Source organism: Methanofollis tationis (genome assembly GCF_013377755.1).
Taxonomy (GTDB): domain Archaea; phylum Halobacteriota; class Methanomicrobia; order Methanomicrobiales; family Methanofollaceae; genus Methanofollis; species Methanofollis tationis.
This window is the reverse complement of sequence record NZ_JABXWR010000001.1, coordinates 1,116,515-1,168,904: the sequence shown is the minus strand read 5'-3', so window position 1 is coordinate 1,168,904 and position 52,390 is coordinate 1,116,515. Positions and strand designations below refer to the sequence as shown.

The window sequence follows — 52,390 nt, the reverse complement described above, 5'->3', positions numbered from 1 at the left end:
AGCCATTGGCGAAACTCATGGATGGCTATGCAGGAAAAATGGCGTTTGTCGATCTCACCGGTGGCAAGGTGACGATCCAGCCGACACCAGCTGATCTCAAGAAGAACTATCTTGGCGGCCGGGGATTCGGGGCACGCATTGTGAGTGACAGGATCGACCCAGGCATCGATGCTCTCTCTCCGGAGAATGTCATCGTGTTCGCTGCCGGTCCGTTAACCGGTACTGGTATCCCGCTCGGGGCACGGTACGAGGTGACCACGAAGGCTCCGCTCAACGACACCCTTCTCTCTGCCAACAGCGGCGGAGTCTTTGGCTGGAAGATGAAGAAAGCCGGGTTTGATGCGGTGATCTTTACGGGGCGCTCGTTAAAACCGGTCTACCTCTTCCTCAATGATGGAACTGCAGAACTCCGGGATGCTTCAGGATACTGGGGCATGAGGACGAGCGAGACGACCGCGGCACTCAAGCGCGATCTCGGTGACCAGAAAGCTCGTGTCGCATGCATCGGGCCGGCTGGCGAACTTAAAAGCCGAATTGCATGCATCATCAACGAAGACCACCGGGCCGCAGGGCGCGGCGGCACGGGCGCAGTGCTCGGTTCGAAGAACCTCAAAGCCGTTGTCGCGACCGGCGATCTCCCGATCAAGCCTGCCGACGAGGAGCAACTCAACGCCGTCAAAGAACGCGTCAGGAACAAGATTGAGGAGAACGGCATCTGCCAGGGCCTCCACAAATACGGCACGGCAATCCTCATCAACATCATCAATGAAAATGGGGTGCTTCCGACCCGGAACTTCCAGCGCGGATACTTCCCCCAGGCAGAAAAGATCTCCGGAGAGACCATAGCGGATACGATCCTGACCAAGCCCAAGGGCTGCTACGCGTGCATTGTCCAGTGCGGCAGGGTGACAAAGACTGGAGGCGCGGAGGGCGAAGGGCCGGAGTACGAACCCGACTGGGCATTCGGTGCAGACTGCGGCATTGACGATCTGAACGCCATTGCCCGTGCTAACTATATCTGCAACGATCTCGGGCTTGATGCGATCGGGACCCCGACCTCCATTGCCTGCGCAATGGAGATGACCGAGAAAGGGTACCTCAAGGAGGGTCTACGGTTCGGCGACGCGGAGAAGATGCTGAGACTCGTCGAGGATATCGGGTACCGTCGCGGACTTGGTGCCGAACTTGCCGATGGCTCCTTCCGGTTTGCGTCAAAGTATGGACACCCTGAGTTGTCGATAAGCGTCAAGAAGCAGGAACTTCCCGCGTACGATCCCCGTGGGCTCCAGGGATACGGCCTTGCGACTGCAACATCTGTCCGCGGCGGAGACCATGTCTATGGTTATCTGATATCGCCGGAAGTACTGGGTGCTCCGGAGAAACTGGACCCTTACATCAGCGAAGGAAAGGACCAGTGGGTCAAGACGTTCCAGGACCTCACCGCTTCAATTGATGCCTCCGGGATGTGTCTTTTTACATCTTTCGCACTCGGAGCCGACGATTACGCGGATCTCATCGCCGCAACGACCGGCATGTCGATGACGACACCGGACCTCCTCCTGATCGGGGAGCGGATCTGGAACCTCCAGAAACTGTTCAATATCAAGGTGGGTTACACGAAAGCGGACGACACCCTGCCCGGACGCCTGCTGACAGAACCACTCCAGGACGGTGCACCCAAAGGGCGCGTCTGGCAGCGTCAACCGTTGCTCGACAACTACTATGCAGCCCGTGGCTGGGACAACGAGGGTCGTCCCACACCGGCGAAGCTCAAAGAGCTGGGGCTAACGGTATAAATTTTTTCGTATTGGACAAAGAATAAATCTTTGAAAAACATGGAGCAAACACCATGACGGAATCAGGTATGAAACCAGCACTATGGCACGGGGTCCCCCGATCGAAGATTGACTGGCATCCAACGGTAAACGATGAGAAATGTATCGGATGCGGGCTATGTTTCCTGACCTGCGGGAAAGGGGTATACCAGTTTGACTGGGATCGGAAGAAATCGGTCGTCATCCACCCGGAGAGCTGTGTCGTCGGGTGCCAGACCTGTGCAAATCTCTGCCCGGCAGAGGCGATCGCGTTTGCCGAAGAAGGGGACACCCCCCAAAAGAAGGCCCAGCGGATTGTAAAAAAATACAAAGTGCTGCCTTCCGCCAAGAAGGAACTCGAATTGATGCAGAGCTGATTCCAGCATGGTGAATCGACATGACGGCTCAATCAGCCAATGAACGGTTCTTGCGGCAACTCCCGCTCATCGGTGAAGATGGGCAGGATAAACTCAAAAACGCCCGCGTTCTTGTTGCCGGAGTGGGGGGGCTCGGGTCTGCACTTGCAACGTACCTTGCAGCAGCAGGAGTCGGATATATCCGGATCGTTGATGAGGACAGAGTCGAGGCATCCAACATGAACCGCCAGATCCTCTACCGGGAACAGGATATCGGCGCCTGCAAAGTCGAAGCGGCACAGCAGTCGATTCATGCATTCAGTCCTGATACGCAGGTTGACGCCGTGTACAGGCATATCGATGAAACGTCGGTGAAGGATCTTGTACAGGGAATTGACCTGATTCTGGACGGCATGGACAACTTCGCCGCCCGATATATTCTGAACCGGGCGGGGCTCGATCACAAAATCCCGTTCGTTCATGGTGCGGTGAACGGGTTCTACGGGCAGGTGACCACGTTCCTCCCTGGCGCCACCCCATGCCTGCGGTGCCTTGTGCCCACTCCTCCGGAATGGGAGAAGAACCCGATCATCGGAGTAACCTGCGGCGCAATCGGGTGCATTGAGGGCACCGAAGCGATCAAATTACTCACCGGTACTGGTGAGCTCCTGAAAAGCCGGTTGCTGCTCTGGGACGGGCTGCGGGGCGACGCAGAAGTGATCCGGATTGTGAGGTCCCCCACCTGTATCGACTGCGGTTCTTCGGCGATTGAACTGGATGTCAGTGGGTCCCGTGTATGAATGTCCGAGTAAAGGCATTTGCCATGTTCCGTGAGGTGATGGACAAGGATATCGACATTCCCCTTGCCGCGAATGCAACCGTGGTTGAGTTGCTTGCAGAGATCATCCGGCGATACCCTGGTTTTCAGGAGATGGTATTTGAGCGCCCGGGCGCCCTGAAACAGTTTGTCAATATACTTCACAATGGGCGGAATATCCAATTTGAAAATGGTCTGGATACACCTCTGGCCGAAGGTGATCTCATCGCGCTATTTCCTCCGGTAGGCGGGGGATGACACTTGTCGGAAAGTAATGGAACGATAACGGTGGAGTCGAGTGGGATCTGCTGCCTGACTGTTTTCGTCACGGGCGGGGCCGTCTGTGGTGGAGTATGAGCATGGCCGGCATCGCAAGATCCTCATGGATGCCAGTGCCGGTTTATGGCATTAAGTTTCCTTTCGTTACGGGCGATCCCCCGCCGTGGTTCAACTTTTGTATGAAAATCCCCAAAGGGGAGGGTGGCCTTTACTCCCTCACCCCCTTCCTGGCACGGCTCTGCTTCTCAGGTGTGTATACCGCATACCCGGCATTCAGCAACACCGCTACCGCCTCATCGACAGACATCTCCGGCACCACGAACCGTGCCGGGAGTTTCACTGATTTCTTCAGACCGGATTCAACATAGCGTTCCCGGTTCATCAGCAAGTGCCACAGAATACAGAGGATCTTCCGGGCAAGGGCGACAACGGCTTTATTCCGGCCTATGCGATAGGCTATGCGCCGGAAGAAGTGGGAGAACACCGTATCCTTTGCTCTGCTTGCTGCCTGTGCAGCCTGCACCAGGATCCACCGGAGATGTTTCGATCCACGTTTCGTGATCCGTCCGGTGACCAGGGTGTCAGCGGACTGATACACCGAAGGTGCCAGTCCTGCCCAGGAGACAAGGTGATCCGCCGAGGCGAAGTCCCGGACATCTCCCACTTCGGCAAGGATCGTCATTGCAGCAGTACTGCTGATGCCCGGGACCGAGATGCAGATCGCGATATCCTCGGTGTGATCATCATCGAGTGATGCAAGAATGAGGGATTCAAGATACGTGATCTTCTCCTCGATCTCCTCAAACAGTGCCAATTGGGTCTTCAGGAGATGCAGTTGAAGAGGGGAGAGGGAGGACTCCTGCAACGCTTCCCGGATCTGATCGGCACGACGGCGGATCAGGGGAGAGGGGAGGGTCGAGAGGGTAGCTTCCAGATCCTTCTCTCCTGCGATTCCCTGGAGCAGATGATACCCTGATTTCCCGAAGAGATCTTTGAGTGCTGGTTTCAGCCGGATCCCGGCACTATCCAGGATCTTGTGGATCCGGTTCTTGATAGTTGTCCGGGTCTGTACCAGAATCTCCCGGTTTCGCGTGAGATCCCGGAACTCACGATCCTTGCGAGGGAAGATCCGGGAAGGCTTGATCAAGCCGTTGAGAGCGAGCTCGGCGATCCATTGGGCATCTTTTAGATCGGTCTTGCGTCCGGGAATACTCTTGATCTGGTAGGCGTTGGCAACAATGACTCGGATATCCGACTCAAGGAGCAGGTACAACTTGTACCAATAGATTCCAGTGGATTCAAAGGCGACAAGGTCGCACCCTTCGGTCAGGACAAGGTCTTTTAAGGCACGAATCCCATCAGACGTATGGCGGAAGCGATGGTGGGAGTGCTCTCCGGATCGCGAGAGGATGCAGACCTGGAGAAACTCCTTGTGCACATCAATTCCGCATACTTTGGTTTGTTCGTTCATAACTCCTCAAGATTGGGGTAGATCCAGGGTTCTTCAGGAGCAATTTTGTATCCGCATTCTCTGATGCATGTATGCTTCCGAGACGGTGGACTGGCTAGTTTTTAGCACGGGATCGGATCCCAGAAAGGGGTCAGCCTTCTCTACCCCAGGAAAGATGGCCACCCGAATATTTTAATTCTGTATGCTTGCTGCCCAGGCATCATGAGGGTTTTTTGCCTGGATATCCTTGTTATCCGTTGCACAGTGCGAGAGATCGATCTTTCGGATCTCATACCCGGATCGGAGCAGGTCGAGGAAAATCGCCTGGTACACTCCCTCCTCGCATAATTCGAGGTGGTAGCGATGAACCGTCGATTTGGTGCCGTAGTTTGCCGCAACATCGTGCCAGGTGCAGCCGGTGGTCAGAACGTACAGGATGCCGTTGAACAGTCTGCGGGGGTCACACCGGGGTCGGCCGATGTGTGGCTTTGTTGGGAGCACTACGGCGCCCGGTTCCCGCCCGGGTTCTTGTCACACCGGGGTCGACCGATGTGCGGCTTTGTTGGGGGGAGGTATTTCAGAACAATCTACCAGATGTCGTCGTCAATTTCCCGGAATGCCATGATCCCCGGTTTTATCTGGGGGATCTTATAATTATAGGATCACCTCAGAAGTTGCCTGAAGTTGAAATTCATGCAGGAGACGGTGTTTTTGACTCGCACTCTGGCAACTGTCGTGACCATGAGGGGGCCTGCATGGAACACCCGCTTGATCACGGCGAACGGCTGTTCCACCAGCGAGCGTGTTCTGCTGATGGCCTTGTTTCTCCGGTTCTCCTTGATCGAGAGGGGATGGCCGCGGACAGCCCGGTGCATCGTCTTGTCCATGGATGCCTGCGGTTTCACGCCGAAATAGCCTTTGTCGCGATAGACCGTCTCGCCTTCCCGGGAGAGATCGACCTTGCTGTCATGGAGCGACGCCGTGGTCGTTTCAATCCGGCGGATGAGTTGATTGTCTTTATCCAGTAGGATGTGGAGTTTATACCCGAACTGGGACTTCGTTCCCTTCTTTGCCCAGGTACCATCGCGGCTCCGCCGGGTCTGTGCCTGGTCTCCCCGGGGGGTATCGGCAGAGGCATGCCCCGGATCAGCCGTGATGAACGTCGCATCCTGGATGACTCCGCGTTTGATCGCGAGGCCTTGTGCATCGAGTTGCCGTTGGAACTCCTCCCAGATCGCAGTATCCTTGCCGGTTTGCTCCAGACGTTCCCGAAACAGCCAGATCATCGACCGGTCCGGAATGGTTTCCGGATACCCCAGAAAATGGCGGAACGAGATCCGATCCATCGCCTGACGCTCCAGTTCAGGGTCTGACAGACCATACCACTGCTGCAGCACCAGCAGTTTGATCATGAGAACGACGTCATAGTTGGGACGAACGCCGAGGGGCGAGGCGTTCGTGTACAATTGAAATGATAATCTGGATGGATTGTCAACGGGCTTTGTCTAACTTGTTCCTTTTCTTTGAGTCACGGCTAACAATTTCATCGTCGTCAATCATCGGGATCTTCATATGCTCGATCGCCCAGTCGCAGAGCGCATCGAGAAGCGGGATGATCGTCATCCCCAGCGGTGTGAGGGAATATTCAACCTTGGGCGGGACCTGGTTGTAGACCTTCCTATTGATCACACCATCCTCCTCAAGTTCGCGGAGCTGTTTGGTGAGCATTACATCCGTTATGCCGGGAATTGACCGCCGCAGATCGCTGAATCGCAGTAATCGTTTTCGCAGGAACCATATGATCAGCGGTTTCCATTTCCCGCCGATCACATCAAGCGTGCCCTCGACCGGGCATAAATAGCAGGAGGGATCTTTCATCATACGGTTTCAACTATGATTTTGTGTAGTATATACGATTCGAATTAGTATCCCATATAAATTTAGTGCTGGCAGAGATTTATTGGAATTAATCCTGGCTTGCACACCGCCGGAGATTCCTAACCTAATGGTGAAACCGTGTTACAAGAACAACTGACTATCGCATTCAATGAATTTGTCCATGTTGCCGTCGTGCTCGTGATCCTTATCGCTGTTATCGCGATTCTCACCGGTATCGTGCGTGAATATGTTCCACAGGAGAAGATCCAGAAACGCCTCGGGAGCGGCCTCGGGAGAAAAGGGCCGGTCATCGGGGCGCTCCTTGGGATAATCACCCCGTTCTGCAGCGCATCGATGATACCGATCTCGATGGGAATGATAGAGTCAAAAGAGGACTTCGAAAAACCCCTCGATTAATCCAGGCCACATATAAATGATTTATAACTGACGCATCTCAGGTGGGGAGTTAATCGAAATCCTCAAAAGTACCCTTCTCAACCGTGCTCGCATTTTTATTCTCTGCACCAGTGTGCAATTTCATGGTCGTGGGAATCATCTTCGGGGTCTTCGGCTGGCAGATCGCTCTCGTCTATTTTGTCGTGACCCTCGTCATGGCGATTATCGGCGGAGCGTTCCTCGGCAGCACCCGGCTGAGCCATGAGGTCAAGGAAGTGATGTTTGCGGTCGAATCGTCCTGTGCATCATCTGCTCCGGCACCGGCATCCGCATGTGGGTGTTCTGCCGGGGTGCAGCAAATGGAATACGACATTTTACCGTGCAGTGCATCTCCGGCACCGCTCGCTTCGGGATGTGGGTGTTCCGCACCGGTTACAAAACCGGTTTCGACATGCTGTGAACCCGTGGTTCCATCGTCCGCGTGCTGCGGCTCGACATCACCCGCCGCTGAATATGAGCGAGGAAGTTTCTGGGAACGCAACCGTCCCCGTATCGCCCGAAGCATGCCGTTTGCCCGGGCACTCTTTGTAAAGATCATCCCCTATGTGCTCATCGGTGCAGCGATCAGCGGCATCATCGCGGCGTTCGTCCCGGCATCGCTTGTCGAGACCTACGTGGGCAACTCGAATCTCCTCGCAATCCCGATCGCAGCAGTAATCGGGGTTCCGCTCTACCTGAGAATCGAGATGGCGATCCCGCTGCTTTCTGTTCTTCTTACGAAAGGCATGAGCCTCGGTGCGGCAATGGCCCTCCTCATCGGCGGGACCGGCGCGAGCCTGCCGGAGATTGCTATCCTGGGCTCCATGCTCAGACCCAAAGCCATCGCAGCCTATGTCCTCTGGGTGTTCGTCACGGCAACCCTGGGCGGTTTTGTCTTCTATGCGTTGTTTGTCGGATGATTGTGTGGTAACGGGGTGATGAGGAAATGACCGGACAGAAAAAGGGGCAGAACAGATCCAATGAGGCCGGAGAGTCCCGGTGCCCGGCTTCCAGCCTTTTAACACAGGGGGGGATACGCGGGTTCGCCCGTACCGTGATCTCCTGCTGCCCCTATACGATGCTTGCGAAGAAGATCCTGCGGTTGCTGAGGGGTGAGACCGGAACACTCCCGGATCAGCTCACGAACCGGGAGATCCACCTGAAGAGCAATATCAGAATCGGGTACGGTATCATGCTTGTCGGGATCTTCTGCCCTATCTTCTGGTTATCCCTGCTGGCCGGTGCAAGAGGGGACGAACTCATGTTCAATGCGATCCACTCGTTTCTTGTTTTCCTGTTCGGCCTCGGGTTCATGATCGCATACCGGATCCAGCTGGGAAGGGAATTCGCGGGTACAAACCGATGATGCCACCGGTCCTGAAGGTATTTGCTCCCTGTATTGCCGGGGCGGCGTTCCTCTTCATTGTCAACGCGGTCGTATCGGGTAGCGGCTGGTTGCTGCCGACTGTCGTTATCGCTGGTATCGGCTGCATCACAGCGGGAATCATTGTCATGAACGATAAGAGAAACCGGTAACCATTTTGTTGCGTGGCCTATGGTAAAAAATCCAATACAAGAAAGCAAAATGAGATCTGACGAACGACAGGCAAAAAGCCTGATGAAGATCGGTGCCGGCCTTGCTCTTTTCGGATTGGTCTGTCCGTTCTTCTGGATAAGTCTGTTCTCGGGAGATTCTCCTCACGAGACGTGGGTGTACGGCCTTCATTCACTCTGCTTCATCGTTATAGGATCAATCCTCGTGGGGAAGGGATGGTATGATATCAAACATCTTGGAGCTCCGGTAGATCGTCAGAGCCCCTGAGGATATTTTCTTCACAATTGATCCGAAAGCGCGAGGTATCTGCAGGAACCGGCAGATTCGCACTTCAGTCCATACGGTTTTCTTCTTTTTGATCAGGAACAGCCGGTTGAACTCCTCCCGTTTGTCACGCATCGATTCGATAGTTCTTTCGCGTGCCCTGAGTTCCGGTAACAGCATCTTCTCCAAAGCATTCACCCTCCGTGTCAGGGTCGCGATCTCACGCATCAGCAGGAGCACCTGCATACGCACCCCGGCCATTTTAATGATCTCGTCAACCATCTCCTCGCAGGCATCGGCAGCATCGTCGATGACGCTGGATGTGCCGACCAAACCGTAACCCCGTTCGTCAAGGCTCCTGGCTACCTTGACCGGACGGAATTGCGGGAGAGCGAGCCCGACAAAGTTCTGATATTCCACAATAACGGACGGGTGCTCCTCAACGGAAAACGCTGCGAGCGTGACACCGGCCGTCCCTGCCATGATAAGCGCGGCCGTCAGTTCTTCCCCGGCTTTCCGGTATTGCGCCTCCATTCTGGTCATAGCGGGGTTTGAGCGTGCTGACTCGTTTCACCAGTTCAAGCAGCACGGCATCCCGCCTTATTTCAGCAGCCGGTGCGCCCGCTCCGCAAGACTGATCTTACGCCGGACTGCGAGCAGCTCGGCACGGGTCGGAAGCACCGTCCGTCCGGATCCTGTCATGTCCCTGACCTCCCAAATGACCCCCGGTGCCGGAAAGAACAGGTGCGCAGAGTCCAATTAGCGACCATCTGGTTCATAGGATGAGGTATCTCCGGATCTGTTCAGGTACCGGTAGTTTTCTACCAGAGCGGACATATTTATATATATGAATATACAAATATGTTGTTGTGCAAGGGCGGATTAAACTGTTAAAAGCTCTCGCCGATGAGACGCGGATAACGATCGTACAGTGCCTGATGGATGGCGAACGATGTGCATGTGCCATCGTCCCGGCCGTTGGGAAAGCGCAGCCAACAGTGTCACGGCACCTCAGAATTCTGGAGGAGGCCGGGGTTCTGGAGTCAAGGAGGGCCGGTGTTAACATCTGGTATAGAATCCGGTCGAAACAGACGATCCAGATTATGGAGATTCTTGGCATTCAGAAAATCGAGACTGAGGTAACCTGTGAGGAATGTGAACATGACGAGTGATACCGTGATAATATACGAAGGCGCATTGTGCTGCTCAACAGGGGTATGCGGCCCTGAACCGGACAAAGAACTCATTGAGTTTAATGAAACAATGACGAAACTAAAAAGAGATTATCCTGATCTGGAAACACGGAGGGCGAGCCTTACCTTCAACATTGATATGTTTCTGGAAAACGAGGAGATCTATCAGATGGTGAAATCACAGGGACCCGAGATTCTTCCTATTACCACGCTCAACGGGAAGATCGTCGCCCAGAAAAAATATCTGGGATATGAAGAGTTTCAGAATATTCTCACCGGGGGAGGGGATCAGGAATGACGAATGACACCGCATCACGGAGCCGGTTCACCGATGAAGTGAAAGAACTGGTCGCAATTGGTGCAGCAGTCGCTGGAAATTGCGAGAAGTGTTTCGAACACCATTATCAAAAGGCAAAATCGCTGGGCGTTTCCCACGAGGATATGTTAAAGGCAGCCACTCTTGGAAAAGCAATCAAAGAAATGCCGGCAAAGGCAGTATCCAGCCTTGTCAGGGACCGCCTGGTCGCGGATGCACCAATGTCAACGTCCGACCTTCCTCAGGATTCAGTGCTGATTAACGGCATTCCTGGCAATCGGGAAGCAGACGAAACGAGGGACGAATGATCAAAAATCTGGTGATTCCACAATCCGGTGCTCCCCGATTTATTTTCTTTAGCGGAAAGGGCGGTGTCGGCAAAAGTACCATGAGTTGTGCGACAGCAGTGTGGCTGGCAAAGAACGGGTACAAAACATTGCTTGTCACCACAGATCCAGCACCGAATTTATCAGATATCTTCGGTCAGAAGATCGGCCACAGGATTACGGAGATCCCCGGCGTCGATAACCTCTCGGCGATTGAAATAAACCCCGATGCCGCTTCGCAGGAGTACCGGGACCGTATCATCGCCCCCCTCGAAGGATTTCTGGACGAACGGAATGTACAGGGAATACGGGAACAGCTTAACAGCCCCTGTATCGAGGAAGTCGCTGCATTTGACAAATTCATCGAATTCATGGACAAACCGGAGTACGATGTGGTCGTCTTTGATACCGCACCGACCGGCCATACCCTGCGACTGCTGGAACTTCCGAGTGGCTGGAACAGCGAACTTGAAAAGGGGGGTGCAACCTGTATCGGGCCCAGCGCGTCGTTGCAGACAGCGAAAACCAAGTATGAAAAGGCCATTGCCGCTCTTCAGGACGAGGCGAAGACCTCGTTTGTCTTTGTCCTCAAGCCGGAGCGGTTGTCCATCTTCGAGACAAAACGAAGTATCAGCGAACTCGAGCAATTGGGGATTAAAACAAGTTTCCTCGTGATCAATGGTGTGTTACCCGAAGAAGTGGTCACGGATGAATTCTTTAAAAAGAGGTGGAACCGGGAGCAGGAGATCATCGAGGAAATTAACCATGAATTTCTGATGGAAAAAATTCTATACCCACTCAGGAACACCGAAGTCTCCGGTATTCTCCTTCTTGATAGGGTGGGGGAGTTCCTGTACGAAGGGAAAGAAGAGATCCAGGAGCCCGTTATCATGGAGCGAGCTGAGGCGGCAGCTCCGGCGGTCGTGCATGACGAGCGCGAGGTTCTTGCCCTCCTCACTCCAAAAAAAGGTACGAGATACCTCTTCTTTACAGGAAAAGGCGGGGTGGGAAAGAGCACCATTGCCGGTGCGACGTCGATCTATCTGGCAGAAAAAGGTTATCGGACACTGATACTCACCACCGACCCTGCTTCACACCTGCAGGTTATTTTCGGTCAATCGCTCGGAAACGAGCCGACGAAGATCAACGGTGTCGAGAACCTCTACGCAACACAGATCGACCAGAAAAATGCGTGGAACGAGTATAAAACAAGAATACTTGATGCCGTTAAGGATGAGGGGCAGGAGACGAAGAAAGCGGTGGAAGAGGATCTGAACTCACCCTGTGCGCAGGAGATGGCTGTGTTTGAAAAATTCATGAGCTATTTCGAATTACAGGGGTTTGATATCATCATCTTCGATACCGCGCCGACAGGACACACGTTACGGCTGCTGGAGATGCCGTCGGACTGGAAAGGCTTCATCGATCTGGGAACGCTGACCAAAAAGACCTCGGACGCCACCACAGACAAGTATGCCCATGTCATCGACACGATGAGAGACAGGGAGGCCAGCACCTTTGTTTTTGTGATGTATCCTGAATACACGCCCATCATAGAAGCATGGAGAGGAGTTGAGGATCTGCATGATCAGGTCGGTATTGAATTGGGCATGGTGGCAATCAACTACCTGCTTCCCAGGAATTATGGGAACAACAGTTACTTTGCCGACAGAAGAAAGCAGCAGGAAAAGTATCTGCACCTGATACGTGAAAAATTCCCGGTGCCCCTGCTGGGTGTGCCTCTTTTCGTAGAAGAACTAAATGGTGTCGAGTCTCTCAAAGGAATGAGGAGAGCCATCTATGGAGAGGAAGCCTGAACAAACAACCGATGTCACCAGGAGGCTGAAAATGGAAGATCAATCAACAGGCCAGAACGAGCTGGAGTCCCAGGTAAAAGCATTCGCTCAAGCGATTCTCGAATCTGAAGAATATCGCACTTTCATGCACTGCAACGAAAATCTCGAGAGAAATCAGGAAGCACGGAATCTGTTACTTCGATACCAGCGAAAACAGACAGAACTGCAATGGGCTGGCTATGATGCCGCTACGCTTGATGAATTAAAAGATCTGCAAATGAAAGTAAAAAATGATGAAACGTTGACGAAGTTTTTCAGTTCGCAGGCGGCACTTGTCGACCTTCTTAAACGTTCAAATGATCGGATAAGTGAAAAGATCGGGCAGACGTTTGCTCAAAACCGTCGGGGGGGGTGTTGTTAACATGACCGTCGAAGAACACGAGGTTTTAGCAAGAGCAGAGATACTTGGAGAGGCCTTACAACAGTTAAAGGATGAAAAGGACCCCGGCGAATTTATCCGCCTTTTGACCGAATGCAACACGATGATCCGGCAAATTACCGGCATCGATTACGGGGGCGTATGTGCACCTGCCGGCGGCTGTGATTGCGGCGGCAAGTGCTGATCATTACCAGGTGATCATGCATGACTATTACAAAACAACTCTCTTTTCTTGACCGGTACCTGACCCTCTGGATCTTCCTTGCCATGGCCGTCGGTATTGGTATCGGCTACTTCGCGCCATCAGTACCGTCTGTAATCACCGGGCTCTCGGTCGGCACCACCTCGATCCCGATCGCGATCGGGCTCATCCTGATGATGTACCCGCCGCTTGCGAAGGTTAAGTATGAAGAACTCCCGAGGGTGTTCAGGAACACAAAGGTGCTCGGCCTCTCGCTTGTCCAGAATTGGATCGTCGGACCGGTCCTGATGTTTGTCATCGCGGTTATCTTTCTCCGGGACCAGCCGCTCTTCATGTACGGCCTGATCCTTGTCGGGATTGCACGGTGCATCGCAATGGTCATCGTCTGGAACGATCTTGCGGAAGGCGACTGCGAGTACTGTGCCGCCATCGTGGGATTGAATTCGCTGTTCCAGGTTTTCTTCTATTCGGTGTATGCCTGGTTCTTCATCACGTACCTGCCGCAGATGCTGGGGATCGCAGGAATTACCGTCAACATCACAATGCTCCAGATCGCTGAGAGTGTCCTCATCTACCTTGGCATCCCGTTCATCGCTGGACTGCTCACGCGGTACGCCCTGCTCCGCGTGAAGTCGAAAGAATGGTATGAGCAGGTCTTCATCCCGAAGATCTCGCCAATCACGCTCATCGCCCTGCTCTTCACTATCATCGTCATGTTCTCGCTCAAGGGCGAGTACATCGTGAACGTACCCTTCGATGTGATCCGGGTCGCGATCCCGCTTCTCTTCTACTTCGTCATCATGTTCTTTGTGAGTTTCTGGATGTCCTGGAGGATCGGGGTTGACTACCAGAAGTCGGCGTCACTCTCATTCACGGCAGCTTCCAACAACTTCGAACTCGCGATTGCAGTTGCTGTCGCCGTCTTCGGGATCGCCTCACCGGCAGCTTTTGCCACCGTAATTGGACCTCTCGTGGAAGTGCCGGTCCTGATATCGCTGGTGAATGTCTCGCTTTGGCTCAGGAAAAAGTGGTATGGCGGAGAGAGAGGAGGGACGTGCAACACGTCGCTGACTTAAAGAGAGGGTTTTATGATATGGTTCTGCCTACGGACGCAGGGGACGTTTCGGAGAGAATCTATGAGGTGATCCTATAATTATAAGGTCTCTCAGATAAAACCTGGAATCATGGCATTCCGGGAAATTGACGATGATATCTGGGAGATTGTTCAGAAATACATCCCCCCAACGAAGCCGCATATTGGCAGACCCCGGTGTGACCCCCGCGGGCTGATCAACGGCATCCTGTACGTTCTGACCACTGGATGCTCCTGGCTCGATGTGCCGGCGAAATACGGCACCAAATCGACGGTTCACCGGTACCACCTCATTGGGAGAGGGATAGTCCCGCTCCGTTTCTGGATCCCGCCTCTGCCTTCCCGGTCCAATCGCATGCGGTGGTCCGGGGGTAAGAGCCCCCGGCAGGCAGCGTTGGGAAGGCAGTTGATCGAGAGGGAGGCGGCGGGGGGCTGGCAGCCCCCCGGTCCCCCGCTGATTGCGATTGGTGCGAAGATGGAAAATCTCTCTGGCCTGCCCTTCCATCATCTGTCAGGGCAATCATGTGTGGGGTCCGGGAGTACGAGCCCCTGGCCAGGAGAGGCACACCCATCAGGAACTGGTGTCCGGGAACCCGCCGCGTATCACTCCGCCCTGAACTCGCCCATGATCCGCTGCATCCACTCGGGGACAGAAACACCGTCCCGCGGGAAGGACTCACCCACATAGGGTTTGATGTCCAGGACCGGGCTTTTGTCGATGGCGTCCAGGCCGGAGACGGTCAATGTGGTGCCGTCCCGCCCCCACAGGCGGACCACGGTCATCAGCACCGGGTTGGGGCGTGCCGGGCTGCAGGTGGAGAAGATGCCCTGCAACGGGTAATCGGTGCGGCCGACCGGGTGGACGTGTTTTAAGGACCGGGCCGCATCGGTGATCCCGTGCCCCCAGTAGAGCACCACGATGTGGGAGTAGTCGTCGATGCCGTCGAGGAGATCGGAGAGGTCTTCTCTGATGACGATCTTCGAACGCGCATCAGACGCCTGGTTGAACTTCTTCAATGCAGCCTTCGGCCCGTCGTTCACCTTCAGGCCGTCGCTGTCTGCGACGAGCAGAGGTGCTGCAATGTCGTTCCTGACGATCCCGATGGGTGTGAGCGTGATCGTTCCTGATGAGGGTGCGTGTTCCATTTTTTTTATCTCCTGGTGCTCGATGCGGCTCTTTTGCCCGCTGGATGGTGAAAGCAATCACTCAATTGTCCCGGTCTCGTGATAGGTGTTGTGGAGTGTGCAAGGTCGATCTCGATAAAAACATAGACCTATCAGAAACCGACCTCAGGGTACTCGCCCTGTTTTGCGATTCAAAAGGGCCGAAAAAAGAAAAATTCAGATAATATGCCCGGCGATGTCCTCGGTAAGGTACCAGTCGCAGTAGAGGCAGTGGAGCCCCTTTGCCGTCACCTCGAACCGGCTCTGGACGGGCTCTCTCGTATTGGTGATGCAGCCCGGGTTCGGGCACCTGATGACGCCGCGGAGGATCTCCGGGATCTCGACGCCCTTTTTATCGCAGACCAGGTAGTTCCTGATGATGTTGATCGTGGCGTTCGGGGCGATCAGGGCGATCCGGTCCACCTCCTGCTTTCGGAGCTCCCGGTTCTCGATCTTGACGATGTCTTTTCTCTCCGATTTCCGGCTCACCACATTCGTGGCGACGGAGAGGCGCTCCTCGGTCGTCCCGGTGATCCCCAGGATGCGGAGCACATTGAAGGCCTCGCCGGGCGTGATGTGATCGATCACCGTCCCGTTCCGGATCGGGCTGATCTGCAGGCATCTCGGCTCGCCGCTCATCCGATCACCCCCAGCAGGAGGGCCATCCTGATCGGGATCCCGTTTCTCGCCTGCTCGAAGTAGCGGGCGTGCGGGAGGGCGTCGACGCCCGGATCGATCTCGTCCACCCTGGGCAGGGGGTGGAGGACGATCATCTGTTCCCGCGCCCGCTCCAGGAGTTCGGGGGTCACCCGGTAACTGGAGGCGACCGCATAGTACGAGGCGGTGTCAGGGAAGCGCTCGCGCTGGATCCGGGTGACGTACATCACGTCCAGGCTGGCGGTGAACTCCTCGATGTCGTCGTGCCTGACCACCTCGACGCCGCGGTCCTTGAGCCCCTCCATCACGTTCGGGGGCATCTCCAGGCTCTGCGGGGCGAGAGTGTGGATCGTTACGTTGAACTCGGTGAGGGCGTAGGCGAGGGAGTGGGCGGTCCGCCCGTAGCGGAGGTCGCCGAGGAGCCCGACGTCGATCCTGTCGAGGGGCATCGCCTGCCTGATCGTGTAGAGGTCGATGAGGGTCTGGGACGGGTGCTGCCCGGCGCCGTCGCCGGCGTTGAGCACCGGGACCGAGGAGAACTCGGCGGCAAGCCTGGCCGCCCCTTCTTTGGGGTGGCGGAGCACGATGGCGTCGGCGTAGCCGCTCACCACCCTGATCGTGTCGGCGAGGGTCTCGCCTTTCACGACCGAACTCGCCTCGACGCCGCCCATGTCGATGGAGGTCCCGCCGAGGCGGGCCATCGCCGCCTCAAAGGACATCCTGGTCCTGGTGGACGGTTCGAAGAAGAGCACGCCCAGGATCCGGTCGTCCAGGGCGTGCCGGTCGTAGGTGCCGGCGTCGATCGCTTCGGCACGGTCGAGGAGGGTCTCGATATCCCTCTTCTCGAAATCCTTGATTGAGATGATATGCCGCATCTTACCGCCTTGCGATGGTGATATAGCCCGAATGCCCGACCCGGGTCGAGGGACGGGTGCCGCGGCTCCCCCGCGTCATCTCCCGCTCCATGCATTCGTAGGTGTGCACCTCGGAAAAGAGGTTTGCGGCCGCGTCGTAGGCGGCCGACATCTGCTCGATGAAGGGCGTGTAGCAGGCGAGGTAGCCGCCCGGCCTGAGGAGCCGGTAGGCGTGGGCGATATGCTCCTCCCGCACCCCGAGGTCGAGGTGGACGACGTCGTACTCCCCGTCGGCCTCGAGGACGTCGCAGGCCCGCACCTCGACGTTCTCGAGCCCGGCGTCCCTGATGTTCTTCTCGGCCTTCTTCGCGAACTCCGGGCGGACCTCGCAGGTGACTACCCGGCGGGCGATGCCGCCGAAGTAGATCGCCGCAATCCCGCTGCCGGTGCCGGCGTCGAGGACGTCGTCGTTCCTGTTCATGCCGGTGTAGGCGATGACCATCCCGATGTCCTTCGGGAGCATCGGGGCGCCGGTCCTGGAGGCATGCGCAAAAAAGTCGGTCGCACGGGGGCGGCGGACCACGAACTCCCTGCCCAGGTGGGTGGCGATGATCCCGCCGTAGTCCATGCCGACGAGGCTGGCGAGGTCGAGCATGCCGAGGTCGGTGGAGAGGGTGCCCTCCCCGGCGCGGACATAATATTCTCTCGTCCCGAGGACGAGGACCAGGCGCTCCCCCTCCTCGATCATGCAGCGGTCAGACGCAGGATCGCCCCGGCAATGTCGCCGCCGGTGGCCTTCAGCGCCTCCCGTGCGGCCTCTGCCGATGCGCCGGTCTGCTCCATCACGAGCCTGACGTCGTCTTCCGGGATCTCGAGGGCGGCGGGCTCGAACCGCGCCTCGCCGGTGATCTGGTAGGTGGTGACGCCCTGCATGATCGTGGCGACGACCTCGGCCCCGTCGAAGACGTAGGTGCCGGTGCCGGTCTCGATGACGACCCGGTGGACGTCCTCGATCGTCTCCATCTCCATGCCGAGCTGCTTCATCATCTGCTTCATCTTTTTCGGGTTGATTTTACCGCCTGGAAACACGCTTACTTTCCTCCTTTTCTAACGTTTACCGCTACTCCGTAATTAAATGCCAGCATTTCCGCACCCGAGAGCACGGCCTCGCCGGTGGCGATCACTTCGTCGCCGTCCCTGACCAGGATCACCTCGTCGCCCGGCCTGATCTCGGGGTCGGCGGCGGCGATATGCTTTGCAAAGGCGTTCTTGCCCTGGGCGATATACCCGGCGACCTCCTCTGCGATCCTGACCCGGTAGGCCGGGGCCGGCATCGCTGCCGCAAGGCGGCGGGCGCCCTCGATCCCGAGGGTGAAGCGCCCGTCCTGGGCCCGCAGGGTGACGATCCGCTCCTCGCCGATCATCACCTGACGGACGCGGCGGGTTTTGGAGCGCACATACCTGCAGCCCGGCGGGAAGAGGGCTGCGCCCGCTCCCCTGCCGAACTGGAAGTCAGCGATTGCCCTGACCTGCCGCTCCGCGCTGTCTTTTGATGCACCTGTCAACACGCTGAACAAACTCCTCTTCTGCTGTTTTTGGAATATATGCCCCGGCTGCGACGGCATGGCCGCCTGCGGCGCCGCCGAAGGATCCTGAGGCCTCGATGAGTGCCTCCTGGAGATCGATGCCGCTGCCGACCATCCGCTCGGTCGCCCGCATCGAGACCTTGGTGAGGTCGGGATCGTCGGGGAGGGTGCACATCACCAGGATCGGCTTATCGCGGTTGAGCCGCGATAAGGCCATCCCGGCCCCGATGCCGACGATCGTGTCAGGGAACCTGTCGCCGACATGGATGTACTGGACGGCGTCGAGCTCGGTCACCCCGGTCTCCAGGATATGGTTCAGGAGTTCCCTGATCACCGCCCGGTGGTGGGTGAGCATGTGCCCGGCCTCGCGCACAGCCTCGCCCCGGTCGCCGGCGCAGATGGCGTTCCCGACCTCGGGGCGCGCCCAGCGCCCGCAGGCGTTGAGCAGGGTCGAATACTCGGCGGCGTTGCGCAGCGCCGTCTTCTCGGCCTCGTCCGGGAAGAGATAGACCTCGGCGCAGAGCCGGTCGGCCCGGCCGCCGTGGGCGACCACCTGCTCGGCAAGGGCCGAGGCGATCGCCTGCCGCTCCTCCCCTGAAAGGTCTTCCCAGACCCGCCACTGCCCTTTGCGCGTCCGTTCGGGGACGCCGAGGCGGGCGAGCAGCCGGCGGGTGCCGGGCAGGCTGTTCGTGATCCCCTCGATATGGGGGTCGTCGCTGTAGGCGAGGCAGTTTGCAAGCGGCCGCGTCGAGATGCCGTAGCAGTTGAGGTCCTTTCTCGCCTCGACGTTGCCGTACTCCACCCCGTCGTCGACGATCTGCCGCGCCGGCCCGACGAGCCCGCAGTCCTCCCGCGCCATCATGTCGCCGACGTTCCCGATCACGGCGAGCTTGGCAAGGTCCCGGTTGTCGGCGTCGATCGCCTGCGCCACCAGGTACGCGGCGCCGGCGGCGGAGAACTTCGCGTGGCCGTACGGCAGGGCGTTGACCTGCAGGTACGGGGTCTCCACGTCCTGCGTGACGTGGTGGTCGACGATCACCACGCGGTCATCTTTCAGCCCGTGCGCCTCCAGGAGGTTCTGCTGCCCGGCGCCGAGATCGGCGAAGACCTTGAGGGTGTCGTCCTGCGGGACGCGGTGCATCATCAGGGGCTCGAGCTGCCGCACGAAGACCGGCACCGCCTCGATCCCGGCGCGCGTGATCGCCTGCATCAGGATGGAGAGGCTGGTGATCCCGTCGGCGTCGATATGCGAGATGACCGTCACCCGTTCGGCCTCGCAGATGCGTCCGGCCGCCGCCCTGACGTCGCCCTCAAGACTCATTCCCTTTCAGGTCGGCACCTGATCTGATATAACCGACCCATCGGTCAAAAACTATCTATCGCTCTGATGCATAGGTGCGGATATGCAGGATCTTCTCTCCCCGGACCTGGTGGAACTCGCCGCCTTCTGCGAGAGCGGCGTCATCTCCCCTGAGCGGATGCGCGCCGTGGACCGGAACGCCGCCGCCCTCGGCGTCTCCGGCCTCCGGCTGATGGAGGCGGCCGGTCTCGCCCTCGCCTGTGCGGTGCGGGAGTCCGCCCCCGAACGGGTGCTCGTCCTCTGCGGCCGCGGGAACAACGGCGGGGACGGCCTGGTCGCCGCCCGCCATCTCCAGGACCTGACGGTCGATGTCGTCGTCCCGGCGTGCGGCTCTGCCACCCCTGAGTTCCTCGCCCAGCGTGCGGCCCTCTGCCACTGCGCCGTCGCCGTCCACGAGGTGGCGGTGCCGGCCGGGGTGGAGGCGCTCGCCCCTCTCTTCGATCGGGCCGACGTGATCGTCGACGCCATGCTCGGGACCGGCGTTGCCGGGGCGGTTCGCGAGCCCATCGCCGCGATGATCGGGCGTGCGAACCTGAGTGCCGCCCGGATCGTCGCCGCCGACGTCCCGACGCCCGGGATGCGCTCAGACCTTGTCCTCGCCTTCCACCGTCCCAAGGCGCCCGGGGTGCGGGCGGCCGGGATCGGGATCCCCCTCGCTGCCGAGGTCTTTGCCGGGCCGGGCGACCTCCTCTGCCTGCGGCCGAAATCGCCCTCGGCACACAAGGGGGCGGGCGGCGAGGTGCTCGTCGTCGGCGGCGGGCCGTACCAGGGTGCGCCGTTCCTGGCCGGGATGGCGGCGCTCAGGGCCGGGGCCGATATCGTCAGGGTCGCCTCGCCGGCATACGTCCCCTGCCCCGACCTGATCCACGTCCCCCTCGCCGGTGCCGCCATCGGGCAGGAGCACCTGGAGGTTCTTCTCCCCCTGGCCGAACGGGCCGACGTCGTCCTCTGCGGCAACGGCCTTGGCACCCGGAGCCATGCAGTGGTGGAGGCGCTCGCCCGGGTGGCACCCCGCCTGGTGCTTGATGCCGACGCCCTCCGCATGCCCCTCCCTGTCGGGACGGCGACGATCTACACCCCTCATGCCGCCGAGTTTGTCCGGATGACCGGTCGCTCCCTTTCGGAGAGCCTTGCTGACCGCGCCCGCACCGTGCGCCACGCTGTCCCTGCCGGGGCGGCTGTCCTCCTCAAGGGCGCGATCGACATCGTCTCTGACGGCGAACGGGTCAGGTTCAACCGCACCGGCTGCCCCGCGATGACCGTCGGCGGCACCGGCGACATCCTCGCCGGGGTGGCCGCCGCCCTTTTCTGCAGGCTTTCCGCCTTCGATGCGGCGTGTGCCGCGGCATATGCGAACGGCCGCGCCGGCGAGGCGGCAGCAGGGGGGAGGGACGCCGGGATGACCGCAACAGAGATGCTCCTCCATATCCCAGAAGTACTCTATGGTTGAGTTCACCCATATCGCCGACGACCGCGCCCGCATGGTCGATGTCTCGGCAAAGCCCGATGTCGTCAGGGAAGCGGTCGCCGCCGGCAGGATTTATCTGCGGCCCGAGACCCTGGAGGCGATCCGGTCCGGGACGACGATCAAGGGGAACGTCCTGGCCACCGCCCGCGTCGCCGCCACCCTCGCGGTGAAGGACACGCCCAGGATCATCCCGATGTGCCATCCCCTCGCCCTGGGCGGGGTGGAGGTGGAGTTCGGCGAGGTCGAGGGCGCCATCGAGGCCATTGTCAGAGTCCGCTCATATGGTAAGACCGGGGTCGAGATGGAGGCCCTGACCGGTGTCTCCGCGGCGCTTCTCACCGTCTGGGACATGGTGAAGTCGGCTGAGAAGGATGCGGACGGCCAGTACCCGCACACCCGCATCGAGGGCATCCGCGTGATCGAGAAACGGAAGGGCGCGGCCTGACCGAGCGATTAATATCTCTCTGGAACATACCTATACAGACCTGCGGGATCAGTCCCGTGAAGGAATGTGGCGCGAAACCAGCGCTGAACCTGAAGGTGATAATCAATGGCAAAGTCAATGTATGCCTACGTTCGCGAGGCATGGAGAAACCCGGCTGAAACCGGGGTCAAGTCCCTCCTCTGGGAGCGGATGCAGGTATGGCGGCGCGAAGGCTCGGTTGTCCGCCTCGACCGCCCGACCCGTATCGACCGTGCGCACACCCTCGGCTACAAGGCGAAGCAGGGCGTCATCGTCGTGCGGGCCAGCGTCCGCCGCGGCGGTCGCAGGAAGTCCAGATACGTGCGCGGTCGCAGGACCGCACGGATGGGCATGCGCCGGATCACCGCCGGCAAGAGCATCCAGCGGATCGCCGAGGAGCGCGCCTCGAAGAAGTACCCGAACATGGAAGTGCTCAACTCCTACTGGGTCGGTCAGGACGGCCGTCACAAGTGGTACGAGGTCATCCTGGTCGACGGCAGCCACCCCTCGGTGATGAGCGACCCTCAGCTCTCCTGGATCGGCAATGCCAACCAGCGCGGCCGGGCCGAGCGCGGCAAGACGATGGCCGGGCGCAAGGGTCGCGGTCAGCGGCACAAGGGCATCGGCACCGAGAAGACCCGCCCGAGCATCCGCTCGCACGCGAACCGCGGAAAGTAACCATCTCCCCATTTTTTCCGGAGTGCACCGATGGCGTATGCTGATGCCTGTGTGCATCCCTGTCCTGCCGGCGATACCTCGCTTCCACGCATGGCCCTGGAGGCGCGGGAACTCGGGTTTGCGACGATCGTCTCGACCGGGGGGTCCGGAGAGTTTTTCGGCGTCCGTGCCGTGCAGGGTGTCGTGATCGGCGCCCGGACGTTCAAGGACGTGGTGAAGGCGGTGCGGCGGGCGCCTGAGGCCGCCCTGGTGGCGGTGTGCGCGGGCGACGAGAGTTTCACCCGTTCGGCCGTCTCCCTGGGGGGGGTGCACGTCTTGAAGGGGGTCCATCAGGGGCCGAAGAACGCCTTCGACCATGTGGCGGCCAGGACGGCCGGCGAGCGCGGCGTTGCGGTGGAGATCGACCTCGCCCCGATCGTCGCCCTGCGGGGCCGCGACCGGCAGCGGGTGCTCGCCTGCTATGCCGACATCCTCTTTCTCCACCGCCGCTATGGCTTTCCCCTCTGCATCGCGAGCAATGCCCGCTCGGTCCTCGACCAGCGGAGCGTCCGCGACGCTGTCGGGCTCTGCTCGCTCTTCGGGATGGACGGGGACGAGGCCGGGGCCGCCCTCTCCTCGGTGGAGGGGCTGCTCGACCGGCCCGAGACGGTCAGGGTGGTCGCGTGAGGCCCAGACCCAAGGCCCTGCGGCAGAAGAGGCGCTACCTTCTCGTCAGGGTGCTGCCCCCCTGGCAGGAGATCGAGCAGAAGGCCCTGTACCTCGCGGTCTCCGGGGCGGTGACCTCCCTCTTCGGCGACGCCCATGCGGCCGAAATCCAGCCCGCGGTCGTCTTTTCTGATCGGGGGTGCGCGATCCTCCGGTGCCGGCGGGGCGGCGAGGGCGACCTTTCCGTGTCCTGCGCCACCGTCACCGCCGTGGGCGATCTCCGGGTCGCATTGCGGACCGTCGCCGTTTCAGGGACGATCGCCGCGCTCAAAGGGCGGATGGACGGGTGGATCCATGCCCTGCCGCCCGAAGAGGCGCTGTACGGGGAAAAGGAACTTCGCTCCTTTCGGTACGGGCGGCATAAGGTTGATGTACTACAAGAAGGTATTAAAAAACAGAGCATAGTCTTTTTGACAGATTGTGAACGTGAGGAGATCTAATGCAACCACAATATCAGATGGGATATGACCGGGCGATTACGGTCTTCAGCCCGGACGGGCGCCTGTACCAGGTCGAGTACGCACGGGAAGCGGTGAAGAGGGGGACGACCGCTGTCGGGATCAAGTGCAGCGAAGGGGTGATCCTCCTCGTCGACAAGCGTGTGTCGTCGCGCCTCCTTGAACCCGCTTCTATCGAGAAGATCTACCAGATCGACGAGCATATCGGCGTCGCTTCATCGGGGCTCGTCGGGGATGCCCGTCTCCTTGTGGACCGTGCACGGGTCGAGGCCCAGATCAACCGGGTCTCGTATGACGAGTCGATCGAGGTGGAAAGCCTTGCAAAGAAGATCTGCGACCATATGCAGGTCTACACGCAGTTTGGCGGGGCCCGGCCGTACGGCACCGCCCTCCTGATCGCAGGCATCTATGAGGGCGAGGCCCGCCTCTTCGAGACCGATCCGTCGGGCACGCTCCTCGAGTACAAGGCGACCGGGATCGGCATCGGCCGGCCGGCCGTGATGAAGATCTTCGAGGAGGAGTACCGCCACGAGATGACGATCCCCGAGGCGATCCACCTCGGCCTGCGTGCCCTGCACGCGGCGACCGAAGGGAAATTCGATGTCCAGACCGTCGAGATCGGCGTCATCGAGATGAAAAACCCGATCTTCCGCAAGATGGAGGCCGACGAAGTGAAGTCTTTCGTCGACAAGGTCGAGTTCGAGACGCCTGAAGGCGAAAAGGAGTGATGGGTTTGATCCCGCTGGACCGGGCGGTGATGGCCCGTCTTGAGAGCCACGGCGAGCGCTTTGAGATCGCGGTCGACCCCGAGCTCGCGATGAAAGTGCGGCAGGGTGAGGAGATCGCGATCGAGGACGTCGTTGCGGCTGACGCGGTCTTCGAGAACTTCGCCCACGGGGAGCGGGCGTCTGAGGAGGCCCTCATGAAGGTCTTCGGGACGACCGATTTCGAGCCGGCCGCCCGCCGGATCCTCGCAAAAGGCGAGATCCACCTGACGGCCGACCAGCGGCGGCGGATGATCGAGGATAAGCGCCGGAAGGTGATCACCTTCATCTCCAGGCACGCGATCAACCCGCAGACCAAACTCCCGCACCCGCCGCAGCGGATCGAGCTGGCGATGGAGGAGGCGCGGGTGAACATCGATCCCTTCAAGCACGTCGACGAACTGGTGAAGGAGACGGTGAAGGCGCTCAGGCCGATCCTGCCGATCAGGTTCGAGGAACTCAGGCTTGCCGTGAAGATCCCGGCCGATCACGCACCCCGCGCCTATGGCGAGATGCAGGGTGCGGCGACGATCGAGCGGGAGGAGTGGCTGGGCGACGGTTCGTGGGTCTGCGTCTGCCGGATTCCTGCAGGCATTCAGAGCGATTTCTACGCCCTGGTCAACCGTCTTTCGAAGGGCGACGGGCAGGTAAAGATCCTTGATCAAGTATATTAAGCGGGACGTTCAACCTAGATAAGCATAATTAGGGGTATTATATTATGGCGAGGCGTAAACAGCAGAAGGCAAAAGGCAAAGTCACCGGGAGTGCGGGAAGGTTCGGGCCGAGATACGGCAGGTTCATCCGCAAGAGAGTGCTCGAGGTGGAGAAGATCGAGAAGGCCGCCCACACCTGCCCCCGCTGTGACCACGTGGCCGTTCGCCGCGTCGGCACCGGCATCTGGCAGTGCCGGAAGTGCGACTTCAAGTTTGCAGGCGGCGCCTATGCGCCCCAGACTCCCTCCCTCCGTGTCGCACTCAGGACCATTGAGCGCGCGATTGAGTCTCAGGAGTAAGCGGCGTGGCAAGTACGTACAAGTGTGCACGGTGCAAGCAGAAGGTGGAGATCGACAAGAATGTCCGGTGCCCCTACTGCGGACACCGCATCCTCTTTAAGGAAAGGGGCGCTGCGATCAAAGAGCTGAAGGCTCGATGACCGTCGTCACCACCTCCAGAAAAGCAGCGGACGATTTGCGGGCGCTTGCGCGGCACCTCGCCTTTGCCACCGGCGCCCGCTATCTGGCCCGCGGAAAGACCGGATTTGCGGCTCTTTCCGACGAGGCCGTCATACTTTTTACGCGTGAGCACGGGACGATCCGTCTTGTGGTGGTGGACGAGGGCGGAGAGGTTGCCCTCGATCGTCCGGTCAGGTCGGTGCGGATCGCCGTTCGGGAGGGTCTGATCGACCGCACCCTGCGGATCGCCGACCAATCGGTTTATGAGGTCCTGAAAAGATATTGTGATGCAGAACCGGCAGAAGCCGGGGCTCCGTCCATCGTCTTTGACGGGCAGCAGAAGAAACAGATCGTGCTGGAGCTGGCGCAGTGATGCATGAGGCGGTCTTTCGCTTTGCGACGCCACACGCCGCCGTCCTCTACCGCGCCCTCGCCCCTGAGGCCGGTGAGGTCGAGGGCTCCCGTTCACGCGAGGAGGTCGCCCTCCAGGACCCCGAGACCCTGGTGCTCAGGGTCGAGGCGGCCGACGTCCATGCCCTGCGGGCGGCGCTGAACATGTGGCTCCGGCTGGTCAATGTGGCAGATGAACTCCAGGAGATGATCAGGCATGAGTAGTGTTTCACCCAGAGTGCAGCAGCAGCTTGCGATGCTGCAGCAGATCCAGCAGCAGCTCCAGACCGTGATGGGGCAGAAGGCCCAGTACGAGATGGCAGTGAAGGAGACGAACCGCGCCGTCGAGGAGCTGAAAGAGGTCGCCGACGACGCACCCGTCTATGTGAATGTCGGCACCGTGATGATGCAGAAGGATAAGGAGAAGGTGCTCGCCGACCTCGGCGAGAAGGCCGAGACTCTGGACCTGCGCATCAAGTCCCTCGACAAGCAGGCGAAGGCCCTGCAGGCGAAGTTCGAGCAGTTGCAGGCCCAGATCAAGCAGGCGGTCGGCGGCGGCGCTCCGCAGGCCTCGTAAATCTTTTTTTTCGCAGAATTGTTGTTTGTGCTTTCCATGGCCTTTCAGTGCCGGTAAGGATGCGTTCCGTTCTGAAATGCTCCTTCCTCTCTGGCGTGGGGCTTTTATCCGAACAGGGGGGGATGGCGTTCCTGGATCAATGGTGCCGGCGGTTTCACACCCGGACCCCCGCGCACGATTGCCCCTGGATATGCGGGGACAGGCTGAGCGGCGCATCTGTCGATGAACATTGATCGATGGGCGAGCCGGAGTGTTTTGTCCATCCCTGCCCCTATCGCATGCGCGGGGCGAGGCGCACCGGATCTCCCGTCTTCCCCACCCTCCAGGTGCGAAGGACACGATGGCCCTCCCCGGGAAATGCACGCCTGCAGTGCCCATGCCGTGAGATGATGGAGGGATCACCCGCGTGAAAGGGGGAAAGACCCGGAAAAAAAGGTGTGACCGGGAAGAAGCGTCACTCCTTTTTCTCGCTCCCCTGCACCCGCTGGAGCAGGTTGATGGCGTTCACCATCGCCTCGACCGAGGCGATGATGATGTCGTCGGAGGAGGCCGAGGCGTCGAATATGCGGCCCGAGGCGTCCTCCACGGCGATCGTGACGTGGCCGATGGCGTCGGTCCCGCCGGAGATCGACTCCACCGAGAACTCTTTTAAGTGGACCGGCCTGGGCAGGCAGCCCAGGATCGCCTTCATGGCGGCGTCCACCGGGCCGTTGCCGGTGCTGCACGCCACTTTCTCGATGCCGTCCACGGTCAGGTTCACCGAGGCGGTGGGCATCACGTGGTTGCCGGTGAGGATGGCGATGTCCCGCAGCTCGACTGCATGGGCGACGCCGGCCATGCCCATCGCCTCCTCGGCGATCGCGTAGAGGTCGGCGTCGGTGATCCGCCGGCCGCGGCCCGCGATTGCCTTCATCTTCTCCATGATCACGTCGAGCTGGGCCTCGTCCGGGCTCATGTGGGCGTCGGCGAGCGTCTGCCTGACGGCGTGGCGGCCGGCGTGTTTGCCGAGCTTCAGCCGCCGCCGGTGGCCGACCATCTCCGGGGTCATGATCCCGGGCTCGAAGGTGTCGGAGCGCTCCAGGACGCCGTGGGAGTGGATCCCGCTCTCGTGCGAGAAGGCGTTCTCGCCGACGACCGGCTGGTAGGGCAGGATGCTGATCCCGGCATAGCGCGAGACGAGCCTTGAGGTCTCGACGAGGCGGGTAGTCTCGATCCCGGTCTCGATCCCGTAGATCGCCTCCAGCGCCATCACCGTCTGGGCGAGGTCGGCGTTGCCTGACCGTTCGCCCATGCCGTTCACGGTCACCTGGACCTGGGCGGCCCCGGCCTCGACGGCGGCCAGGGTGTTGGCGACGGCGAGCCCGAAGTCGTTGTGGCAGTGGACGTCGATGGGGGCGTTCACCTCTTTAACGACGCGGGCGATCAGCTCCTTCATCGCCGAGGGCGTCATCACGCCCACGGTGTCAGGGATGTTCACCGTCGTCGCCCCGGCGTCGACGGCCGCCCGGCAGACCTGGATTAAGTAGTCCGGGTCGGTCCTGGTGGCGTCCATCGCCGAGAAGAGGCAGCGGTCGAAGTGGTCGCGGGCATAGGCGACGATCGCCCCGGTGGCCTCGATCACCTCCCGGCGCGTCTTTTTGATCGTGTGCTCCCGCTGGATGTCCGAGGTCGGGATGAAGACATGGATCATGTCGGCGCCGCTCTCGATGCAGGCGTCGACGTCGTCCTTTCTCATCCGCGAGAGCCCGCAGATCCGGGCCCCGGTCTCTGCGGCGGCGATCGCCTTCACCGCAGCCAGCTCGTCGGCTGAAGAGGCGGGGAATCCGGCTTCGATGGTGCCGACCCGTATCGCAGCGATCTGGCGGGCGATCTCTACCTTCTGATCGATGGTGAAGGAGACGCCCGGCGTTTGTTCGCCGTCGCGCAGGGTGGTGTCGAAAAGAGCTATGTTCTTACGTGCATTTCCGGGGACAAAGAAAACGATTCCCCCTCGTTGCGGTTGTGTCTGCGTTGGTGTGAGACATACTCAAAAAACGATGTTGCAGTATAAAAAGGTGCCTCCTCCGGCATCCGACGCCACCAATACCTTTAATAACTCCCTTAACCCACCTATGTAACGCAATACCCGCCTTAACTCAGACTGGTAGAGTGCGCGGCTGTAGTTTGGTTTGCCGTTTCGGTAACCGCGCGGCTACCGCGATGTCCCCGGTTCGACTCCGGGAGGCGGGATCTGCAATGAGCCCAGGTAGTGTAGAGGCCTATCATGATGCCCTGTCACGGCATCGACACGGATTCGAATTCCGTCCTGGGCGCTTCTTTCTTTTTAAAATTTGATTGAAAGAGCACAGGGCTTTAAAAAAAGGTTTTTTCTTTCATGCGACCCTGATCTCCACCCTGCGGCCGAGGCACTTCTCGACGGCGGGCAGGGCGTCGCGCACGCCCCAGATCTCGAGGTCGCACCCGCCCTGACTCCTGACCTCGATGACGACGCCCTCCCCCTCTCCCCTCAGGGCGGCGTCGTTTACGAGGCCCAGCTGGCTGCGGTCCAGGTTCTCTGCGATCCGCAGCAGGGCCGAGAGGGTCCGCACGGCCTTTGCCCCCGCGGGATCGAGCCCTGCGGCGATGAGCGCCTTTTCAGACGGGGCTTTTTTGCGGTGGAAGCATGCGGTCTCGCCGATGATCAGGGTTTCCCGCCGGGAAAACCCGACCATGCCGGCGTTCTCGACGATGTAGCGGGAGTGGTGCTGGTGGTTGCGGAAGGCGATGATCTTTCCGGTGTCGTGGAGGAGGGCGGCGTATTCGAGCAGTTCCCGCATCTCTTCGCCGAGGGCGTGGACGCCTGATGCCGCCCCGGTGTCGAAGAGGCGGAGGGCCAGGCGGGCCACCTGGTGGGCGTGCCCCTCGTCGGCGCGGCAGGCACGCATCAGGTGCACGACGCTCTGGCGGCGGACCGGGACCGGGCTGCCCTGCAGGAACCCCTCGAACCCGCTGAGGTAATCGACCAGCAGCCCGTCGATCACCCCGCGGTCGGAGATCCTGATCGCGGGGAGGCCGATCCCGGCCATCAGCACCTCCAGGATCACGCCGCCGCCGACGATGATGTCGGCGCGGCCCGGGTTGATCGCCGGGATCTGCCGCCGCTCTTCCAGGCTCATCGGATAGAGCCTCCTGAGGGCGGCGCAGAGGTCGGTGTAGGCGAGGAGGCTCCGGTCCCCGGCGATCGCCGCCAGGTTCTCGATCGTCCCCGAGCTCCCGAAGGCGAGGTCGGTCCCGATGTCGCCGAAGCTGTCGAGGGCCGGGCGGACGGCGGCGAGCACATAGGCCCGCATCGCCTCGTAGGTCTCCAGGTCGATCCGGCCGTCTTCATCCGGCGGGAAGAGGGCCGGGAGCCGGATCGCCCCGAGTTTCAGGCTTGTCCGGTGGCGGGGGGCGTGGTGGCCGCCGACCGAGATCTCGGTCGAGCCGCCGCCGATGTCGATGAAGATCGCTTCCCTCCCGCCGGTATCCCCGCCGGACGCGACGCCGAGGTGGATGAGCCGGGCCTCCTCGAGCCCTGAGATCACCTCAAGGTCCACGCCGGCTCCCTCTTTCATCAATGCCAGGAACTCGTCCTGGTTTTCCGCCTCCCGCGTCGCCGAGGTGGCGACCGCCACGGTCTCGTCTGCCCCGAAGCCCCGGGCCGCCTCCATGAGGTTTTTGCAGGCGAGGACGGTGCGCTCCATCGCCGCAGGCTGGAGGCGTCCGCTCTCAAACTCCCCTTCGCCCAGGCGGACGGTCACCTTCTGCCTGGTGAGCACGGTGTAGGAGCCGTTCTCGTTGAGCCTGACGATCAGCAGGCGGACCGAGTTGGTGCCGAGATCGATGAAGGCGGCGACCCTGCCCCCCGGCGGCACCGCCGCCCGGTTCATGGCCCCTCCCCGCCCGGCCGGTGGGCGATCATCCACGTCTGGGCGTTGCAGGTGCCGGTCTCTGGCCGCTCGTACGACCCGTCCGGGCGGAGCCGTCTTGCCTTGACGTCGTCTTCCAGGTGGACGGCGAGGACCCGGAGGAGCCCGGCCCTGATCGCCGGGTCCTCCACCGGGAAGAGCACCTCCACCCTCCGGTCGAGGTTTCTGGGCATCAGGTCGGCGCTGCCCAGGAGGACTTCGCCGCTGCCGAAGGCGTAGATCCGGGCGTGCTCCAGGAACCGCCCGACGATCGAGGTGACCGTGATCCGCTCAGAGACGCCCGGGATGCCCGGGCGCAGGCAGCATATGCCGCGCACCTGCAGGTCGACCTGGACGCCGGCCTCTGAGGCGCGGTACAGGGCGTCGATGCACTCCCGGTCCACGAGGGCGTTCATCTTGAAGATGATCCGGCCGTCCCCGTGCGCCCGCTGCCGTTCGATCTCCCCTTCGATCCGTGCGAGGATCTCTTTGCGCATCGAGACCGGGGCGACCAGGATCTTCCGGTAGTCGGCCTTGCGCGAGACGCCGGTGAGGACGTTGAAGAGGTCGGAGACGTCGGCGGCGATCGCCGGGTCGGTGGTGAAGAGCCCGATGTCGGTGTAGACCCTGGCGCTCTGGGCGTTGTAGTTGCCGGTGCCGAGGTGGACGTACCTGACGATCCCGTCCCTCTCCTTTCGTACGATCAGGCAGACCTTCGCATGGACCTTGAGGCCGGTGAGCCCGTAGACGACATGGACGCCGGCGCCTTCCAGGGCCCGGGCCCAGCCGATGTTGTTCTCCTCGTCGAACCGCGCCTTTAACTCGATGATCGCGGTCACCTGCTTGCCGTTCTGCCGCGCCTCCATCAGGGCGGCGACGATCGGGGAGTTGGGGCCGACCCGGTAGAGGGTCTGCTTGATCGCGAGCACCGCGGGGTCGTGCGCCGCCTCCCGCAGGACGGCGACGACCGGGGCGAAACTGTCGTAGGGGTGGTAGAGGAGGAGGTCCCGGCCCGAAAGGGCGGGGATCGCCGGCGTGCCCCGGGTGAACTCGGCCGGCACGGCCGGGAGGAAGGGGGGGTCTTTGAGGTCGGGCCGGTCGATCCCGGCGATCTCCATCAGGTCGGCCATGCCGAGGGGGCCGCCGGTGGTGTAGACCTGGATCGGCGGGAGGCCGAGGTGCGCGGCGAGGCGCTCCCGGATCCACCCGGGCATCGAGGTGGTGACGGCGAGGCGGGCCGGTGCGCCCCGGCGGCGGAGTTCCATCCCCTCCTCGACGGCGGTGAGCAGGTCAGAGGCCTCGTCCTCCTCGATCTCCATGTCGGCGTCGCGGGTGACCCTGAAGGCGTGGCACTCCTCCACTTCCATGCCGACGAAGAGGAGGTCTAAGTTTGCGGCCACCACCTCCTCGATGAAGACGAGGTGGTGCCCCTCCATCCCGGGCACCCTGAGGAGGCGGGGGATCAGGTCGGTCGGCACCTTCACCCGCGCGAGCGCCCGCTCGCCGGTGGCCGGGTTTCTGACGGCGACGGCGAGGTTGAGGGAGAGGTTCGAGATCGCCGGGAAGGGGTGGCAGGGGTCGATGACCATCGGGGTGAGCACCGGAAAGACCTCCTCGAAGAAGCGTTTCCTGATCGCCTCCTGCGCCGTTTCCGGGAGGACTTTTGCCCGGTGGACGACGATCCCCTCCTTCTCCAGGGCCGGGAGGAGTTCTTCCTCCCAGCACCGCTGCCGCTCCTGGAGGAGGGGGACGAGGCGCTTGCGGATCGCCTGCATCTGCTCCTGTGGGCTCATGCCGTCGGGCGGGGCCTCGAGGGCGCCGCAGGCGATCTGCCGCCGCAGCCCGGCCACGCGGATCATGAAGAATTCGTCGAGGTTCGAGGAGAAGATCGAGAGAAACTTCACCCGTTCCAGGAGGGGGTGGGTGCGGTCGAAGGCCTCTTCGAGGACGCGCCGGTCAAACTCGATCCAGGAGAGCTCGCGGTTGATGTACAGCGCCGGGTCGCCGGGGGTGAATGCCGCCATGCTGATCACACTCTCTCGTTTTTTTGCCACAAGTAGTTTGAGGGAGGAGGGCGAGATCACCTGCATGAACCAGGAGAAGATTGGGGAGGAGGCGCTCACCCTCGCCCTCGGCGGCGCCGAAGACGCCCGGATCAGACGGATGTCCTCCCTGCTCCTCGGCGGGACCGGGGATGCGGCGGCGACCGGCCCGCTTCTTGCAGCGCTGCGCGATCCCGCTATGGCGGTCAGGGCAGAGGCCGCCCGGGCGCTGGCAGCGATCGGGTCGCCGGCGGTGACGGCGCTCATCCCGGTGCTCAGGGATCCAGACTGGCGCCTCCGCTACCGGGCGGCCGAGGCCCTCGGCCTGATCGGCGACCGGCGGGCCGTGGGGGCGCTGGTGCGTGCGCTCTCAGACGAGAAAGACCATGTCCGCTATATGGGCGCGAGGGCGCTCGGCCTGATCGCCGATCCCGCGGCCGGGGACGCCCTCGCCCGGGTGCTCGGGGATGCGAACCCGCCGGCGCGCAAAGCGGCGGCATGGGCCCTTGGCGAGATCGGCGGGCATGAGGCGGCCCTGCGGGCGGCGCTCGAGGGCGAGCCCTCGGGCGCGGTGCGCCGGGCGATCAGGGACGCCCTCGGGCAGGGGTGAGGCGCCTGTGGACCCGCTCGCCCTGCAGATCGATCTCGCCGTCGGCACGGCCGGGGCCGGCGATCCTGCCGGTGTGATCGGGCGTATCGATGCGGTCCTTGCCCGTACGCCCCGCACGTTCGCTGTCCGGGCGGTGTCTGTCGAGGAGGTCGACGGCTGCGATCTGGTCGTCGTTTTTCCCGACGCACCTGCCGGTCTCATTGCCGCCGCACGCTTCTCGGGCGTCCCGGTCTTCCGGGTCATGGATGGCGGCGGCGTTGTCGAGGGGCCAGGTGCAGGTGGTTTTCTGGCGACGCTGCGTTCGCTCGACGCCTACAATGCCGAACGGGTGGACGCGAAACGGATTGGCCGGCAGGTGGATGAGCGCACCGCGGCGATCCAGGGCCAGCTCCGCGCCGCCGGTCTGGACGCCGCTCTGCTCGAACCGGTCGCTGCATCGCTTCTCCCCCATTATGCGCGGACCAGGATCCTTGCCGACCGCTACGGTCTCCTGCACCTCGGCGCCGGGACGGCGGTCTATGCCCTTTCTGCGGTGGCGATTGCGGCGGTCACGGTGCAGGCGCTCCTCCTTCCCGATCTCCCCTCCCTCATCTGGGTCGAGGTGGGAGCGATCGCCGCCATCCTGCTGCTGATCGCCGCCCGCACGCTGGACTGGCACCGCAAGTGGCTCGACTACCGGTTTCTTGCCGAACGGATCAGGTCGGCGATCTTCCTCTGTTTTGTCTGTGTCCGCTGCTCGGTGCCGGGCACCCATCCGGGGATCACCCTCACCCACCATGCCGACGACTGGATGTCCCGGGCCTTTGAGGGGCTGCTTGACGTCCGCCCGCTGGAGTACTGCTCTCTTGCGGTCCCGCTCGAACCCCTGAAGCATTTCCTGCTCTCGGCCTGGATCGACCGGCAGGTCGATTTCTACGCGGCGACAGAAAGGCACAACCGCCGGTGGTACGACCTCCTCCTCCACGCGGGGGAGTTCTTCTTCATCGCCACCCTCATCGCCGCCGCCGCCCATGCCTCAGGGGCCGTGCACCACGACGGCGCTCTGCTCGCCGCCGCCACCATCGTGCTGCCGGCGGTGGCGGCCTCCCTCTCGGCGATCCGTATCCAGCGGGAGTACCGCCACAATGCCGAGCGGGCGGCGGCGATGCTCCATCATCTCTCGTCGATCACGCTCCGCATCCGCCGGGCCGAGCGGATGGACGACCTCTGCGATCTCCTGGAGGAGGCGAACGAGGTGATGCTCAGGGAGCAGCAGGAGTGGCGGGTGGTCTTCCGGTTCCGGGAGCTGGAGGGGGTGTGAAGGTGTCGATTGTAGTCGACACGTTAATCATGTATTGTCGATTATAATCGACAGATGGATCACAGGCTCCGGATTGCTCTTGAAAGTCAAAACCCCTGGTGGTTTGGAAAAGCGTTTGAAACCGGTGTTGGGCGCCTATCGTATTTCCCCGAGATCGAGGCTACGATGGAGGCGAGGGAGGTGCTTCTTCTCTTCGGTGCCCGGAGAACCGGAAAATCCACGCTCGTATACCAGATCATCAGGTCTCTTCTCGAACGAGGGGTGGCCGGCGAGGCGATCCTTTTCATGAACCTGGATGAGCCGTTCTTCTTCTCCATGGCAGACGATCCCGCCCTGATCACCGGCATCGTCGAGGATCATATCGCCCGTCACCCCCATGTCGAGCGGTTTTATCTCTGCATCGACGAGATCCAGAATTATTCATACTGGGCCCAGGCGATCAAGACCATATATGACACAAAGAGCACGGTGAAGTGCATCCTGACCGGGTCCACATCGTCGCTGCTCCAGCGAGAGAGCAGCCGCCTTTCAGGCAGATATTTCTCCTGTACCGTCTATCCCCTTTCTTTTGAGGAATACCTCCGCTTTTGTGGGGTCGCACACCCGACCGTTGTCGAGCGCCGGCAGCATCTCGAGGACTATCTGAAATTCGGCGGGTTTCCACGGGTGGTCCTGGAAGAGCAGGAGAGCCTGAAGATCCAGATCCTCAAAAATTATTATGAGACGATCTACCTCAAGGACATCATCTTTCCAAACAGGCTGAGGAACAACAGCGACCTGGTCGATCTGCTCTATTATCTGATCTCCAATGTCGGCACCACGCTTTCCTACAACCGCATCGCCGATGGCCTTCAGGTCTCGACCGATACCGTGAAGGAATATATCGAGTATGCAGAAGACGCCTTTCTTCTGTACACCGTGATGAAATTTGATCCCTCGGTAAAAAAACAGGTTGCAAACCCGAAAAAGATCTATGCTCTCGATACGGGGCTTGTCAATGCCGTCGCCTTCACCTTTTCGGAAAACGCGGGAAAACTCCTGGAGAACCTCGTATATATCGCCCTGAGGAGAAAGCACGGCGGGATCTATTACCATAAAGGCCAGTACGAGTGCGACTTTCTGGTGAAGTCGGGCAGAACGATCGTCCAGGCCGTCCAGGTGACATGGTCTCTCAAGGAGGAGAGCACGCAAAAGAGGGAGATACGCGGGCTGGTTGAGGCGATGGATGCCTATGCCCTTGACGAAGGCGTCATTGTCACGGCGTCGGAATCTGAAGAACTGGTCGTCGACGGGAGGGCGATTCACGTTGTTCCCATCTACGAGTGGCTGGAGGCATGAGGGCCGGGTTTTCTTCTGTCAAAAAGAGGTCTGCGCATCTATTCTGGTATATCTCTTTTCTGATCTGATTCAGATCGTGCAATTTATGTTCCGTGCGAATATAATTCAAAATTATTGTGTATTGAGGTATTATTATGAAAAAATGGTTCTATTTTGCACTGATTGCCGTGTTCTTCCTTTTCCAGACCGCTGCTGCGGCATCGAACGGCTCTGCCGAGATCGAGACCGACACTTTCGGGGCGTCGGTGGACCTGACGGTTGCCGGTTCGATCGCCGACTGGAGCCTGACCGTGGGGGAGAACGAGGATGTGGGGAGCATCACGATGACGGTGCTCTCGAACAACGCCGGGGGGTATGATGTGAAGGTCTATGATGCCCGGGACGGCGGGAAACCGGCCGAGACCGCTGGCCATCTGACCAAGTATGAGAGCAGTTATCTCGGGGCCTATCTGAAAAATCCCCTGCAGATCAAATCTGGCACCGGTGCATATGTCTCGTTGAGCGGGGTGCAGCAGAGCATTGAGTCAAAGGTCGGGATATCGGACGATGCCGGGGACCAGTACGCGATCGGGATCAAGCAGCGGCTGGAACCCTCAGATACCCTCCTGTCTGAAGGGCAGTCGTACCGGATTGTCGTCACCTTCGTCGCCTCAGCCCTGTAGGTGGTATATGATATCCAGAAGGTCAATCGCAGCCTTGCTCATCATTCTCTTTCTTCTCCTCGCCCCGGTTGCCGCCCTCAGGGTGACGGGGGCGAAGTGGGAGGGCGAGGTCTCGCCGGGCGTGCCGGCCGCCCACACGATCGTGGTGGAGCCGAGCCCGGGGGAGGGGGAGATGGACGCCGTCGTCGAGGTGCTGGGGTTCGCGAACGCTCCTGATCTCTCGTACGTGGCGACCGGGCCATGCTCTGCCTGCTCCTCTCTCTCGGTTTCGCCGACCTCTCTTCACCTGGTGCCGGGCGAGCGGGCGACGGTGCGGGCTACCTTCACCCCGCCGTCTTCAGGCTGCTTCTACGCCCTGATATCGATCCGTACCCTGCCCGCGGGCGAGGGGGCGATGGGCGTCGTCACCGCCGTCCAGGTGCCGGTGATGCTCACCTCTCCGGGCGCTGTTGCGGAGACGGCCAGGATAGACTCGGTGGACCTCGTCACCGACGGGGCGCCTGCGGTGGAGATCTGGGTGACGCATACGGGCGACCGCCACTTCTACGGCCTCTCCGGGGCGGCCGAGGTCAGGGATGCCGGCGGCCCGGTGATCTGGAGCGGCGCCGTCGATCCGGCGGCCCATGCCCTCGTCCCGGGGAGCTCGGTCAGGCTCTCCATCCCGGTGGAGGCAGCATTGCCGTCCGGCACCTGCAGGGTTGCGGCGCGGATCTCTGGTGGGGACGGCACCGTGCTGGACGAGCGCAGCGTGGAGGTCGCCCTCGACGAGGGCGCGGCGGCTTTCCCTGAGGTCTCCGTCGACCTGGACCCTTCCCGCGCCTCGGTGCTCTCCTCCCCTGACGGCCGGATCACGCTCCGCATCCCTGCAGGGGCGGTCTTCTCGCGGGCGCGGCTCACGCTCGGGCCCTGTTCTGTCGATGATATCCCGGCGGCGACGGCGTTTGCCATCGCCGGGATACCCGGGCGGCTGAACGCCCCCATGACGATCGAGGTGGCGTATTCCCCTGAAGACCTCGCCTCTGCCGGGGGCGATCCCGGCCGTCTCTGCCTCGCGTACCGGGAGGACGGCGCCTGGGTGCCGGTGGGGACGGCGTGCGATCCGGCCCGGGGCGTGCTCACCGCCTCTTCAGACCGGCCCGGGTGCTGGGCGGTGGCGGTCGGTGGGGGCGGTCTCCCGCTCGTCCCCGTCCTCGGCGGGATCGCCCTCCTCGGCGGTGGGTATGCCCTCCTCCGCCGGCGGCGGTAGGGCTACTTCATCTGCCACCTGACGGCGGCGAGGAGGAGGGCGCCGAGGATGAGGGCGACGAGGAAGGGTGCGGTGCCGGTTTCATCCTCGCCGCCTTCCCCGCCGGTGGGCGCCGGTGTCTCTGCCGCGAGGGTCTGTGCGGTTTTTGTGGTCTCGACGACCGTGGTCTGAACGGGCGGCCTGACCCCCGGCACCGCGATCGAGAGTGTGTTGCCCCCTCCGCCTGATCTCAGGGTGGAGAACGCCACTTCGCCTGAGTATGCACTGAGGTTCATCCACGCCGATCCCGCCCTGAGGTAGATGGTGGAGCCGGCAGGGAGGCCGGCGAGGGCGATTTGGTGGCGGTTTCCGGGTGTTTTTCCGTCCATGCGGTGCCGGTAGTCTCCCGGGGCATTGCCGTAGTCGACCCATCCTGCGGCATTCCGGTCGGTCTCCCAGGAGACCGCGGCGCGGTCTGAGCCGATCGCCGAGACGGTGAGGTTGGTGATCGCGAGGCCGATCTGGGCCGTGATGACGACCTTATCGGCGGCGGCCGGGGCGATGAGGAGGGAGAGGATGAGGATGAGGGCGGGGATCTGCGGGTTCATCGGTATGTGTTTTCGCCACCGGCGGGGGGATGAACCTTTCTGTTCTGGCGGGGGAATAGATTATAGCGTCCCGGGGATCATTACCACAGTACATACATGGACAAAAATATCGGGGAGGCACAGCGCTGGATGATGCAGGCGGAAAAAGATCTGCGGAGCGCACGAAACAGCCTCGCCAGCGAAGATTTCGAGTGGGCCTGCTTTCAGGCACAGCAGAGCGCCGAAAAATCGTTGAAGGCAGTGCTCTACGGGAGGGGGGCGCGAAGGATCATCACGCACTCGGTCTTCGAACTGCTCAGGGAGATCGATGATCCCTCCCTGCTCTCTTTCCGGCGCGATGCGAAGCACCTGGACAGTGTGTACATCACGACCCGGTACCCGGACAGCATCGCCGGCGGTCTCGCCCCCTGTGAATATTTCGAAGAGGAGGATGCAGAGGAATGCATCAGGTCTGCAGAGTATATCGTACAGGCAGCACGGCCCCTTCTCCCGACCTGATGGAGGCCCTCCGCGCCTTTGCGGCGGATGTGCGCTCCCGGTTCAGGGTCGATCGGATCGTCCTCTTCGGCTCGGCGGCGAGGGGGTCCATGCACGAAGGGAGCGATATCGACCTGATCGTGATCGGGGATTTTTCCGAACGCTTCCACCGGCGCATCGCCGCCCTGCTCGACCTCACCGATCTCCCGGTCGAGCCCCTCTGCTATACGCCGGCGGAGTTCGAGCGCCTCGTGGAGGAGAAGAACCCGTTCATCCTCCAGGCGCTCTTTGAGGGCGTGGACCTGTAGAAAATCGCCCCGGGAGCAGGGGTGACGGCGAAACCGCTCTTCTGCCGAAAGGATGATGATGGGGCAGGCTACAGCAAGAGGAATGTATACCCTGACCGAGAAGATCTGTGAGACCATCGTTCGTGTACTGACGCAGAACGATGCCGAGCGGATCGCAATATTCGGCTCCTATGCGCGGGGGGAGGCCGGCCCGGAGAGCGACATCGATATCCTGGTCAGGTTCGGCCGCACAAAAAGTCTTCTCCAGATCGTGCGGATCGAGGACGAACTCAAGGCTGCCCTCCATAGAAACGTCGATCTCGTCACGGAAAAGGCGGTCAGCCCCTATCTTGCCGATGCCATAGGTCGTGATGAAGTGGTGATTTATCTTGTGGGGTAAAGGGGTGGAGCAGGAAGACCCCGGCCTTCAGGCCGGGGTAGTTCACGAAGCCGGAAGATCCTGCGTACCTCCATCATATCCTTGATTCCAGCATTGAGGATTTTTCGAGGGGCATTTCGTCGACAGCAGAACTCAACAAACCCGGCGTGCTTGGCATCGGCGAGGTTGCACAGAACGTTTCGCCGCACCTGCGTAGCAAATATCGGCTTTACCTTCTTCATCAAATGCCCGGGATCTATAAGGTCTCCTTTTTCCCCGGACACATCCCCATCACGGCATCTGTCATTCGGGAGAATGACTGCAATGTGGTTACTCCGCGTGACGACATCTCCGAGACCGGGTGGTGCGGGAGATCCTGGAGTTACAGGAGCGTTCGAAACTCGTCGACAGAGAGACCGGCCTGAAATAGAATCGTCTGAAGTGTCTTTGGAGCAGCCTGTATTCTCGGAGATACGTAACGATGAGGAGAAAAATGAGGCACAATATTCGTTTGATTGCAATTTAGTTGATATATTTTCAGTATTCTGGAAATGCCCAATATCGTTATGTGTTGTACTTGACACCTAACGAGCGCAAATATATCCATCAATGAAATTTGCCTTGTTTATAAATTAAGTCGAAATTCAGCCATTTAGGATATGGCTCGTTATGAATTTGCGAGAATGTAGGGAGCAAGGGTCTTCCGGGCGTGTACCGGAATCGTGACGATGGCACCGCGCCCGGCATGATGGAGGTAGTGGTGGCTTCCTCGCACGCCAACCTCCTCAAAACCCACTTTTTTCAGGGCCCTGATCGCTCTTTCCCCGGTGATTCTTGGAATTTTCATACTGCATTGATTGTATTGGGAGATACGGAAACCTCAACGGGAATGGGCCGTCCCAGGTTTCTGGCTACCTCAATATATCCTGAGATCGCCTCCTCGATGTTTGCCAGCGCTTCTTCCCGGGTGGACCCCTCACCCATGCAGCCGGGGAGCGATGGAACCGTTACGGTGTAGCCTCCGTCCTCGTTCTGCTCCATGAGTACTGTGTAGCGCAGACGATGCTCTGACAATTGATCCCTCCATGGGAAAATGGTATATAGACGGTTCCGCAGGTGGGAATCTTCTCCTCGCCCGGCGTGCCATCCGGGGGGAACGATCGTTATCCCCCGGCGACCGCCTGGTAGAGGGCACGCAGCTCCCCCACCTCGTCCTCGCCGCAGGCGATGCCGGCATACCGCACCCGCTCGTACAGGCGGGCGAACGCCCCCGCGGCGTCCGCGACCGGGGTCTCTGCCAGGGCGGCGGCGACCTCGCGCGGGGTCTTTGAGCGCGGGTTCCTGATCGCAAAGCGCCTCCCGGCGGCGAGGGCGAAGCGCTCCCAGAGGAGGGCGGCCTCGTCGAGGGGGGAGAGCGGGCCGGTCGGCTCGGGGGGTTTTTGGATCTCCTCCTCCTCTTCGACCGGCGCCTCCTCTTCTTCTGCCGCCGGGGGCTGCACCTCCGGCGCCTTCCGCCGGCTGCGGCGGAGGTACGCGAACCCGGCGATCAGCCCGACCGAGACGGCGGCGAGGGCGGTGAGGGCCGTCTTGATCAACCCGAAGGGGTCGATGATCGTCACCTCCAGCTCCTGGCTCTCCGCGGGCTCCAGGGGGAAGCCCTCGCCGGCGAAGACCGCCTTTATGGCATAGTGCCCGGGCTCCAGGGGGACCTCGATCTCGTACGCCCCGTTCGCCGCGGTCCGCGCCCACGCCGTCGCGTTCCCGTCGACGAATATCGCCACCTCGGCGCCGGGAACGCCGCGGCCGGGGGCCGTCAATCTGCCGGTGCAGGCCGCGAGCCCTGCGGTGACGTTCGCCTTTGCCGCGAGGGTGATCTCCGAGGGCGAGGAGAGCACCGAGAACTGCGCCAGGTCTGAGACCGACCTGCCGGACTGCACATAGACGAGGTGCGTGCCGGTGCGGAGCCGCCCGATCGTGTAGACGAACTCGTAGCGCCCGTCCGCAGTGGTGGCGTTCGCCGAGAGGCGGCTGTCGACGTAGAGGTCCACCCCGGCGCCGTCCTCCCCGGTGGCGAGGAGGCCGCGGACCTGGACCGTCTCGCCGTAGCGCGCCTCTTCAGGGGTGAGGAAGATCGAGATCGCCGGCGGCGGGAGCACCGGGGCAGAGGCGCTCACCTCCCGGACCTGGACCTCGGCTACCTCTTCGACGATCTCCTTATAGCCGTCCACGCTCTCCTCGTAGGCGGTGGTGTCGCGCTCGTACTTCCGGCCGATATCGGCCACCTGCTCTTTCTGGCCGGCGTACGAGGTGTAGGCCTGGGAGAGTTCGTCCCTGAGCGCCTCGCCCTCGTAGATGATCGAGTAGAGCTTGCCGGGGTCGTCCTTGTTCCTGTACTCGATCTGGAGCTCCTTGATCTCCTCGAAGCGCTGCGTCCCGTTCACCAGGGTGCGCAGCGCCTCCACGTTCTCCCGGCTGCGGCTGGAGAAGTCCTGGACGTCGGTCTCGGAGAGGTCCAGGGAGACGACCAGGTTGCTCATCGACTGCGTCATCTCGGCGTAGCGTTCGAGGTCTCTTTGTGCGCTCTCCCAGTCCTTCACCTTCACCGAGAGGACGATCGTCCCTGACTGCGAGAGGATGTCCTGCATCAGGGGCATCACCGACTCCGCCTTATCGGCGTTCATCTTCGCCGCCACCGAGAGGTCGCGTTCGGCCACCGTGGCGGCGGCGTCCGCCGCCGTCCAGAGGAGGGGGCTTGCCGCCTGGGCTGCCAGGAGGACGATGCAGAGGGCGGCGAGCCCGGCCAGGAGGAGGTGCGCCCCTCTCATTTCGCCACGATCTCCATCACCTTCATCACGACGATATACCCGAAGACCGCCACCCCGGCGGCGATGAGGTATTTCATCCGCCGCATGTATTTCGGCTGCGCGAACGGGGTGTCGATGAGCACCGCCACCACCAACAGGCCGATCAGGGCGAGGACGAAGTAGACCTCGAGGTCAAGAGTGCGGTTTAAGAGCATGAACGCCCCCACCACCGCTGCCCAGGCGGCGAGCGCGCCGGCCGCCGCATATTTCGCCCTCGTCATCACTCCTATAGGTCGCCCCCCCTGAGGATATATCTTTTCAAGAATGTCTGAATAGTCGAGGCCTTCGCCGTGCCGCCGGATGCCGACATCATAACCTTTTTATGGGCTCCGGCGGTTTGCCGCGCCTGCCGGCGCCGCCCTCCCCGCGCGATCTCTCATGGGGATCTTTTCTTATATTTCACTTTTGCCCGGGGGCGCTCATTCGTATATATGCCTTCGGTTTTGCCTTCGCGGGCGAAACCGTATGGTTATATACTTTCAAACCAATTTACTCATCAATTTAAATAACTGTTCCCCCCACGGAACCTCCCCGCACCTCAAGAATTCAGGGAAATCGTAGGATCCCCTGTGCTTGTGGAGCGAGGGCGGCGGTGAGGAGGGGCGGTTGGGGAGTGTCGCGTGGATAGTACAGGAATGCCGTTTTTGGCCGAAAGTGCGGGGGTGGCCGCGTATGCAGGTACGTTTGTCTCCTCCGCCACCCCCGGGTCTGGAGAGCCAGAGTACCGCGGGAAGCGGGTCGCCGTGGTGGTCCCGGCGTACAACGAGGAGGATCTGATCGGCGAGACGATCGAGTCGATCCCCGAGTATGTGGTAGTGTTTCAGATCTTCTGTAATTCGTCTGAGCCCTGTCTCCTTGTTTGATCATTCCCCCTCCATCGTCAAATATCTTCTGCCGGTCACCCACTCCTCATTGATGTCCATCAGGATGGATCCTGCCAGCCTGAGGAGTGACTCTTCATTGGGAAAGGCCCCTACAACTTTGGTTCTCCGTTTCAGTTCCTTGTTGACTCTTTCCATCATGTTCGTCGTTCGGATCCGCTTTGCGTGCTCTTTCGGGAACGCCGTGTAACTCATAAGTCCCGGGATGAATCTCTCGATCGTATTGGCCGCTTTCCGATATCCTCGTTCGTTCAGATCATCTGCAAGCTGCTGAAGTCTTTCCTCGTCCCCATATGCCTCCTTCAAGGACTCAGCAACTTCTTTCTGATGTTTCCGTGGAATATTCTTTAAAACCGCCCGGGTGCAATGGACCGAGCACATCTGCCACGATGCGCCGAGGAAGGCGGCTTCCGCCGCCTTCTGGATCCCGGCATGACCATCTGAGACAACCATCTTGACACCCACCAATCCTCGTTCTTTGAGGTCTTCGAACAATCCCGACCAGAACATCTCATTTTCACAATCAGTGATTCTAGCTCCCAGGATTTCCCGGTAGCCATCCATTCGAACACCGGCGATCACCAGAAGAGCTTTGGTGATGTACCGTGGTCCCTCTCTGACTTTGTAGTACGAAGCATCCACAAAGAGATAGGGAATCTCCTGTTCAATCGGCCTCTGAAGGAATGCATGGACCTGTTCATCGAGGTCCTTTGCTATCCTGGATACTGAAGCAGGAGAGAGTTGTTCGATGCCAAAATGAGCAACAATCTCCTGGATCCGGCGGGTTGAGACTCCCTGAAGGTAGGATTCAAAGATAGCATTCTCAAGAGCCTTCTCAACCCGGGAATAGCGTCCAAATACCTGTGTTTCGAAGGGGAACTCTCGGAACTGCGGTTTCTGGAGGATCGTTTCTCCATATCGGGTTTTCAGAGATCGCTTCTTGTAGCCGTTTCGGTGAGCCTTCCGCGCATCGGTTCGTTCATACTGCTCGGCTCCCGCCTGGTGGAGGGCTTCGAGCAGCATCACCTGGTTGAGGAACCAGATGATGAGGGTCTTCATGCCATTCTCATTATCGGAAAGATAATCTTCGATTAACGCTAAGGGATCCATGGCCCTGTTTCTCCTTTCTGCAAATCTAGGTTGGATTCAGGGCCAAATTATTTTTACAGAAGATTCGTTACACTATCGGGCGTTTTCGGTTATTGTGCGAATATAGCGGGACAGAATGGCCTGAGGATCATAGTGTTTTATGGTATCTGTGAAGGGTTTTTGATCTGGTCTGAGGGAGGAGAGTTTTGATTGGAGGTATTCATTTATTACCTGTTCATAGATTCCTGGAAAAAGGTCCATTGGATTCTATTTTCGTTGATTGATATATTAAAGTGATTATTTGGTCTCTCTACGGCATCTCCCTTGAGATCATCACTGATTCGAACTATGGGAGGATGAACCTCCCGAATCCCAATACCCGCCCCCCCTTTTCCCCGGAAGAAGGCACCCCAGAAACATCACAATCTTCAAATATCATGGTGTCCCCCGGAGTATAGTTTACAAAATCTAACAATCTGTTCCATTTGTAAACTGACGGGGAGAAAAGGATGTGTGCGGTGTGAGCATTGCCGGGCGAATCCGGGTGGCCAGGAGAAGTGCTGGAATGAGCCAGCGGGACCTTGGCGCTGCAATCGGCGTGAGTGCGACGGCGATCTCAAAGTATGAGAAAGGGGTGGTGATCCCGGGTTCTGAGATGCTCATCCGCCTGAGCGAGGCCCTGGACGTGAACATCGATTTTTTCTTCAGGCAGATTGTGGCTGATGTCTCAGAACCCCGTTATCGCTGCCGGAAATCCCTCACGAAAAAGGAGGAACGCATCATTCATGGGAAGGTGACCGAATGGCTTGAACGCTACCTGGAGGTCGAGATGATCGCCGGGATCACGGCCAGGCTGGACCTCCCGCCCCGCGAGGCGTGCCTGGTGTCCACCCTTGACGATGTGGAGGCGGTCGCCCGGATGGTCCGGGATGCATGGGACCTGGGCACAGATCCGATCGAGAACGTGATGGATGTGCTTGAGCAGCACGGCATCAGGGTCGGACTCTTTGACGCCCCTGATTCTTTTGACGCCCTGACGTTTTATCACGACGAACAAACGCCGGTGATTGCGATCAACACGTCCATGACCGGGGACCGCCAGCGCTACAACTGTGCCCATGAACTGGGGCATCTGCTCCTCCAGGTCGATCCCTCTCTCGATGAGGAGGATGCGACACACCGTTTTGCCGGGGCATTTCTTGTGCCCGATGAGATGGTCTGGAAGGAGCTGGGAGAGCAGCGGTGCGCCATCGATCTGCGGGAACTCTCCCTGCTCAAACACAAGTACGGGATGAGCATGAAGGCCTCAGTACTTCTCTAATTCCTTCCTCCCTCTCATTTCATTCAACGGCGTTTCTCGCTCCCTTTCCTAAACAGGATACCTTAACACAGGAATGGCTCTGGCACCCCTCATCGATGTGCGGATCGCCTCCCAGATTATGCACATGAAGGAGCTGAACCGGAAGCCGCGCACCTCAATGGTTTGTGGTCCCTGTTTCACGGGGGAAAAGTGCTTCCAGAGTAGATCGATCCAGATATTCTTGAGGAGGAACGATATTATGGCGTAGAGATACCGGATGACCGGGTTTTTTGTGCTCGTACGGGGTTTCACCTGGTTGCGCATCCGATAGGACGATTCAATCGAGAACCTGGACCGATAGGTCTGATGGACCCGATGGGGATTCCACCGGAGGTTTCCCACGACGTAACCCAGATTCTCAACGCCGCGCTTACCCCGTTTTCCTTTTGCATACTTCACGGCAATCGCAATCTTCAGGACCAGCACCGGTTTTCCGTGCATCCGATATTCAGCATACCGGGAGTGGGTTCCCTGGAGGACTTGTTTCATCCTTTTCCCGTGTTTCCTGACAGGAACGATGAACGGCACCGGTAGTGTTTCAGATCTTCTGTAATTCGTCTGAGCCCTGTCTCCTTGTTTGATCATTCCCCCTCCATCGTCAAATATCTTCTGCCGGTCACCCACTCCTCATTGATGTCCATCAGGATGGATCCTGCCAGCCTGAGGAGTGACTCTTCATTGGGAAAGGCCCCTACAACTTTGGTTCTCCGTTTCAGTTCCTTGTTGACTCTTTCCATCATGTTCGTCGTTCGGATCCGCTTTGCGTGCTCTTTCGGGAACGCCGTGTAACTCATAAGTCCCGGGATGAATCTCTCGATCGTATTGGCCGCTTTCCGATATCCTCGTTCGTTCAGATCATCTGCAAGCTGCTGAAGTCTTTCCTCGTCCCCATATGCCTCCTTCAAGGACTCAGCAACTTCTTTCTGATGTTTCCGTGGAATATTCTTTAAAACCGCCCGGGTGCAATGGACCGAGCACATCTGCCACGATGCGCCGAGGAAGGCGGCTTCCGCCGCCTTCTGGATCCCGGCATGACCATCTGAGACAACCATCTTGACACCCACCAATCCTCGTTCTTTGAGGTCTTCGAACAATCCCGACCAGAACATCTCATTTTCACAATCAGTGATTCTAGCTCCCAGGATTTCCCGGTAGCCATCCATTCGAACACCGGCGATCACCAGAAGAGCTTTGGTGATGTACCGTGGTCCCTCTCTGACTTTGTAGTACGAAGCATCCACAAAGAGATAGGGAATCTCCTGTTCAATCGGCCTCTGAAGGAATGCATGGACCTGTTCATCGAGGTCCTTTGCTATCCTGGATACTGAAGCAGGAGAGAGTTGTTCGATGCCAAAATGAGCAACAATCTCCTGGATCCGGCGGGTTGAGACTCCCTGAAGGTAGGATTCAAAGATAGCATTCTCAAGAGCCTTCTCAACCCGGGAATAGCGTCCAAATACCTGTGTTTCGAAGGGAAATTCTCGGAACTGCGGTTTCTGGAGGATCGTTTCTCCATATCGGGTTTTCAGAGATCGCTTCTTGTAGCCGTTTCGGTGAGCCTTCCGCGCATCGGTTCGTTCATACTGCTCGGCTCCCGCCTGGTGGAGGGCTTCGAGCAGCATCACCTGGTTGAGGAACCAGGTGATGAGGGTCTTCATGCCATTCTCATTATCGGAAAGATAATCTTCGATTAACGCTAAGGGATCCATGGCCCTGTTTCTCCTTTCTGCAAATCTAGGTTGGATTCAGGGCCAAATTATTTTTACAGAAAATTCGTTACACTATCACGGCACCTGGACGTCCATCAGAAACCCGAGCACCTTCCGGGTGTAGAACTCCCGATCCAGGCAGAGAACTTCGATGCGAAGACCGAGTTCAGTGATCCGATCGAGACATTGCGCGATGTATCCGACCTTCGAGGTATCCCGGCGCACCGGGAACACGGCCAGCGTCATCTGCCGGTTCCTGGTGGTCACATACAGAGTGATGTAGGAATAAAACTCATTTGTTGACTTTTTACGCTTACTTCGCACGATATAGGCTTCGTTCTCCTCATCGGTTGACCCGTAGTACGGATCGTTGGTAAAGTCAATCGCAAACTGATAGGCGTACCCCGGTTTGAGGACGTGGTGCATATGGGTGGTGAGGATCGAGGTGTTATTCTGTTCCAAATCGGCCATATCGAGCTTTTTGAGGTGGTAGCGAACGGACGTTTCGCACGGTACCCGATCCAGGATGTGGGTGATTGAGTGAACTGACTGATTCATTACAGCCATGCCGACCAGAGAAGAAATCAAGTCCGTTTGAGTGAGTTTTCCCTGAATGGGAATGGTTAGATGCTGATCCAGTGCCGAAACAACAGGGGCGCAACAGTCTTTAGGTTTCAGAATGTTGCTCTTTCTGCAGGTCACCCTCGATTTAGGTAAAGGCATGAGGGGAAGCCTGCAATCTATATAGATCTTTCGATTTTGGGCGGGCTTCGGGCGGTAGAGGGGGATTTGGGGTTTCTAAAATTAGCGAAGTACTGGGCCTGGATCCGCCGTGCCCATGACCTCGGGGTGATCACCGGGGGGACGGCAAAGGGGTTGTATATCCGCCTGAACCGGGTGACGGTCGGGGATGAGGAGCCAGGGCGGCAGGTCAGACCGGAGGCGCCCACATATATGCACCTTCTCATCCTGCGGGCGCTGAATGAGAAGAAGATCACCCTATCCCGGGCCCGTGAACTCTTCGGCGGCGATCTGCCGGGGATCGCAACGGGGGCAGAGTAGGTGGGACACAAGGCAGGATCTTCCGCCGGCACTGCCTGAGAAGTGGCTCTGCATGTTTTATGTCATGTACTGGGGTTGCAGAACGGACGGGTCATAGCGCCCATGCCCCGTAGCCTCTGATCTCGATTTAAATCAGTATATTCAGATCAGTCTGCAAAATTAAGGCCCAAAATTCTTTTTATTATGTTTTTCAAAGGTAGCTTTCAGATTCAATTCCTGACCGATCTCCTCAATGATTATATGTGGATTTTTGAACTCATACACCTTCTTACGGCGGTCATCACCTAATCGATGAGAAATGATCCACCCGGACTTTACAAGAATCGGAAGCACCTGACCAGCATAAGACTTTGATATTCTCAGTATCGTTTGAGCATCTTTATGCGTGAAGCTTCCACCTTTTTTTACGAAATAGAGCAGGGAAAATTTCTCAAGGAGGTGTTTGGGGATTGATTGGGCCATTCCTATGTTCAATATCGAGGAAAAATTACTTATACATATGAGTAGTCTACCTATTTGGTAGACTAATTATTGAATGACATGACGCAACTCAAAATTATTCAAACAGCCACACGAGAACTTGAAACACCGGCCTTCTTTCCTGTACATAACGGAGGAAAAAGTGCTGAGGGGAATACACCCCGATACTGGGAAAACATTCCCGAAATGAATACGATGATGATCAATGCGTATTCCATTCTTTCCAGTCCGTTGTATGAAAAAATGCGAAATGGTGGGCTTCATAAAAAATTTTCAGAAAATGGGGTTTTCTTTGTCGATAGTGGAGGTTTCCAGCAGAAGAGCCGCAACATCACTCTCGACCCCATTAAAATACTTCGGGTTCAGGAGATGGTCGGCGCCGATATTGCTGCGACACTGGATTTGCCAACGTTCACGGAGGATTGCATCTACAACCAGAATCATGCAGATTTCGTCAAGAAGTCCGTTAAAAATGCACTCATTGCCCTTGAGAACCGAGAGCGTGAAGATATGCTCATCTATGCATCACTCCAGGGGAACGATCCCACAATGATGGTGAACACCATCGATTACCTGATGAAAAAGGGTAATTTTGACGGTTTTGCGATCGGTGGCTGTGTCCCCAAACGCTCCAGATATCACGAGATCATAGATATCATCCATGCCGTACGGCGACGAATCGGCGATCGGCCTCTTCATGTTTTTGGCCTGGGAGGGCCAGCCATGATCCCTCTCATGGTGTATATGGGGGCAGACACCTTTGATTCATCGGCATTTATCACAGCCGGATCAAAACGCCTCTATTTCATGCCAGAAAAAGGGACAATAGAATTTTCCGATATTCCTGAAACACTATATCTGCCCTGTGTATGTCCGATCTGCAGCAAGCATACCTACAACGAGGTGCGCTCAGAGCGAAAACTCATTGCAATGCACAATCTCTGGATGATAACGCACGAACTACGGAAACTGAAAGTCGCCCTTGAAGAGAACGAGGTTGAGCGCTACCTTGAGAAACGATTGAGGCACAATCCAGCGGTTTACGACGCCTTCCGCTACGCAAAAGCAAAGAAAAGAGGTCTGGTATGAGAAAAAGCCTGCGTCCAATAACATTTCGGAGAGTCGTCGAAGCGGCGTTCTGCGTAGAAGACGAACACGAGCTATCATACCAACAATTTCAGGATATTTTCGCCCTTTCAGCAAACAGATCTAAAGAAATTCTCCGTGAAATGGCACGAATGGGTCTGATATCGCAGGAAGACGGTCATTACGTCAGAACAGAGACGACAGGACAGTTCGTACAGGCCGTCAGAGATGACGACTGGCGATCTGTCCATGATCTCATGATGGGATATCCGTATTATGCTGCGTTCTATCGTGGGGTGAAGAATTCCGGACCTATCGAGTTACATGATCTCCAGGACCTCATCTCTGATGAAGAGTTCAACTTCAACGAAACAGCTCTCTCCGTTATCTCAGACTGGACCTTGAGGATCGGATCGCTTCAACGGAACGTCTTCAACAACCATTATTATGACGTTGATGGCACCGGTGAATCCTTTACAAAGGTCTTATTGAACGCATACGATGACTTGAACCTCTCCGGGAGCGGGAACCTCAAACAACGATATGTCGAGATTCCAAAGATCCGGGAATATGTCTGTGAGCAATTGAAAATTTCAAGAAAGAGGTTCGATACAACATTTGTCGATCTCTACGGGAACAATATTGGAAGATGGGAACTGGCCGGCGCTCCGATCACTACACACGCAAAAAAATCCAGCACTAAGATAAAATCTCTTGTTTTCTCTCAGATGCTCGATAGAGTGTCGATAGAACTCACATCTGATCGATATTTACAGGGGATCGAGTACGGGAGAAAACAGTACTATTACCTTGCAATTCACACGAGGGATGTCTTATGAGTGATTTAAAAATTGTCATATCTAAGAGAATTGCGATTAACTCCTCCCTGCCATCAGATACTCGCTCCCGACTGCCCTCTTCCCCTCGCTGTTCAGCCGTTTCCTTCCTGAACCCCTGCATTTAGAGGGTTTTTTGGATTTTCTCGAGAGCTATCGCTCGGCAGCTTGCGCTTTGAGGGTAAGAAGTTGCCTGAAGTTGAAATTCATGCAGGAGAAGATGTTCTTGACGTGCACTCTGGCAACCGTCGTGACCATGAGGTGGCCTGCATGGAACACCCGCTTGATCACGGCAAACGGTCGTTCCACCAGCGATCGTGTTCTGCTGATGGCCTTGTTCCGCCGGTTCTCCTTGATGGAGAGGGGATGGTTGCGAACGGCCCGGTGCATGGTCTTGTCCATAGATGCCTGCGGTTTCACCCCAAAATAGCCTTTATCGCGATAGACCGTCTCACCTTCCCGGGAGAGATCGATCCTGCTGTCATGGAGTGACGCCGTGGTGGTCTCAATCCGGCGGATCAGCTGACTGTCCTTGTCGAGCAGGATGTGAAGTTTGTACCCGAACTGTGACTTCGAGCCCTTCTTGGCCCAGGTGCCGTCGCGGCTGCGCCGCGTCTCTGCCTGATCTCCCCGGGGCGTGCCGGCAGGAGCATGCCCGGGATCGGCGGTGATGAACGTCGCGTCCTGCATGACACCGCGTTTGATGGCGAGCCCTTGTACTTCGAGTTGCCGCTGGAACTCATCCCAGATCGCGGTATCCTTCCCGGTTTGCGCCAAGCGTTCCCGGAACAGCCAGACCGTCGACCGATCCGGAATGGTTTCCGGATATCCCAGGAAGTGACGGAACGAGATCCGGTCGGTCGCCTGACGCTCCAGTTCGGGGTCAGACAGGCCATACCACTGCTGAAGCACCAGCAGCCGGATCATCAGAACGACGTCATAGTTCGGACGGCCGCCTCGCCCCTCGGCGTTGGTGTAGAGGTCAGCAAGGAGAGGGCGGAAGGCATCCCAGTCGATCAGACCGCTGACCTCACCCAGCCGATCACCCAGAGCTGCAAGGCTGGCATATTCGTGGTGGATCGCGAAATTGGTAAACGTGCTCATGGGAAAAAGGTCGATCCGGGACTATAAAGTACTTTGGGTGAGGTGGGGTTGTTCGAAATTCTCTTAAAATTAGTATTTCGCCGATCGCCAAAATGCGGGAAAAGGCAGAATCAGGCGCACCGGTCCCCCCAGGGGCGGCCGCCCGGAGGTGATCGAGTGAGGGCTCCCCCGCCCCGTAAAATTGGCCCCCTCACTTCTTCCGGTACACATTCACCCCGATCTTAATCTCCTCATGCCCCGGCACCGACACATTCCCATCGGTCGAGGCGATCGTGATCGACTTCCCTGACTTCGACGCCCCGAACTCCTGCGAGAGATCGACCGTGATCACCAGCCTGTCCCCCTCTACCTTCATATCAACATTTTTCATCGTCGCACACTCCTGCAGGACCGTTCACCGGCACCCCCGATGAACCTGCCGGAACCTGGAGCACCTCCTCCACCCCCTCCCGCACCAGGATCACCCGCGTCAGCCCCCGCCTCCTCGTCACGGCCAGGTCCACCAGCCTGAGGAGTTCCAGCCTCCGCAGCCGCTCGTGAAACGCCGTATAACTCAT

67 protein-coding genes, 2 tRNA genes and 1 pseudogene (1 of these 70 only partly in view) are annotated in these 52,390 nt (G+C 59.3%); 42 read left to right on the top strand and 28 right to left on the bottom strand.

Annotated elements, in window-relative coordinates:
* Window positions 1-17: 17 nt before the first annotated feature.
* Genes HWN36_RS06120 through HWN36_RS06105 form a run of 4 tightly spaced genes read left to right on the top strand, consistent with a single transcriptional unit; the run spans window position 18 to window position 3,245 of the window.
* Window positions 18-1,796 carry an aldehyde ferredoxin oxidoreductase family protein gene (locus HWN36_RS06120; RefSeq protein ID WP_176788543.1) on the top strand — a complete coding sequence of 593 codons (1,779 nt, stop codon included), beginning with the start codon at window positions 18-20 and terminating at the stop codon, window positions 1,794-1,796.
* 53 nt (window positions 1,797-1,849) lie between these two features.
* Window positions 1,850-2,191, top strand: coding sequence for a 4Fe-4S dicluster domain-containing protein (locus tag HWN36_RS06115; protein ID WP_176788542.1), 342 nt, complete (start codon window positions 1,850-1,852; stop codon window positions 2,189-2,191).
* 20 nt (window positions 2,192-2,211) lie between these two features.
* Window positions 2,212-2,970, top strand: coding sequence for a HesA/MoeB/ThiF family protein (locus HWN36_RS06110; RefSeq protein ID WP_176788541.1), 759 nt, complete (start codon window positions 2,212-2,214; stop codon window positions 2,968-2,970).
* A complete protein-coding gene (locus HWN36_RS06105; protein ID WP_176788540.1) occupies window positions 2,967-3,245 on the top strand; it encodes a ubiquitin-like small modifier protein 1 in 279 nt (92 codons plus the stop codon). The genes HWN36_RS06110 and HWN36_RS06105 overlap by 4 nt, the downstream gene beginning before the upstream one ends.
* Before the next feature lie 229 nt (window positions 3,246-3,474).
* On the opposite strand, the gene HWN36_RS06100 is transcribed toward HWN36_RS06105, so the two are convergent.
* The 4 genes and pseudogenes from HWN36_RS06100 to HWN36_RS06085 all read right to left on the bottom strand — a co-directional run bounded on the left by HWN36_RS06100 (window position 3,475) and on the right by HWN36_RS06085 (window position 6,597).
* Window positions 3,475-4,737 (bottom strand): IS110 family RNA-guided transposase, encoded by a 1,263-nt coding sequence (locus HWN36_RS06100; protein ID WP_176788539.1) that lies wholly within the window; start codon window positions 4,735-4,737, stop codon window positions 3,475-3,477.
* Window positions 4,738-4,908: 171 nt separating this feature from the next.
* Entirely contained in the window at window positions 4,909-5,217 is a 309-nt protein-coding gene (locus HWN36_RS12310; RefSeq protein WP_176788538.1) for a transposase, read from the bottom strand.
* 161 nt (window positions 5,218-5,378) lie between these two features.
* Window positions 5,379-6,197 (bottom strand): annotated as a pseudogene (locus HWN36_RS06090) (IS5 family transposase); the annotation flags it as partial.
* A gap of 10 nt (window positions 6,198-6,207) precedes the next feature.
* Window positions 6,208-6,597, bottom strand: coding sequence for a winged helix-turn-helix transcriptional regulator (locus HWN36_RS06085; RefSeq protein WP_176788536.1), 390 nt, complete (start codon window positions 6,595-6,597; stop codon window positions 6,208-6,210).
* Window positions 6,598-6,732: 135 nt separating this feature from the next.
* Here HWN36_RS06085 and HWN36_RS12145 point away from each other — a divergent pair, with 135 nt between their 5' ends.
* The 3 genes from HWN36_RS12145 to HWN36_RS06075 all read left to right on the top strand — a co-directional run bounded on the left by HWN36_RS12145 (window position 6,733) and on the right by HWN36_RS06075 (window position 8,395).
* Window positions 6,733-7,011, top strand: a complete 279-nt coding sequence (locus HWN36_RS12145; RefSeq protein ID WP_343044939.1) for a permease — start codon at window positions 6,733-6,735, stop codon at window positions 7,009-7,011.
* Window positions 7,012-7,133: 122 nt separating this feature from the next.
* Window positions 7,134-7,949, top strand: coding sequence for a permease (locus HWN36_RS06080; protein WP_281361636.1), 816 nt, complete (start codon window positions 7,134-7,136; stop codon window positions 7,947-7,949).
* Window positions 7,950-7,975: 26 nt separating this feature from the next.
* Window positions 7,976-8,395 (top strand): hypothetical protein, encoded by a 420-nt coding sequence (locus HWN36_RS06075; RefSeq protein WP_176788535.1) that lies wholly within the window; start codon window positions 7,976-7,978, stop codon window positions 8,393-8,395.
* Between the two features lie 384 nt (window positions 8,396-8,779).
* On the opposite strand, the gene HWN36_RS06070 is transcribed toward HWN36_RS06075, so the two are convergent.
* Window positions 8,780-9,391 (bottom strand): V-type ATP synthase subunit D, encoded by a 612-nt coding sequence (locus tag HWN36_RS06070; RefSeq protein WP_176788534.1) that lies wholly within the window; start codon window positions 9,389-9,391, stop codon window positions 8,780-8,782.
* Window positions 9,392-9,717: 326 nt separating this feature from the next.
* On the opposite strand from HWN36_RS06070, the gene HWN36_RS06065 reads away from it, so the two are divergent.
* From HWN36_RS06065 to HWN36_RS12305, 8 genes are all read left to right on the top strand, one after another.
* Entirely contained in the window at window positions 9,718-10,020 is a 303-nt protein-coding gene (locus tag HWN36_RS06065) for a metalloregulator ArsR/SmtB family transcription factor (protein WP_176788533.1), read from the top strand.
* The gene (gene arsD, locus HWN36_RS06060) at window positions 10,010-10,339 is read left to right on the top strand and encodes an arsenite efflux transporter metallochaperone ArsD (RefSeq protein ID WP_176788532.1); all 330 of its coding nucleotides are present in this window, start codon (window positions 10,010-10,012) and stop codon (window positions 10,337-10,339) included. The genes HWN36_RS06065 and arsD overlap by 11 nt, the downstream gene beginning before the upstream one ends.
* Window positions 10,336-10,665: a carboxymuconolactone decarboxylase family protein gene (locus tag HWN36_RS06055; protein WP_176788531.1), complete on the top strand. Its 330-nt coding sequence runs from the start codon at window positions 10,336-10,338 to the stop codon at window positions 10,663-10,665. Before arsD ends, HWN36_RS06055 begins: the two co-directional genes overlap by 4 nt.
* The gene (gene arsA, locus HWN36_RS06050) at window positions 10,662-12,500 is read left to right on the top strand and encodes an arsenical pump-driving ATPase (protein WP_176788530.1); all 1,839 of its coding nucleotides are present in this window, start codon (window positions 10,662-10,664) and stop codon (window positions 12,498-12,500) included. The genes HWN36_RS06055 and arsA overlap by 4 nt, the downstream gene beginning before the upstream one ends.
* Window positions 12,484-12,900 carry a YlbF family regulator gene (locus HWN36_RS06045; protein ID WP_176788529.1) on the top strand — a complete coding sequence of 139 codons (417 nt, stop codon included), beginning with the start codon at window positions 12,484-12,486 and terminating at the stop codon, window positions 12,898-12,900. Before arsA ends, HWN36_RS06045 begins: the two co-directional genes overlap by 17 nt.
* 1 nt (window position 12,901) lies before the next feature.
* On the top strand, window positions 12,902-13,102 hold the full coding sequence (hcsS, locus tag HWN36_RS06040; protein ID WP_176788528.1) for a halo-CC-star protein HcsS: 201 nt from the start codon (window positions 12,902-12,904) through the stop codon (window positions 13,100-13,102).
* A gap of 20 nt (window positions 13,103-13,122) precedes the next feature.
* Window positions 13,123-14,196: an ACR3 family arsenite efflux transporter gene (gene arsB, locus HWN36_RS06035; protein WP_176788527.1), complete on the top strand. Its 1,074-nt coding sequence runs from the start codon at window positions 13,123-13,125 to the stop codon at window positions 14,194-14,196.
* Window positions 14,197-14,304: 108 nt separating this feature from the next.
* Complete coding sequence (locus HWN36_RS12305) at window positions 14,305-14,901, top strand: transposase (protein ID WP_176788526.1); 597 nt, start codon at window positions 14,305-14,307, stop codon at window positions 14,899-14,901.
* On the opposite strand, the gene HWN36_RS06025 is transcribed toward HWN36_RS12305, so the two are convergent.
* The 7 genes from HWN36_RS06025 to HWN36_RS05995 form a co-directional block, all read right to left on the bottom strand.
* Window positions 14,817-15,359: an SAM-dependent methyltransferase gene (locus tag HWN36_RS06025; protein WP_176788525.1), complete on the bottom strand. Its 543-nt coding sequence runs from the start codon at window positions 15,357-15,359 to the stop codon at window positions 14,817-14,819. The two genes, HWN36_RS12305 and HWN36_RS06025, sit on opposite strands and share 85 nt — an antisense overlap.
* A 195-nt stretch (window positions 15,360-15,554) precedes the next feature.
* Window positions 15,555-16,016, bottom strand: coding sequence for an aspartate carbamoyltransferase regulatory subunit (gene pyrI, locus HWN36_RS06020; protein ID WP_176788524.1), 462 nt, complete (start codon window positions 16,014-16,016; stop codon window positions 15,555-15,557).
* A complete protein-coding gene (gene pyrB / locus HWN36_RS06015) occupies window positions 16,013-16,909 on the bottom strand; it encodes an aspartate carbamoyltransferase (RefSeq protein WP_176788523.1) in 897 nt (298 codons plus the stop codon). The genes pyrI and pyrB overlap by 4 nt, the downstream gene beginning before the upstream one ends.
* A 1-nt stretch (window position 16,910) precedes the next feature.
* Entirely contained in the window at window positions 16,911-17,636 is a 726-nt protein-coding gene (locus HWN36_RS06010) for a methyltransferase domain-containing protein (protein ID WP_176788522.1), read from the bottom strand.
* Complete coding sequence (locus tag HWN36_RS06005; RefSeq protein ID WP_176788521.1) at window positions 17,633-17,977, bottom strand: nascent polypeptide-associated complex protein; 345 nt, start codon at window positions 17,975-17,977, stop codon at window positions 17,633-17,635. The genes HWN36_RS06010 and HWN36_RS06005 overlap by 4 nt, the downstream gene beginning before the upstream one ends.
* A 2-nt stretch (window positions 17,978-17,979) precedes the next feature.
* On the bottom strand, window positions 17,980-18,456 hold the full coding sequence (locus HWN36_RS06000; RefSeq protein ID WP_343044938.1) for a PUA domain-containing protein: 477 nt from the start codon (window positions 18,454-18,456) through the stop codon (window positions 17,980-17,982).
* Window positions 18,401-19,795, bottom strand: coding sequence for a single-stranded-DNA-specific exonuclease RecJ (locus HWN36_RS05995; RefSeq protein WP_176788519.1), 1,395 nt, complete (start codon window positions 19,793-19,795; stop codon window positions 18,401-18,403). Before HWN36_RS05995 ends, HWN36_RS06000 begins: the two co-directional genes overlap by 56 nt.
* 82 nt (window positions 19,796-19,877) lie before the next feature.
* On the opposite strand from HWN36_RS05995, the gene HWN36_RS05990 reads away from it, so the two are divergent.
* The 12 genes from HWN36_RS05990 (at window position 19,878) to HWN36_RS05935 (ending at window position 26,508) form a co-directional block, all read left to right on the top strand.
* Entirely contained in the window at window positions 19,878-21,284 is a 1,407-nt protein-coding gene (locus HWN36_RS05990; protein WP_176788518.1) for an NAD(P)H-hydrate dehydratase, read from the top strand.
* Complete coding sequence (gene moaC / locus HWN36_RS05985; protein WP_176788517.1) at window positions 21,277-21,747, top strand: cyclic pyranopterin monophosphate synthase MoaC; 471 nt, start codon at window positions 21,277-21,279, stop codon at window positions 21,745-21,747. Before HWN36_RS05990 ends, moaC begins: the two co-directional genes overlap by 8 nt.
* Window positions 21,748-21,852: 105 nt before the next feature.
* Window positions 21,853-22,443: a 50S ribosomal protein L15e gene (locus HWN36_RS05980; RefSeq protein WP_176788516.1), complete on the top strand. Its 591-nt coding sequence runs from the start codon at window positions 21,853-21,855 to the stop codon at window positions 22,441-22,443.
* Window positions 22,444-22,473: 30 nt separating this feature from the next.
* Entirely contained in the window at window positions 22,474-23,109 is a 636-nt protein-coding gene (locus tag HWN36_RS05975; protein ID WP_176788515.1) for an RNase P subunit p30 family protein, read from the top strand.
* Window positions 23,106-23,588 (top strand): Rpp14/Pop5 family protein, encoded by a 483-nt coding sequence (locus tag HWN36_RS05970; protein ID WP_176788514.1) that lies wholly within the window; start codon window positions 23,106-23,108, stop codon window positions 23,586-23,588. Before HWN36_RS05975 ends, HWN36_RS05970 begins: the two co-directional genes overlap by 4 nt.
* Entirely contained in the window at window positions 23,588-24,334 is a 747-nt protein-coding gene (gene psmA, locus HWN36_RS05965) for an archaeal proteasome endopeptidase complex subunit alpha (RefSeq protein WP_176788513.1), read from the top strand. Before HWN36_RS05970 ends, psmA begins: the two co-directional genes overlap by 1 nt.
* 5 nt (window positions 24,335-24,339) lie before the next feature.
* A complete protein-coding gene (locus HWN36_RS05960; RefSeq protein ID WP_176788512.1) occupies window positions 24,340-25,044 on the top strand; it encodes a ribosome assembly factor SBDS in 705 nt (234 codons plus the stop codon).
* A gap of 44 nt (window positions 25,045-25,088) precedes the next feature.
* Window positions 25,089-25,382: a 50S ribosomal protein L37ae gene (locus tag HWN36_RS05955; RefSeq protein ID WP_004038113.1), complete on the top strand. Its 294-nt coding sequence runs from the start codon at window positions 25,089-25,091 to the stop codon at window positions 25,380-25,382.
* Between the two features lie 5 nt (window positions 25,383-25,387).
* A complete protein-coding gene (locus tag HWN36_RS05950) occupies window positions 25,388-25,522 on the top strand; it encodes a DNA-directed RNA polymerase subunit P (RefSeq protein WP_004038114.1) in 135 nt (44 codons plus the stop codon).
* The gene (locus HWN36_RS05945) at window positions 25,519-25,914 is read left to right on the top strand and encodes a Brix domain-containing protein (RefSeq protein ID WP_176788511.1); all 396 of its coding nucleotides are present in this window, start codon (window positions 25,519-25,521) and stop codon (window positions 25,912-25,914) included. The genes HWN36_RS05950 and HWN36_RS05945 overlap by 4 nt, the downstream gene beginning before the upstream one ends.
* Window positions 25,914-26,156 carry a KEOPS complex subunit Pcc1 gene (locus HWN36_RS05940; RefSeq protein WP_176788510.1) on the top strand — a complete coding sequence of 81 codons (243 nt, stop codon included), beginning with the start codon at window positions 25,914-25,916 and terminating at the stop codon, window positions 26,154-26,156. Before HWN36_RS05945 ends, HWN36_RS05940 begins: the two co-directional genes overlap by 1 nt.
* A complete protein-coding gene (locus tag HWN36_RS05935) occupies window positions 26,149-26,508 on the top strand; it encodes a prefoldin subunit beta (RefSeq protein ID WP_176788509.1) in 360 nt (119 codons plus the stop codon). The genes HWN36_RS05940 and HWN36_RS05935 overlap by 8 nt, the downstream gene beginning before the upstream one ends.
* A 454-nt stretch (window positions 26,509-26,962) precedes the next feature.
* On the opposite strand, the gene HWN36_RS05930 is transcribed toward HWN36_RS05935, so the two are convergent.
* Window positions 26,963-28,492 carry a 2-isopropylmalate synthase gene (locus HWN36_RS05930; protein ID WP_449405517.1) on the bottom strand — a complete coding sequence of 510 codons (1,530 nt, stop codon included), beginning with the start codon at window positions 28,490-28,492 and terminating at the stop codon, window positions 26,963-26,965.
* Window positions 28,493-28,632: 140 nt separating this feature from the next.
* On the opposite strand from HWN36_RS05930, the gene HWN36_RS05925 reads away from it, so the two are divergent.
* A tRNA-Tyr gene (locus HWN36_RS05925) sits at window positions 28,633-28,737 on the top strand.
* Window positions 28,738-28,747: 10 nt separating this feature from the next.
* Window positions 28,748-28,820 (top strand) — tRNA-Asp (locus tag HWN36_RS05920).
* Window positions 28,821-28,880: 60 nt separating this feature from the next.
* Here HWN36_RS05920 and HWN36_RS05915 read toward each other — a convergent pair.
* Both HWN36_RS05915 and ppk1 read right to left on the bottom strand, forming a co-directional pair.
* Window positions 28,881-30,416 (bottom strand): Ppx/GppA phosphatase family protein, encoded by a 1,536-nt coding sequence (locus HWN36_RS05915; protein WP_176788508.1) that lies wholly within the window; start codon window positions 30,414-30,416, stop codon window positions 28,881-28,883.
* Window positions 30,413-32,458, bottom strand: a complete 2,046-nt coding sequence (ppk1, locus tag HWN36_RS05910) for a polyphosphate kinase 1 (protein ID WP_176788507.1) — start codon at window positions 32,456-32,458, stop codon at window positions 30,413-30,415. The genes HWN36_RS05915 and ppk1 overlap by 4 nt, the downstream gene beginning before the upstream one ends.
* On the opposite strand from ppk1, the gene HWN36_RS05905 reads away from it, so the two are divergent.
* From HWN36_RS05905 to HWN36_RS05885, 5 genes are all read left to right on the top strand, one after another.
* Window positions 32,457-33,086 (top strand): HEAT repeat domain-containing protein, encoded by a 630-nt coding sequence (locus HWN36_RS05905; protein ID WP_246269857.1) that lies wholly within the window; start codon window positions 32,457-32,459, stop codon window positions 33,084-33,086. The genes ppk1 and HWN36_RS05905 overlap by 2 nt on opposite strands.
* A complete protein-coding gene (locus tag HWN36_RS05900) occupies window positions 33,001-34,386 on the top strand; it encodes a hypothetical protein (protein WP_218133199.1) in 1,386 nt (461 codons plus the stop codon). Before HWN36_RS05905 ends, HWN36_RS05900 begins: the two co-directional genes overlap by 86 nt.
* 54 nt (window positions 34,387-34,440) lie before the next feature.
* The gene (locus HWN36_RS05895; protein WP_176788505.1) at window positions 34,441-35,724 is read left to right on the top strand and encodes an ATP-binding protein; all 1,284 of its coding nucleotides are present in this window, start codon (window positions 34,441-34,443) and stop codon (window positions 35,722-35,724) included.
* Between the two features lie 134 nt (window positions 35,725-35,858).
* A complete protein-coding gene (locus HWN36_RS05890; protein ID WP_176788504.1) occupies window positions 35,859-36,386 on the top strand; it encodes a hypothetical protein in 528 nt (175 codons plus the stop codon).
* Window positions 36,387-36,420: 34 nt separating this feature from the next.
* Window positions 36,421-37,632, top strand: coding sequence for a hypothetical protein (locus HWN36_RS05885; protein WP_176788503.1), 1,212 nt, complete (start codon window positions 36,421-36,423; stop codon window positions 37,630-37,632).
* A 2-nt stretch (window positions 37,633-37,634) separates the two neighbouring features.
* Here HWN36_RS05885 and HWN36_RS05880 read toward each other — a convergent pair whose 3' ends face one another.
* On the bottom strand, window positions 37,635-38,219 hold the full coding sequence (locus HWN36_RS05880; protein ID WP_176788502.1) for a fibronectin type III domain-containing protein: 585 nt from the start codon (window positions 38,217-38,219) through the stop codon (window positions 37,635-37,637).
* A 96-nt stretch (window positions 38,220-38,315) separates the two neighbouring features.
* On the opposite strand from HWN36_RS05880, the gene HWN36_RS05875 reads away from it, so the two are divergent.
* The 3 genes from HWN36_RS05875 (at window position 38,316) to mntA (ending at window position 39,383) form a co-directional block, all read left to right on the top strand.
* Complete coding sequence (locus tag HWN36_RS05875; protein WP_176788501.1) at window positions 38,316-38,717, top strand: HEPN domain-containing protein; 402 nt, start codon at window positions 38,316-38,318, stop codon at window positions 38,715-38,717.
* Complete coding sequence (locus tag HWN36_RS05870) at window positions 38,717-39,004, top strand: nucleotidyltransferase domain-containing protein (RefSeq protein WP_176788500.1); 288 nt, start codon at window positions 38,717-38,719, stop codon at window positions 39,002-39,004. Before HWN36_RS05875 ends, HWN36_RS05870 begins: the two co-directional genes overlap by 1 nt.
* An 82-nt stretch (window positions 39,005-39,086) precedes the next feature.
* Window positions 39,087-39,383, top strand: coding sequence for a type VII toxin-antitoxin system MntA family adenylyltransferase antitoxin (mntA, locus tag HWN36_RS05865; RefSeq protein ID WP_246269856.1), 297 nt, complete (start codon window positions 39,087-39,089; stop codon window positions 39,381-39,383).
* Window positions 39,384-40,029: 646 nt separating this feature from the next.
* Here the strand turns inward: mntA and HWN36_RS05860 are convergent.
* The 4 genes from HWN36_RS05860 to HWN36_RS05845 form a co-directional block, all read right to left on the bottom strand.
* A complete protein-coding gene (locus HWN36_RS05860) occupies window positions 40,030-40,209 on the bottom strand; it encodes a type II toxin-antitoxin system HicA family toxin (RefSeq protein ID WP_176788498.1) in 180 nt (59 codons plus the stop codon).
* Window positions 40,206-40,436 carry a type II toxin-antitoxin system HicB family antitoxin gene (locus HWN36_RS05855; RefSeq protein ID WP_218133198.1) on the bottom strand — a complete coding sequence of 77 codons (231 nt, stop codon included), beginning with the start codon at window positions 40,434-40,436 and terminating at the stop codon, window positions 40,206-40,208. The genes HWN36_RS05860 and HWN36_RS05855 overlap by 4 nt, the downstream gene beginning before the upstream one ends.
* Before the next feature lie 89 nt (window positions 40,437-40,525).
* Window positions 40,526-42,187: a DUF4129 domain-containing protein gene (locus HWN36_RS05850; protein ID WP_176788497.1), complete on the bottom strand. Its 1,662-nt coding sequence runs from the start codon at window positions 42,185-42,187 to the stop codon at window positions 40,526-40,528.
* Window positions 42,184-42,447 carry a hypothetical protein gene (locus tag HWN36_RS05845; protein ID WP_176788496.1) on the bottom strand — a complete coding sequence of 88 codons (264 nt, stop codon included), beginning with the start codon at window positions 42,445-42,447 and terminating at the stop codon, window positions 42,184-42,186. The genes HWN36_RS05850 and HWN36_RS05845 overlap by 4 nt, the downstream gene beginning before the upstream one ends.
* A gap of 414 nt (window positions 42,448-42,861) precedes the next feature.
* On the opposite strand from HWN36_RS05845, the gene HWN36_RS05840 reads away from it, so the two are divergent.
* A complete protein-coding gene (locus HWN36_RS05840) occupies window positions 42,862-43,089 on the top strand; it encodes a glycosyltransferase (RefSeq protein WP_218133197.1) in 228 nt (75 codons plus the stop codon).
* On the opposite strand, the gene HWN36_RS05835 is transcribed toward HWN36_RS05840, so the two are convergent.
* Complete coding sequence (locus HWN36_RS05835; protein ID WP_176788494.1) at window positions 43,090-44,217, bottom strand: IS256 family transposase; 1,128 nt, start codon at window positions 44,215-44,217, stop codon at window positions 43,090-43,092.
* Between the two features lie 490 nt (window positions 44,218-44,707).
* On the opposite strand from HWN36_RS05835, the gene HWN36_RS12260 reads away from it, so the two are divergent.
* On the top strand, window positions 44,708-45,517 hold the full coding sequence (locus HWN36_RS12260; RefSeq protein ID WP_343044935.1) for a helix-turn-helix domain-containing protein: 810 nt from the start codon (window positions 44,708-44,710) through the stop codon (window positions 45,515-45,517).
* Window positions 45,518-45,565: 48 nt separating this feature from the next.
* On the opposite strand, the gene HWN36_RS05825 is transcribed toward HWN36_RS12260, so the two are convergent.
* The 3 genes from HWN36_RS05825 to HWN36_RS05815 all read right to left on the bottom strand — a co-directional run bounded on the left by HWN36_RS05825 (window position 45,566) and on the right by HWN36_RS05815 (window position 47,736).
* Window positions 45,566-46,141, bottom strand: a complete 576-nt coding sequence (locus HWN36_RS05825; protein ID WP_176788493.1) for a hypothetical protein — start codon at window positions 46,139-46,141, stop codon at window positions 45,566-45,568.
* The gene (locus HWN36_RS05820; protein WP_176787304.1) at window positions 46,138-47,265 is read right to left on the bottom strand and encodes an IS256 family transposase; all 1,128 of its coding nucleotides are present in this window, start codon (window positions 47,263-47,265) and stop codon (window positions 46,138-46,140) included. The genes HWN36_RS05825 and HWN36_RS05820 overlap by 4 nt, the downstream gene beginning before the upstream one ends.
* A 75-nt stretch (window positions 47,266-47,340) precedes the next feature.
* Window positions 47,341-47,736: a hypothetical protein gene (locus tag HWN36_RS05815; RefSeq protein ID WP_176788492.1), complete on the bottom strand. Its 396-nt coding sequence runs from the start codon at window positions 47,734-47,736 to the stop codon at window positions 47,341-47,343.
* A gap of 318 nt (window positions 47,737-48,054) precedes the next feature.
* Between HWN36_RS05815 and HWN36_RS05810 the strand changes: the two genes are divergently transcribed.
* Window positions 48,055-48,327, top strand: a complete 273-nt coding sequence (locus HWN36_RS05810) for a hypothetical protein (protein WP_176788491.1) — start codon at window positions 48,055-48,057, stop codon at window positions 48,325-48,327.
* Window positions 48,328-48,486: 159 nt separating this feature from the next.
* On the opposite strand, the gene HWN36_RS05805 is transcribed toward HWN36_RS05810, so the two are convergent.
* Window positions 48,487-48,789 carry a MarR family transcriptional regulator gene (locus HWN36_RS05805; protein WP_176788490.1) on the bottom strand — a complete coding sequence of 101 codons (303 nt, stop codon included), beginning with the start codon at window positions 48,787-48,789 and terminating at the stop codon, window positions 48,487-48,489.
* 78 nt (window positions 48,790-48,867) lie between these two features.
* Between HWN36_RS05805 and HWN36_RS05800 the strand changes: the two genes are divergently transcribed.
* A complete protein-coding gene (locus HWN36_RS05800) occupies window positions 48,868-49,896 on the top strand; it encodes a tRNA-guanine transglycosylase (RefSeq protein WP_176788489.1) in 1,029 nt (342 codons plus the stop codon).
* Complete coding sequence (locus tag HWN36_RS05795; protein ID WP_176788488.1) at window positions 49,893-50,732, top strand: hypothetical protein; 840 nt, start codon at window positions 49,893-49,895, stop codon at window positions 50,730-50,732. The genes HWN36_RS05800 and HWN36_RS05795 overlap by 4 nt, the downstream gene beginning before the upstream one ends.
* A 150-nt stretch (window positions 50,733-50,882) precedes the next feature.
* Here the strand turns inward: HWN36_RS05795 and HWN36_RS05790 are convergent, their stop codons facing one another.
* The 3 genes from HWN36_RS05790 to HWN36_RS05780 all read right to left on the bottom strand — a co-directional run.
* Entirely contained in the window at window positions 50,883-51,833 is a 951-nt protein-coding gene (locus HWN36_RS05790) for an IS5 family transposase (protein WP_176787388.1), read from the bottom strand.
* 190 nt (window positions 51,834-52,023) lie between these two features.
* Window positions 52,024-52,203, bottom strand: coding sequence for a hypothetical protein (locus tag HWN36_RS05785; protein ID WP_176788487.1), 180 nt, complete (start codon window positions 52,201-52,203; stop codon window positions 52,024-52,026).
* Window positions 52,190-52,390, bottom strand: partial view of an ORC1-type DNA replication protein gene (locus HWN36_RS05780; RefSeq protein WP_176788486.1) — the 3' end only. 987 nt of this gene lie beyond the right edge of the window; 201 of the gene's 1,188 nt are visible here — the last part of the coding sequence; the start codon falls outside the window, past its right edge; it ends in the stop codon at window positions 52,190-52,192. Before HWN36_RS05780 ends, HWN36_RS05785 begins: the two co-directional genes overlap by 14 nt.

Coding starts and splice junctions, on each gene's coding strand:
- HWN36_RS06110 (WP_176788541.1), top strand. CDS start 2,212: ATGACGGCTCAATCAGCCAATGAACGGTTCTTGCGGCAACTCCCGCTC.
- HWN36_RS05850 (WP_176788497.1), bottom strand. CDS start 42,187: ATGAGAGGGGCGCACCTCCTCCTGGCCGGGCTCGCCGCCCTCTGCATC.
- ppk1 (WP_176788507.1), bottom strand. CDS start 32,458: ATGGCGGCATTCACCCCCGGCGACCCGGCGCTGTACATCAACCGCGAG.
- pyrI (WP_176788524.1), bottom strand. CDS start 16,016: ATGAGCGGCGAGCCGAGATGCCTGCAGATCAGCCCGATCCGGAACGGG.
- HWN36_RS05915 (WP_176788508.1), bottom strand. CDS start 30,416: ATGAACCGGGCGGCGGTGCCGCCGGGGGGCAGGGTCGCCGCCTTCATC.
- HWN36_RS05805 (WP_176788490.1), bottom strand. CDS start 48,789: ATGGCCCAATCAATCCCCAAACACCTCCTTGAGAAATTTTCCCTGCTC.
- HWN36_RS05890 (WP_176788504.1), top strand. CDS start 35,859: ATGAAAAAATGGTTCTATTTTGCACTGATTGCCGTGTTCTTCCTTTTC.
- HWN36_RS05955 (WP_004038113.1), top strand. CDS start 25,089: ATGGCGAGGCGTAAACAGCAGAAGGCAAAAGGCAAAGTCACCGGGAGT.
- HWN36_RS05835 (WP_176788494.1), bottom strand. CDS start 44,217: ATGGATCCCTTAGCGTTAATCGAAGATTATCTTTCCGATAATGAGAAT.
- HWN36_RS06120 (WP_176788543.1), top strand. CDS start 18: ATGGATGGCTATGCAGGAAAAATGGCGTTTGTCGATCTCACCGGTGGC.
- HWN36_RS05975 (WP_176788515.1), top strand. CDS start 22,474: ATGGCGTATGCTGATGCCTGTGTGCATCCCTGTCCTGCCGGCGATACC.
- HWN36_RS05870 (WP_176788500.1), top strand. CDS start 38,717: ATGGAGGCCCTCCGCGCCTTTGCGGCGGATGTGCGCTCCCGGTTCAGG.
- HWN36_RS05945 (WP_176788511.1), top strand. CDS start 25,519: ATGACCGTCGTCACCACCTCCAGAAAAGCAGCGGACGATTTGCGGGCG.
- HWN36_RS06075 (WP_176788535.1), top strand. CDS start 7,976: ATGACCGGACAGAAAAAGGGGCAGAACAGATCCAATGAGGCCGGAGAG.
- HWN36_RS05800 (WP_176788489.1), top strand. CDS start 48,868: ATGACGCAACTCAAAATTATTCAAACAGCCACACGAGAACTTGAAACA.
- arsD (WP_176788532.1), top strand. CDS start 10,010: ATGACGAGTGATACCGTGATAATATACGAAGGCGCATTGTGCTGCTCA.
- HWN36_RS05845 (WP_176788496.1), bottom strand. CDS start 42,447: ATGACGAGGGCGAAATATGCGGCGGCCGGCGCGCTCGCCGCCTGGGCA.
- HWN36_RS05840 (WP_218133197.1), top strand. CDS start 42,862: ATGCCGTTTTTGGCCGAAAGTGCGGGGGTGGCCGCGTATGCAGGTACG.
- HWN36_RS05935 (WP_176788509.1), top strand. CDS start 26,149: ATGAGTAGTGTTTCACCCAGAGTGCAGCAGCAGCTTGCGATGCTGCAG.
- HWN36_RS06085 (WP_176788536.1), bottom strand. CDS start 6,597: ATGATGAAAGATCCCTCCTGCTATTTATGCCCGGTCGAGGGCACGCTT.
- HWN36_RS05785 (WP_176788487.1), bottom strand. CDS start 52,203: ATGAAAAATGTTGATATGAAGGTAGAGGGGGACAGGCTGGTGATCACG.
- HWN36_RS05825 (WP_176788493.1), bottom strand. CDS start 46,141: ATGATCAAACAAGGAGACAGGGCTCAGACGAATTACAGAAGATCTGAA.
- HWN36_RS06055 (WP_176788531.1), top strand. CDS start 10,336: ATGACGAATGACACCGCATCACGGAGCCGGTTCACCGATGAAGTGAAA.
- HWN36_RS05905 (WP_246269857.1), top strand. CDS start 32,457: ATGCTGATCACACTCTCTCGTTTTTTTGCCACAAGTAGTTTGAGGGAG.
- HWN36_RS06025 (WP_176788525.1), bottom strand. CDS start 15,359: ATGGAACACGCACCCTCATCAGGAACGATCACGCTCACACCCATCGGG.
- HWN36_RS05790 (WP_176787388.1), bottom strand. CDS start 51,833: ATGAGCACGTTTACCAATTTCGCGATCCACCACGAATATGCCAGCCTT.
- HWN36_RS05995 (WP_176788519.1), bottom strand. CDS start 19,795: ATGAGTCTTGAGGGCGACGTCAGGGCGGCGGCCGGACGCATCTGCGAG.
- HWN36_RS06080 (WP_281361636.1), top strand. CDS start 7,134: ATGGTCGTGGGAATCATCTTCGGGGTCTTCGGCTGGCAGATCGCTCTC.
- HWN36_RS05980 (WP_176788516.1), top strand. CDS start 21,853: ATGGCAAAGTCAATGTATGCCTACGTTCGCGAGGCATGGAGAAACCCG.
- HWN36_RS05815 (WP_176788492.1), bottom strand. CDS start 47,736: ATGGCCGATTTGGAACAGAATAACACCTCGATCCTCACCACCCATATG.
- HWN36_RS06100 (WP_176788539.1), bottom strand. CDS start 4,737: ATGAACGAACAAACCAAAGTATGCGGAATTGATGTGCACAAGGAGTTT.
- HWN36_RS05990 (WP_176788518.1), top strand. CDS start 19,878: ATGCAGGATCTTCTCTCCCCGGACCTGGTGGAACTCGCCGCCTTCTGC.
- HWN36_RS05940 (WP_176788510.1), top strand. CDS start 25,914: ATGCATGAGGCGGTCTTTCGCTTTGCGACGCCACACGCCGCCGTCCTC.
- HWN36_RS05900 (WP_218133199.1), top strand. CDS start 33,001: ATGAGGCGGCCCTGCGGGCGGCGCTCGAGGGCGAGCCCTCGGGCGCGG.
- HWN36_RS05875 (WP_176788501.1), top strand. CDS start 38,316: ATGGACAAAAATATCGGGGAGGCACAGCGCTGGATGATGCAGGCGGAA.
- HWN36_RS06105 (WP_176788540.1), top strand. CDS start 2,967: ATGAATGTCCGAGTAAAGGCATTTGCCATGTTCCGTGAGGTGATGGAC.
- pyrB (WP_176788523.1), bottom strand. CDS start 16,909: ATGCGGCATATCATCTCAATCAAGGATTTCGAGAAGAGGGATATCGAG.
- HWN36_RS06115 (WP_176788542.1), top strand. CDS start 1,850: ATGACGGAATCAGGTATGAAACCAGCACTATGGCACGGGGTCCCCCGA.
- HWN36_RS06070 (WP_176788534.1), bottom strand. CDS start 9,391: ATGACCAGAATGGAGGCGCAATACCGGAAAGCCGGGGAAGAACTGACG.
- arsB (WP_176788527.1), top strand. CDS start 13,123: ATGACTATTACAAAACAACTCTCTTTTCTTGACCGGTACCTGACCCTC.
- arsA (WP_176788530.1), top strand. CDS start 10,662: ATGATCAAAAATCTGGTGATTCCACAATCCGGTGCTCCCCGATTTATT.
- HWN36_RS12305 (WP_176788526.1), top strand. CDS start 14,305: ATGGCATTCCGGGAAATTGACGATGATATCTGGGAGATTGTTCAGAAA.
- moaC (WP_176788517.1), top strand. CDS start 21,277: ATGGTTGAGTTCACCCATATCGCCGACGACCGCGCCCGCATGGTCGAT.
- HWN36_RS05860 (WP_176788498.1), bottom strand. CDS start 40,209: ATGAAAATTCCAAGAATCACCGGGGAAAGAGCGATCAGGGCCCTGAAA.
- HWN36_RS05795 (WP_176788488.1), top strand. CDS start 49,893: ATGAGAAAAAGCCTGCGTCCAATAACATTTCGGAGAGTCGTCGAAGCG.
- HWN36_RS06010 (WP_176788522.1), bottom strand. CDS start 17,636: ATGATCGAGGAGGGGGAGCGCCTGGTCCTCGTCCTCGGGACGAGAGAA.
- HWN36_RS05880 (WP_176788502.1), bottom strand. CDS start 38,219: ATGAACCCGCAGATCCCCGCCCTCATCCTCATCCTCTCCCTCCTCATC.
- HWN36_RS05895 (WP_176788505.1), top strand. CDS start 34,441: ATGGATCACAGGCTCCGGATTGCTCTTGAAAGTCAAAACCCCTGGTGG.
- HWN36_RS06045 (WP_176788529.1), top strand. CDS start 12,484: ATGGAGAGGAAGCCTGAACAAACAACCGATGTCACCAGGAGGCTGAAA.
- HWN36_RS05820 (WP_176787304.1), bottom strand. CDS start 47,265: ATGGATCCCTTAGCGTTAATCGAAGATTATCTTTCCGATAATGAGAAT.
- mntA (WP_246269856.1), top strand. CDS start 39,087: ATGTATACCCTGACCGAGAAGATCTGTGAGACCATCGTTCGTGTACTG.
- psmA (WP_176788513.1), top strand. CDS start 23,588: ATGCAACCACAATATCAGATGGGATATGACCGGGCGATTACGGTCTTC.
- hcsS (WP_176788528.1), top strand. CDS start 12,902: ATGACCGTCGAAGAACACGAGGTTTTAGCAAGAGCAGAGATACTTGGA.